Annotated in this window: 48 protein-coding genes (1 of these 48 running past the window's edge); 15 read left to right on the forward strand and 33 right to left on the reverse strand. The window is 49.4% G+C overall.

The window, feature by feature from the left end; all coding sequences use genetic code 11:
• Window positions 1-269: 269 nt before the first annotated feature.
• The 3 genes from BCF53_RS02305 to BCF53_RS02315 all read right to left on the reverse strand — a co-directional run bounded on the left by BCF53_RS02305 (window position 270) and on the right by BCF53_RS02315 (window position 2,619).
• The gene (locus tag BCF53_RS02305; RefSeq protein WP_132699495.1) at window positions 270-593 is read right to left on the reverse strand and encodes a hypothetical protein; all 324 of its coding nucleotides are present in this window, start codon (window positions 591-593) and stop codon (window positions 270-272) included.
• A 255-nt stretch (window positions 594-848) separates the two neighbouring features.
• Window positions 849-1,799, reverse strand: a complete 951-nt coding sequence (locus BCF53_RS02310) for a DUF5655 domain-containing protein (RefSeq protein ID WP_132699497.1) — start codon at window positions 1,797-1,799, stop codon at window positions 849-851.
• Between the two features lie 274 nt (window positions 1,800-2,073).
• A complete protein-coding gene (locus BCF53_RS02315) occupies window positions 2,074-2,619 on the reverse strand; it encodes a restriction endonuclease (RefSeq protein ID WP_132699499.1) in 546 nt (181 codons plus the stop codon).
• A gap of 1,258 nt (window positions 2,620-3,877) precedes the next feature.
• Between BCF53_RS02315 and metN the strand changes: the two genes are divergently transcribed.
• The 3 genes from metN to BCF53_RS02330 all read left to right on the forward strand — a co-directional run bounded on the left by metN (window position 3,878) and on the right by BCF53_RS02330 (window position 6,618).
• A complete protein-coding gene (metN, locus tag BCF53_RS02320) occupies window positions 3,878-4,912 on the forward strand; it encodes a methionine ABC transporter ATP-binding protein MetN (protein ID WP_132699501.1) in 1,035 nt (344 codons plus the stop codon).
• A complete protein-coding gene (locus BCF53_RS02325; protein ID WP_132699503.1) occupies window positions 4,902-5,588 on the forward strand; it encodes a methionine ABC transporter permease in 687 nt (228 codons plus the stop codon). Before metN ends, BCF53_RS02325 begins: the two co-directional genes overlap by 11 nt.
• Window positions 5,589-5,817: 229 nt before the next feature.
• A complete protein-coding gene (locus tag BCF53_RS02330; RefSeq protein ID WP_132699505.1) occupies window positions 5,818-6,618 on the forward strand; it encodes a MetQ/NlpA family ABC transporter substrate-binding protein in 801 nt (266 codons plus the stop codon).
• A gap of 316 nt (window positions 6,619-6,934) precedes the next feature.
• Here the strand turns inward: BCF53_RS02330 and rlmB are convergent, their stop codons facing one another.
• The 12 genes from rlmB to tsaE form a co-directional block, all read right to left on the reverse strand.
• Window positions 6,935-7,690: a 23S rRNA (guanosine(2251)-2'-O)-methyltransferase RlmB gene (gene rlmB, locus BCF53_RS02335; protein ID WP_132699507.1), complete on the reverse strand. Its 756-nt coding sequence runs from the start codon at window positions 7,688-7,690 to the stop codon at window positions 6,935-6,937.
• Window positions 7,691-7,807: 117 nt separating this feature from the next.
• Window positions 7,808-10,186: a ribonuclease R gene (gene rnr, locus BCF53_RS02340; RefSeq protein WP_243645752.1), complete on the reverse strand. Its 2,379-nt coding sequence runs from the start codon at window positions 10,184-10,186 to the stop codon at window positions 7,808-7,810.
• 132 nt (window positions 10,187-10,318) lie between these two features.
• Complete coding sequence (locus BCF53_RS02345) at window positions 10,319-11,611, reverse strand: adenylosuccinate synthase (protein ID WP_132699511.1); 1,293 nt, start codon at window positions 11,609-11,611, stop codon at window positions 10,319-10,321.
• 1 nt (window position 11,612) lies between these two features.
• Complete coding sequence (locus BCF53_RS02350) at window positions 11,613-12,809, reverse strand: ATP phosphoribosyltransferase regulatory subunit (RefSeq protein WP_132699513.1); 1,197 nt, start codon at window positions 12,807-12,809, stop codon at window positions 11,613-11,615.
• A gap of 121 nt (window positions 12,810-12,930) precedes the next feature.
• Entirely contained in the window at window positions 12,931-13,866 is a 936-nt protein-coding gene (hflC, locus tag BCF53_RS02355; RefSeq protein ID WP_132699515.1) for a protease modulator HflC, read from the reverse strand.
• Between the two features lie 13 nt (window positions 13,867-13,879).
• Entirely contained in the window at window positions 13,880-15,055 is a 1,176-nt protein-coding gene (gene hflK, locus BCF53_RS02360; RefSeq protein ID WP_132699517.1) for an FtsH protease activity modulator HflK, read from the reverse strand.
• Between the two features lie 45 nt (window positions 15,056-15,100).
• The gene (hflX, locus tag BCF53_RS02365) at window positions 15,101-16,414 is read right to left on the reverse strand and encodes a ribosome rescue GTPase HflX (RefSeq protein WP_132699519.1); all 1,314 of its coding nucleotides are present in this window, start codon (window positions 16,412-16,414) and stop codon (window positions 15,101-15,103) included.
• 68 nt (window positions 16,415-16,482) lie between these two features.
• Entirely contained in the window at window positions 16,483-16,728 is a 246-nt protein-coding gene (gene hfq, locus BCF53_RS02370) for an RNA chaperone Hfq (protein ID WP_132699521.1), read from the reverse strand.
• A gap of 280 nt (window positions 16,729-17,008) precedes the next feature.
• Window positions 17,009-17,980, reverse strand: coding sequence for a tRNA (adenosine(37)-N6)-dimethylallyltransferase MiaA (miaA, locus tag BCF53_RS02375; protein WP_132699523.1), 972 nt, complete (start codon window positions 17,978-17,980; stop codon window positions 17,009-17,011).
• Complete coding sequence (gene mutL, locus BCF53_RS02380; protein WP_132699525.1) at window positions 17,980-19,821, reverse strand: DNA mismatch repair endonuclease MutL; 1,842 nt, start codon at window positions 19,819-19,821, stop codon at window positions 17,980-17,982. Before mutL ends, miaA begins: the two co-directional genes overlap by 1 nt.
• Before the next feature lie 21 nt (window positions 19,822-19,842).
• A complete protein-coding gene (locus tag BCF53_RS02385; protein WP_207902629.1) occupies window positions 19,843-21,195 on the reverse strand; it encodes an N-acetylmuramoyl-L-alanine amidase in 1,353 nt (450 codons plus the stop codon).
• On the reverse strand, window positions 21,195-21,662 hold the full coding sequence (gene tsaE / locus BCF53_RS02390) for a tRNA (adenosine(37)-N6)-threonylcarbamoyltransferase complex ATPase subunit type 1 TsaE (protein ID WP_243645753.1): 468 nt from the start codon (window positions 21,660-21,662) through the stop codon (window positions 21,195-21,197). The genes BCF53_RS02385 and tsaE overlap by 1 nt, the downstream gene beginning before the upstream one ends.
• Window positions 21,663-21,750: 88 nt before the next feature.
• Between tsaE and queG the strand changes: the two genes are divergently transcribed.
• A complete protein-coding gene (gene queG, locus BCF53_RS02395) occupies window positions 21,751-22,842 on the forward strand; it encodes a tRNA epoxyqueuosine(34) reductase QueG (protein ID WP_132699529.1) in 1,092 nt (363 codons plus the stop codon).
• Between the two features lie 126 nt (window positions 22,843-22,968).
• Entirely contained in the window at window positions 22,969-23,403 is a 435-nt protein-coding gene (locus BCF53_RS02400) for a peptidoglycan-binding domain-containing protein (RefSeq protein ID WP_132699531.1), read from the forward strand.
• A 58-nt stretch (window positions 23,404-23,461) separates the two neighbouring features.
• On the opposite strand, the gene BCF53_RS02405 is transcribed toward BCF53_RS02400, so the two are convergent.
• Window positions 23,462-24,073: a glutathione S-transferase family protein gene (locus tag BCF53_RS02405; protein WP_132699533.1), complete on the reverse strand. Its 612-nt coding sequence runs from the start codon at window positions 24,071-24,073 to the stop codon at window positions 23,462-23,464.
• 217 nt (window positions 24,074-24,290) lie between these two features.
• Here BCF53_RS02405 and BCF53_RS02410 point away from each other — a divergent pair, with 217 nt between their 5' ends.
• Entirely contained in the window at window positions 24,291-25,628 is a 1,338-nt protein-coding gene (locus BCF53_RS02410; protein WP_424511401.1) for an IS4 family transposase, read from the forward strand.
• 42 nt (window positions 25,629-25,670) lie between these two features.
• Here BCF53_RS02410 and BCF53_RS02415 read toward each other — a convergent pair whose 3' ends face one another.
• The 4 genes from BCF53_RS02415 to BCF53_RS02430 form a co-directional block, all read right to left on the reverse strand.
• Window positions 25,671-27,323: an FAD-dependent oxidoreductase gene (locus BCF53_RS02415; RefSeq protein WP_132699535.1), complete on the reverse strand. Its 1,653-nt coding sequence runs from the start codon at window positions 27,321-27,323 to the stop codon at window positions 25,671-25,673.
• Window positions 27,324-27,618: 295 nt separating this feature from the next.
• A complete protein-coding gene (locus tag BCF53_RS02420; RefSeq protein ID WP_132699537.1) occupies window positions 27,619-28,221 on the reverse strand; it encodes an IMPACT family protein in 603 nt (200 codons plus the stop codon).
• Between the two features lie 60 nt (window positions 28,222-28,281).
• The gene (locus BCF53_RS02425) at window positions 28,282-28,872 is read right to left on the reverse strand and encodes a GDSL-type esterase/lipase family protein (protein ID WP_132699539.1); all 591 of its coding nucleotides are present in this window, start codon (window positions 28,870-28,872) and stop codon (window positions 28,282-28,284) included.
• Window positions 28,873-28,974: 102 nt separating this feature from the next.
• Window positions 28,975-30,978, reverse strand: a complete 2,004-nt coding sequence (locus tag BCF53_RS02430; protein ID WP_132699541.1) for a methyl-accepting chemotaxis protein — start codon at window positions 30,976-30,978, stop codon at window positions 28,975-28,977.
• A 231-nt stretch (window positions 30,979-31,209) separates the two neighbouring features.
• On the opposite strand from BCF53_RS02430, the gene BCF53_RS02435 reads away from it, so the two are divergent.
• Window positions 31,210-32,076, forward strand: a complete 867-nt coding sequence (locus tag BCF53_RS02435) for an ion transporter (protein WP_132699543.1) — start codon at window positions 31,210-31,212, stop codon at window positions 32,074-32,076.
• 13 nt (window positions 32,077-32,089) lie between these two features.
• Here BCF53_RS02435 and BCF53_RS02440 read toward each other — a convergent pair whose 3' ends face one another.
• From BCF53_RS02440 to BCF53_RS02460, 5 genes are all read right to left on the reverse strand, one after another.
• Window positions 32,090-32,896 (reverse strand): TatD family hydrolase, encoded by an 807-nt coding sequence (locus BCF53_RS02440; RefSeq protein ID WP_165901783.1) that lies wholly within the window; start codon window positions 32,894-32,896, stop codon window positions 32,090-32,092.
• Complete coding sequence (locus BCF53_RS02445; RefSeq protein ID WP_132699547.1) at window positions 32,883-33,503, reverse strand: DUF2799 domain-containing protein; 621 nt, start codon at window positions 33,501-33,503, stop codon at window positions 32,883-32,885. Before BCF53_RS02445 ends, BCF53_RS02440 begins: the two co-directional genes overlap by 14 nt.
• An 81-nt stretch (window positions 33,504-33,584) precedes the next feature.
• Window positions 33,585-34,358, reverse strand: a complete 774-nt coding sequence (locus tag BCF53_RS02450) for a divergent polysaccharide deacetylase family protein (protein WP_132699549.1) — start codon at window positions 34,356-34,358, stop codon at window positions 33,585-33,587.
• Complete coding sequence (locus tag BCF53_RS02455) at window positions 34,345-35,655, reverse strand: S41 family peptidase (protein WP_243645754.1); 1,311 nt, start codon at window positions 35,653-35,655, stop codon at window positions 34,345-34,347. The genes BCF53_RS02450 and BCF53_RS02455 overlap by 14 nt, the downstream gene beginning before the upstream one ends.
• Before the next feature lie 48 nt (window positions 35,656-35,703).
• Complete coding sequence (locus BCF53_RS02460) at window positions 35,704-36,852, reverse strand: murein hydrolase activator EnvC family protein (protein ID WP_132699553.1); 1,149 nt, start codon at window positions 36,850-36,852, stop codon at window positions 35,704-35,706.
• A gap of 171 nt (window positions 36,853-37,023) precedes the next feature.
• Here BCF53_RS02460 and BCF53_RS02465 point away from each other — a divergent pair, with 171 nt between their 5' ends.
• On the forward strand, window positions 37,024-37,380 hold the full coding sequence (locus BCF53_RS02465) for a hypothetical protein (RefSeq protein WP_132699555.1): 357 nt from the start codon (window positions 37,024-37,026) through the stop codon (window positions 37,378-37,380).
• 134 nt (window positions 37,381-37,514) lie between these two features.
• Here BCF53_RS02465 and uxuA read toward each other — a convergent pair whose 3' ends face one another.
• Window positions 37,515-38,693, reverse strand: a complete 1,179-nt coding sequence (uxuA, locus tag BCF53_RS02470; protein WP_132699557.1) for a mannonate dehydratase — start codon at window positions 38,691-38,693, stop codon at window positions 37,515-37,517.
• 14 nt (window positions 38,694-38,707) lie between these two features.
• Window positions 38,708-39,466 (reverse strand): FCD domain-containing protein, encoded by a 759-nt coding sequence (locus BCF53_RS02475; RefSeq protein ID WP_132699559.1) that lies wholly within the window; start codon window positions 39,464-39,466, stop codon window positions 38,708-38,710.
• A gap of 321 nt (window positions 39,467-39,787) precedes the next feature.
• Between BCF53_RS02475 and BCF53_RS02480 the strand changes: the two genes are divergently transcribed.
• Entirely contained in the window at window positions 39,788-41,272 is a 1,485-nt protein-coding gene (locus tag BCF53_RS02480) for a mannitol dehydrogenase family protein (protein WP_207902630.1), read from the forward strand.
• Between the two features lie 12 nt (window positions 41,273-41,284).
• On the forward strand, window positions 41,285-42,370 hold the full coding sequence (locus BCF53_RS02485) for a class I mannose-6-phosphate isomerase (RefSeq protein ID WP_132699563.1): 1,086 nt from the start codon (window positions 41,285-41,287) through the stop codon (window positions 42,368-42,370).
• A 133-nt stretch (window positions 42,371-42,503) separates the two neighbouring features.
• On the opposite strand, the gene BCF53_RS02490 is transcribed toward BCF53_RS02485, so the two are convergent.
• Window positions 42,504-44,447, reverse strand: coding sequence for a ferric reductase-like transmembrane domain-containing protein (locus tag BCF53_RS02490; protein ID WP_132699565.1), 1,944 nt, complete (start codon window positions 44,445-44,447; stop codon window positions 42,504-42,506).
• Window positions 44,448-44,936: 489 nt separating this feature from the next.
• Here BCF53_RS02490 and BCF53_RS02495 point away from each other — a divergent pair, with 489 nt between their 5' ends.
• Window positions 44,937-46,727: a CBM96 family carbohydrate-binding protein gene (locus BCF53_RS02495; RefSeq protein WP_132699567.1), complete on the forward strand. Its 1,791-nt coding sequence runs from the start codon at window positions 44,937-44,939 to the stop codon at window positions 46,725-46,727.
• 86 nt (window positions 46,728-46,813) lie between these two features.
• On the opposite strand, the gene BCF53_RS02500 is transcribed toward BCF53_RS02495, so the two are convergent.
• Window positions 46,814-48,613: a carbohydrate-binding domain-containing protein gene (locus BCF53_RS02500; protein ID WP_132699569.1), complete on the reverse strand. Its 1,800-nt coding sequence runs from the start codon at window positions 48,611-48,613 to the stop codon at window positions 46,814-46,816.
• A 439-nt stretch (window positions 48,614-49,052) separates the two neighbouring features.
• Between BCF53_RS02500 and BCF53_RS02505 the strand changes: the two genes are divergently transcribed.
• A complete protein-coding gene (locus BCF53_RS02505; protein WP_132699571.1) occupies window positions 49,053-49,595 on the forward strand; it encodes a DUF6436 domain-containing protein in 543 nt (180 codons plus the stop codon).
• A gap of 309 nt (window positions 49,596-49,904) precedes the next feature.
• Here the strand turns inward: BCF53_RS02505 and BCF53_RS02510 are convergent, their stop codons facing one another.
• From BCF53_RS02510 to gpmI, 3 genes are all read right to left on the reverse strand, one after another.
• Window positions 49,905-52,517 carry a polysaccharide deacetylase family protein gene (locus tag BCF53_RS02510; RefSeq protein WP_132699573.1) on the reverse strand — a complete coding sequence of 871 codons (2,613 nt, stop codon included), beginning with the start codon at window positions 52,515-52,517 and terminating at the stop codon, window positions 49,905-49,907.
• Between the two features lie 11 nt (window positions 52,518-52,528).
• Window positions 52,529-53,083, reverse strand: coding sequence for a 3D domain-containing protein (locus tag BCF53_RS02515; RefSeq protein ID WP_132699575.1), 555 nt, complete (start codon window positions 53,081-53,083; stop codon window positions 52,529-52,531).
• Window positions 53,084-53,213: 130 nt separating this feature from the next.
• Complete coding sequence (gpmI, locus tag BCF53_RS02520; protein ID WP_132699577.1) at window positions 53,214-54,758, reverse strand: 2,3-bisphosphoglycerate-independent phosphoglycerate mutase; 1,545 nt, start codon at window positions 54,756-54,758, stop codon at window positions 53,214-53,216.
• A gap of 342 nt (window positions 54,759-55,100) precedes the next feature.
• Between gpmI and BCF53_RS02525 the strand changes: the two genes are divergently transcribed.
• The 3 genes from BCF53_RS02525 to secB all read left to right on the forward strand — a co-directional run bounded on the left by BCF53_RS02525 (window position 55,101) and on the right by secB (window position 56,323).
• The gene (locus BCF53_RS02525; RefSeq protein WP_132699579.1) at window positions 55,101-55,520 is read left to right on the forward strand and encodes a rhodanese-like domain-containing protein; all 420 of its coding nucleotides are present in this window, start codon (window positions 55,101-55,103) and stop codon (window positions 55,518-55,520) included.
• Window positions 55,521-55,534: 14 nt separating this feature from the next.
• On the forward strand, window positions 55,535-55,798 hold the full coding sequence (gene grxC, locus BCF53_RS02530; protein WP_132699581.1) for a glutaredoxin 3: 264 nt from the start codon (window positions 55,535-55,537) through the stop codon (window positions 55,796-55,798).
• Window positions 55,799-55,879: 81 nt separating this feature from the next.
• On the forward strand, window positions 55,880-56,323 hold the full coding sequence (gene secB, locus BCF53_RS02535) for a protein-export chaperone SecB (RefSeq protein WP_132699583.1): 444 nt from the start codon (window positions 55,880-55,882) through the stop codon (window positions 56,321-56,323).
• 91 nt (window positions 56,324-56,414) lie between these two features.
• On the opposite strand, the gene thiI is transcribed toward secB, so the two are convergent.
• Window positions 56,415-57,671, reverse strand: partial view of a tRNA uracil 4-sulfurtransferase ThiI gene (gene thiI, locus BCF53_RS02540; RefSeq protein ID WP_132699585.1) — the 3' portion only. 207 nt of this gene lie beyond the right edge of the window; 1,257 of the gene's 1,464 nt are visible here — the last part of the coding sequence; the start codon falls outside the window, past its right edge; the stop codon is at window positions 56,415-56,417.

Here is a 57,671-nt window from a genome sequence, read left to right on the forward strand (position 1 = left end):
GTCTAATTCACTTCTTGCCGGGAGCGAAAAAGACGGAGTATTGCAGGTCACCTCCATTTTTTGAATGTGTGTCGCACTTAGTTTATGAATTCGGCATTACTGCTATGAAATTATTCCGGACAGTAGTGCGCCTTCGCGGGTATGACCCCATGGCGCCCTTATAGGCTTAGCCCAAACTCACAATGGAACAGAATCGACCTACATGAGTTTGTCAGGTCAAGCCTCTGCCTGCTCTACAACCTATCATATCGAGTCTGTACTAGCACAAATTATTTATGCTTTGGCAACTCTATTACATTACTGGATTTATTACCCTGAGACTTAACAGGCTTAACCTTATTAAGCATGTGCGGAGATACGTTCCACCTTTGCCCGGATTCTGTAATGACGGTTACCGTCTTCTTATTGTACTTAACCAATGTACCTACCTGACGCCCTCTGCCAGGTGGGTCAAAGCTAACCTGCTCTCCTGGGCTGAACTGCATCATTTCATTGTGTGTATGCATAGATTCAAGAAATTTTAAGCGTTCTACAATGCGGTGGTTAAGCTCGACCAGCTCTTCTTCGGTTAGGTTATCTATTTCGATTTTCATGTTTTTACTCGGTTATTATTGAGACTCGGCGAGGCTGTATGAGGGCCTCATCCACTTTAAAATTGTTAAAATGGTTATTTTATTGGCCCGACATAGGCCGATGCTCTAAAAATAGCTCGATTTCTCAGATAAAAATAATTTAGGGTACTCTACTAACGGGTGATTTTCTAAAATTTCAACGCTGACATAAATGGCGCGAACGTGAGAGCGATAAGTGACGGTAGGTATCCAATTCAATAGCCTTGCTAGAAGTCATTAGCCACCAACCCTGTTATATGCCATTACTATAAAGTCTTTCACTGACTCAAACTCTGCTTCTGACGATACAGTAAACTCTACATCACCAGTACCGTAATGGCCTATTGATGTTACATCTCGATAATTTTTTGTGTCCTCTGGTATATCTGACGGTTTAAGCTTTAAGAACAGCTTGATATTCCTACCTTGAACTTCCATACAGGCGATGTTCTGCGAGATTTTGTAAGCAACATAGAATTTTTTGGGCACTTCTTCAATTGATTCATCTAAACCAATGATGAATTCTCGTATGGTTGCTGTTAATTCTTGGATTTCGTCGCTTTTCCCTTTAAGCCTTTCATTAAATGTATAGGTTGCCGTGGCGCGGGTGAGTGCTGCTTTTTTCCCGGCCTTAACCATAACAGGATTTTTATATCCATTATCCGTGGAAGCCGAAGGCGTTGTTACTGCCGATGACTTGGCAGTATGAAAAACCTCTTCAAGGTAAAGAGAGCTGTTTGAAAATAAACGATATTTCCATAGCTCAATATTCGCGCCCATTACCTGCACAGCATGCAGGTCATACTTCTTATAGTTTGGGGCGATGCAGATAACTCTAACATCAGACCAATCTACCTTTACACCATTCCCCAACGCCTTTTGTACTGCGATTTCAAAATCACCTTTGTGATCATGAATCCAATGCAAGTAGAAAAGGCTCTGATTAATAAGCTCGGAAGATTCGACTTTCTTATATTCGATTATTACCGGATTATCTTCTTCCGATAACGCAAGACTGTCTATTCTACCTGCATGCTGAGCGCCAGTCGAAAACTCACTCGCAATGAACCGGCAATTGAAAACCGTTTCTAGATTTTTCTCTATCAGGAGCTGCAAATCCTTCTCAAAAGAAAAGTTTTTTTGCTCGACGGAAGATAACTTATCCCCTGAAATATCGAAAATCGGCACTTGATGATTACTCCATTATTTCTTTGACTATTAACGAGGCTGTAGAACAACCTCGCCCATTTAAAAACCCCTAAATTTGACCATTTTAATGACCCCAAAATAGACCAATATCTTTAAAAATAGCTCGATTTCTTACATATAAATAATTTCAGAGCACTCTCCTAACGGGTAGTTTTCAGTAACCTGCGTTTTTCTACATCTTCAACGTCAAACCTGTGCGGTGCAAACGAAGCGCAGCGTAGTTTGCATCCGAACGAGCGCCTTGTTAGAGCTTTTATTGAGTGATTTCATTAATAGTATTTTCTCTGAAATCTATTGCACTCACTCCTACCTTCCCATCGTCCGTTTCTTGAAGTAACCACCCCATATAAGCAGGTAAGTCACGCCAGGCTGGTGGTTCAGGTGCTGCTTCTGTAGAGCGCGTTTCGTAACTTGCGTTTCCATCAGTGATTCTTACCAGAGCAATTCCATGCGCTTTAGCGTATTGAAGAGCCCCGGATTGAAATCCTGTAGTAGCGAACAGCATTCCTTTATGAGCACCTATTGATCGGACTTTGTCATGTAGTTCCTGCACTAGTGACCGTGGTATGGCGCTTTTATGTTTCTTACATTCAATAAGTACGACAAAGTCTCCACCGAGTGCCTCAAACTTTGCAACAACATCTATTTGGTATGTACTGTCGTAGGCTTCTAACTTTTGATTGTGTTTCACATCAATTGAAATTAAGTTCTTTCCCGCTTTCTCCACCCAATCTTTCACAAGATGCTCAAATTCAGTTGGTGAAATATCAAGATCTGTGTGTTTCCAAGGTGGCAGCATAATGTGATCTCTTAGATCTAACGTTCCTAAACTGCGGCAAAAAAGCGCGCAGCGATTTTTTGTCCTGGCCTGGTTTGCGCAGCAAACGCTTTCAGGCCAATGCAGCTTTGGCTTGTTATAGCCAGTACTCTATAGTGCCTATGAACACCAAGATACCACCCACGAGCCAAAGAAAATTATTGTATTTTAAAAGCTTCACACTTCGCTTATATAAGAATGCTAAATAACTAATTAGCGATGAAATGAAACAAAGTATGCCTAAGTTAACCAGAAGACTTGATAACCCTGTTACAAAAAACTGATCACCCTGCCGGTTAGCAAATGTTGCTTGACTATGAAGCATGTTATCGATTGTCAAAAAACCAAGAAGACCAACAACAAACAGAACAACTAACAGCCCTGCTCCATAGATAATAAATTTACTCAACTGAACCCCTTAGTGGCCTATAACAGTTTGTTTTACGACATCTGTCGCTTTTTCCAGCGTCGTAGTTTTCAAACCTAAAATGAACTCAAACGCCTCTACAGACCAGTCATATTGAGCAGCTTAGTATTTCCTGTCAACGCCGCGCTCCCATAAAAACCGACAGATGTGGCAATGCTCTGAGATACGCGACAACCATAATTTATTTAAAATCAAGCAGTTATGATGTATTGGCCGCTAGGAAGACGTGAGACGCTAGATGCTAGATGCTAGATGCTAGATGCTAGATGCTAGATGCTAGATGCTAAATTCTAGTAGCTAGGTACTAGTTTCTAGATGCTAACTTGAGCCGTATCAGCGCTACCAGCCGGGACTTTCTGCGCAGGTGCCGAGGGGTGTTTGAGGCCGCAGGCCGAGTTCCCGAACACCTAAGCAGGAAGTACCGGTTGGTGGCGAGTGGCGAGGGTTGTAAGACGTGAGACGTGAGATGTGAGATGTGAGATGTGAGATGTGAGATGTGAGATGCTAGATGCTAGATGCTAGATGCTAGTGGTCCGGCATCCCGGTGCTAGATGCTAGATGCTAGTTCAAGCAGTATAACTAACGATAGATAGGTCAACCGCAAAGGGGCATAAAGTGCTAAGGCAGAATATTTGAGGCACAACCGCAGTTCCCAAAACCGTTCATTGACTCAGCAAACCACACACTTTATGGTCGCGCTTCTCCTCACCATGACGATTGATACAAGGCTAACGCAAAGCACAGTATTATGCTGCCTGTAGCGGGCCAGAACCCTGCTATGCAATATTAAAGCAGGTGACTTTAGGGTTTTCGATGATAGAAATTAAAAATGTGAATAAGGTTTTTTATCAGGCCGGGCGTGAAATTAAAGCCCTGGATGATATTAACCTGAGTATTGCTGAAGGCAGTATCTACGGCGTGATCGGCTCATCAGGGGCAGGTAAAAGTACCTTGATTCGTTGTGTGAACCTATTAGAGCGCCCAACCAAAGGCCGTATCTTTGTTGATGGTATAGAGCTGAATTCCTTATCGGCCAACGAACTCACGCTCGCTCGCCGTAAAATCGGCATGATATTCCAGCACTTCAATCTGCTTTCGTCACGCACTGTATTCAATAATGTAGGCTTACCGCTTGAATTGGCGGGCGTTAGTAAGCAGGAAATTAAAGAAAAGGTTGAAAGCCTATTAGAACTGGTTGGTTTAAGTGATAAAAAAGACAGCTACCCAGCCAACTTAAGTGGCGGTCAAAAACAGCGCGTAGCCATTGCCCGCGCGTTGGCGTCCGACCCGAAGGTGCTGCTGTGCGACGAAGCCACCAGCGCACTGGACCCGGCAACCACCCACTCCATTCTGGAGCTATTGCGTAAAATTAACCGGGAATTCAACCTGACTATTTTGCTGATCACCCATGAGATGGCCGTGGTAAAAAGCATCTGCTCCGACGTTGCCATTATCGGCGGCGGAAAGTTAGTTGAACAAGGCCCTGTTGGGGATATCTTTGCCCACCCTAAAACAGAACTGGCCAGACAATTTATTCGCTCTACCTTAGACCTTTCCATTCCTGCCGACTATGCCGCTCGCCTGTCAGCCAGCCAGTCGCCAAACAGCTACCCGCTTGTCCGCCTGGAGTTTACCGGCGCTTCGGTCGATGCACCGATCATCAGCCATGTTGCCAGAGAACTTAACTTAGACATTAGTATTTTGAGCTCCAATATGGATTACGTTGGCGGCATAAAGTTTGGCCTGATGCTGGCAGAGTTTTTTGGATCGCCACAAGCCACAGAGCAGGCGATCGCTTTTTTGAAAGAAAATAAAATTGAAGTGGAGGTGTTGGGTTATGTCGCTTGAGATGTTTTCAACCTGGTGGACAACGAATGAGCGCCTGATCGACCTGCTTATTACCGCATCCGGGCAAACCCTAACCATGGTATTTTTGGCAGGCTTAATCGGCTTGATATTTGGCATCCCATTAGGGGTACTGCTTCATTTAACAAAAAAATCGGGGTTGCTGAGTAATAAAAACCTCAATAAGGCGCTGGGCGTTATGGTAAACATTGGCCGCTCCATTCCGTTTATCATCCTGCTGGTCGCCGTTATACCCTTTACCCGTTTTATAGTCGGTAGCTCTATCGGAACGGCAGCCGCCGTTGTACCGCTTTCCATTGCCGCAATCCCTTTTATTGCCCGGCTTATTGAAGGTGCCTTGTTGGAAGTGCCATCCGGATTAGTGGAGGCTGCTCAAGCAATGGGCGCAAAACCGTATCAGATAATCTTTAAAGTGCTGCTGCCCGAAGCCCTGCCCGGCATTATTCATGCAATCACGATCTTATTGGTGACGCTTATTGGTTACTCTGCCATGGCGGGTACCGTTGGCGGTGGCGGTTTGGGTGACGTTGGTATTCGCTACGGTTATCAGCGCTTCGATGCCGCAGTCATGATGATGACCATTGTCATCCTGGTTGTATTTGTTCAGATCATTCAATCTTTGGGAGATTATCTGGTCAAGCGCGTCGACCATCGCTGAGTTTAATGTTCGGGTTTTAAATCGACTGACTCTTCAGATAATGAGTGATGAATACCTTCAATCACTCATTATCTGCGTACTAAATATTTTATCTTCCAATACCCAGATGACTATAAGCATATAAGAATCGATTCTATTTGTTGAAACCAAATAGGTAGATGTTTTTTATCTTTATAGTATTGTTTCGACCGGCGATTTATAGCGCTGTGTACTCTTAAAGGAAATTGTGATGTTCAAGAAAAAAATTGTTAGATTCTTAACTGTGTTGCCGTTCGCACTGCTGTTGGCAGCTTGTGGTGATAAAGACAGCCAAGTTATAAAAGTAGGTGCCACCGTTGGGCCGCACGCAGAAGTGGTAGAAGCCGTTGCCGAAGAAGCGGCAAAGCAAGGTTTAGAAGTTGAAGTAGTAATCTTTTCAGATTACATCACACCCAATGCGGCGCTAGCCGATGGTAGTCTGGATCTTAACAGCTATCAGCATCAGCCATTTTTGGATAACTTTAATAACAACAGCGAGCAAAAACTCAGCTCTATTGGCCGCTCTATCCTAATGCGCATGGGTATTTATTCTTCCAAGTATCACTCTATTGAAGAGCTGCCAGAACAGTCACGCATTTCAATTCCGAACGATCCAACGAACGGCAGTCGCGCATTGATTCTGCTGGCCGATGCCAACCTCATTACCCTTAAGGCCGATGCGGATTCTAAAACGACCATTTACGACATCGTTGAGAATCCAAAGAAATTTGAATTTGTTGAAGTTGAAGCAGCTCAGTTGCCACGAACCTTAGATGACGTGGATGCCTCTGTTATCACCATGAACTACGTTATGTCTTCAGGCTTAAACCCTGCCGAGCAAGGCATCTATCTTGAATCTAAAGATGCCGAATTTGCCGTCATGCAAATCGCAAGTCGTGCGGAAGATAAAGATAACGAAACCTATAAAAAGTTTGTTGAAATCTTTCACTCTGAACCGGTTCGCCAGTTTATCGATACCACCTACAAAGGGACTATCGAAGCTGCTTTTTGATTGAGCTGTAAGGTGCTAGTAGCTAGATGCTAGTGGTCCGGCACCCCGGTGCTAGATGCTAGTAACTAGTTTCTAGTTCAAGCCGTATCAGCGCTACCAGCCGGGGCTTTCTGCGCAGGTGCCGAGGGGTGTTGAGGCCGCAGGCCGAGTTCCCGAAAACCTGAGCAGGAAGCTGTAGTAAGACGTGAGATGTGAGACGTGAGTGGTCCGGCATCCCGGTGCTAATAGCTAGCATCTAGCATCTAGCACCTAGCACCTAACATCTACTTTGCGGGCGAGACGCCCGCGGTCCAGAGGTGTTAGTCCCTGTAGGGTGTTACTGGCGTTGGCGGACAACTTCAAACAGGCAGACGCCGGCAGCAACCGAAACGTTCAGGCTGCTGACCTGACCGGCCATTGGGATGTTAATCAGCACATCACAGGTTTCGCGCGTTAACCGACGTAACCCCTTTCCTTCAGCCCCCATCACCAATGCAATCGGCCCGGTGAGCTTATTCTGATAAATAGGCGTTGAAGCCTCTCCTGCCGTCCCGTAAACCCAGATGCCACGTTCCTTTAAAGACTCCAGCGTACGCGTCAAATTCGTCACTGCAAAGAACGGCACTGTATCCGCCGCACCGCTGGCAATATTGACCGCTGTTGGCGTTAAGGTCGCAGATTTATCCTTCGGTACAATCAAGCCATGCGCACCGGCAGCATCGCAGCTGCGCAAGCAGGCACCGATGTTATGCGGGTCGGTCACGCCATCCAGAACCAGCAACAGCGGCGGCTCTTCCAGCTTATCGAGCATCGCTTCCAGATCGTTTTCCTTCAGCACCGGTGCCGCCATTGTTTGCAACAGTACACCCTGATGGCGGGCATCGTTCAACTGCTGCTTCTGAAGAATTCGCTCAAAGCTGTCGCGATCGACCAGGCGGAACTTCACACCCTGCTCTCGCACTAAATCGAGCAACTTATTCATTCGGTTATCCTGCCGACCCTTCAGCAGAATGACCTCACGGATTCGATCCGGGTTGGTTTCCAGCGCGCTGTGCGCAGCATGCAATCCAAAAACCCACATGGAATCGGACATTCTATTAACTCCTAAAACTTAAATTTATAACAGAATAGCCGCAGTCTTCGGTGGCAGCCTTGCGCAGTACTGATCGTACCCGCGAACTTAATGGCGGCTCACCGAAGTAACTTTAGATTAACGCTTGCGGCTTTTCTTCTTAGTACCGGAAGGCGCTTTGCTCTTTGATTTTTTAGCGGAGCTCTTACCCTTGTTTTTGGCTGAGCTTTTACTGTTGTTCCGGCCTTTGAAATTACCCTGACCACCCGAGCCACTGCCTTTTTGATCGGCCAGTTCAAAATCGATCTTGCGCTCATCCAGGCTCACGCGGGTAACACGCACGCTCAGCTTATCGCCCAGCTTATAGATTTTATGAGTCCGCTCACCCACCAGACGGTGACCGGCCTCCTGATACTGGTAATAATCTGACTGCAGGCTGGAAATGTGCACCAAGCCATCTACATAGACTTCATCGAGCTGAACAAACAGACCAAAGTTCGTCACCGAGGAAACCGTACCGGTGTACTCTTCGCCGATATGGCCGCGCATGTATTCACACTTCAACCAGGCAATAACATCCCAGGTGGCTTCATCGGCACGGCGCTCGGCCATTGAGCATTGCTCACCCAACTCGTACATCGCCTTCATATCGTACGGGTAGATATCGGCAGGCTGCATCAGGATGGTGTGCTTCATACGACGCACCATGGACGTTCGCTTCTTGCTGCGGATTACCGAGCGGATGGCCCGGTGTACCAGTAAATCCGGATAGCGGCGAATCGGCGAGGTAAAGTGTGCGTACTTATCGAACGCCAGACCGAAGTGACCAATGTTGTCCGGCTGATAAACTGCCTGCGCCATAGAGCGCAGCATAACCGTTTGCAGCAGTTCAAAGTCTTCACGGTGAACAATTTGCGCCAGCAACTTCTGGTAGTCTTTTGCCGTAGGCTTGAAGCCACCGGTCAACGCCAGGCCCTGCTCACCCATATAGGTACGCAGGTTCTCCAGTTTTTCAAAAGAGGGGGTATCGTGCACACGGTACAGACACGGGATTTCCAGTTTTTCCAGGAAGGTCGCGGCTGAAACGTTCGCCGCCAGCATGCATTCCTCGATTAAACGATGCGCCTCATTGCGCTCGGTTGGCACAATGCGATCAATCTTGCGGTCGTTATCGAACACGATGCGGGTTTCACGCGTTTCGTATTCAATAGCGCCACGCTCGGCACGGGCCACACGGAAACGCTGATACACCTCGTTCAGGGTATCGATGTTTTTCAGTACCTTAGCGCCAAAGCTCTTTTTGAAGTCATTGCGCTTACTGCTGTCTTCCAGCAGATCACCAACAATGGTGTAGGTTAGCCGTGCGTGCGAGTGGATAACGCCTTCCATGAACTTAAAGTTCAGCACCTCGCCCTGCTCTGAAACATCCATCTCACAGACCAGTGATAAACGGTCAGCATGCGGGTTCAGTGAGCACAGGCCGTTAGAGAGCACCTCTGGCAGCATGGGAATAACGCGCTCAGGGAAATATACCGAGGTGGCGCGATTGCGGGCCTCGTAATCGAGCGGGCTGTTCACCGGCACGTAATGAGAGACATCAGCAATGGCCACGAACAGTTTAATGTTGCCGTTCTTTAATGGCTTGGCAAACACGGCATCGTCGAAATCGCGCGCGTCTTCACCATCGATGGTCACAAAGGCTTCACCACGAAGATCAACGCGGTCGACCTTATCGTCTTCATTGACCTCTTCGCTCATGCCGACAATCTGTTCTTCAACTTCAAACGGCCATTCATGCGGAATTTCATAGCTGCGCAGTGCAATATCGATTTCCATGCCCGGCGCCATGTGCTCGCCCATCACCTTGATGACTTTGCCAATGGGCTGCTTGCGGAATTCCGGCTGTTCAATAATGCGTACGACAACAATGTCGCCATCGCTGGCCTGTTCAACATCGGCCGGCGGGACCAGAATATCGTGGGTAATGCGTTTGTTTTCCGGACGGACGACACCAAAGCCACCATCCCAGCGAAAGCGACCGACCAGTTCATCGGTATTGCGTTCCAGCACTTCTTTGATTGTCGCTTCAATTCGACCCCGATTATCACGGCTGCCTTTTCGCGCCAGCACCACATCACCATCGAAACAACAACGCATCTGCCGGTAGTTGAGCACGAAATCTTTGCCACCCTGTTCAGGGATCAGGAAACCATGACCATCAGCATGGCCCTGTACGCGGCCGCGCACCAGATCCAGCTTATCGATGACGCCATAGGTGCCGCGACGGGTACAGTGCAACTGGCCATCTCGCACCATGGCAATCAGCCGGCGGCGCAGGGCTTCAATGTTGTCGTCTGAAAACAGAGCCAGCTCTTTGCACAACTCAGGGTGAGAAGCAGGGCCTTTGCGCTGCTCTAGATGTTTAAGAATAAACTCCCGGCTGGGAATAGGGTTGTCATACTTCTCTGCCTCACGCAGCTGGTGAGGGTCCTTGAGTTCGTCGTTTTTGTTTTTCACGATATCCGTAGTTCGCTGGTTTAAATGTGATCGGAGTATAGCGTTTGCAGGCTGATAACAGTAGCGGAGAGTTATTAACGGGGCACTTGAGAGTGTAAAACCGGAAGGCGGCTGCCTTCCGGCTGGCTGAGATTACATTTCGAAGGAATGCTTCAGCACGATGGTTTCAACACGGTCAGGGCCGGTTGAAACGATATCAATACGGGCACCAATCGCCTTTTCAATGTAGGCAATGTAGTCACGCGCATTCTTTGGCAGATCGTCAATTGACTTGGCACCGAAGGTAGACTCGGTCCAGCCCGGCAGCTCTTCATAGACCGGAGTGGTCGTTTCGAAGGCTTCTGAAGATTCTGGCCATTCAACCTCGTTGCCGTCTGCGTCTTTATAGCCAACACAAACCTTCACGGTTTCCAGACCATCCAGAACGTCCAGCTTGGTCAGGCAGATGGCATTGATTGAGTTGATGCGGATGCTGTGCTTCACCAGCACGGCATCGAACCAACCACAGCGACGGGCACGGCCAGTCGTGGTGCCGAACTCATGGCCTTTCTCTGCCAGGTGCTTGCCATCGTCATCGAACAGCTCAGTTGGGAACGGGCCGGCACCCACACGGGTGGTGTAAGCCTTGGTAATACCCATGATCTGATCCAGATACAGCGGACCAACGCCAGAGCCGGTAGCAACACCGCCAGCGGTTGTGCTGGAGGAAGTTACATACGGGTAAGTACCGTGGTCGATATCCAGCAGTGAGCCCTGAGCGCCTTCAAACATGATATTGCCGGAGGCTTCACGGATGCTGTGCACCAGGCTGACCGCATTCACGGTGATATCGCGGATGCTCTCGGCTTCGGCAATCACCTGATCGATACATTCCTGAACATCAACAGGCTCGGCATTGTAATACTCTTTGAGCATGAAGTTATGGTATTCCAGAACATCGACCAGCTTCTCTTTGAAGCCTGGCTGGAAGACATCACCCAAGCGCACGCCGCGTCGGCTGACTTTATCTTCATAGGCAGGGCCAATACCGCGACCGGTGGTACCAATCTTGTTCTTACCGCGCTTGGCTTCACGAGCGTTATCCAGCGCAACGTGAATTGGCAGAATCAGCGGGCAGCCGTGCGAAACCGCCAGACGCTCGCGAACAGGAACACCCTTCTCTTCAAGCATGGCCATTTCTTTCAGCAGTGCAGTAATGGAAAGAACCACACCATTGCCGATGACGCATTTAACGCCATCACGCAGAATGCCCGATGGAATAAGATGCAAAGCCGTTTTAACGCCATCGATCACCAGAGTGTGACCCGCATTGTGACCACCCTGAAAACGCACGACGGCATCGGCATTTTCAGTCAGTAAATCAACGATCTTACCTTTACCTTCATCACCCCATTGGGTGCCCAGAACGACAACATTCTTGCCCATATTAATTTCGCCCATTGTTAACTAACGGTTGGATTTGCCACTGGTCATCTTCCATAACCAGCATACGGTCACATCCCAATTCTTCAATATGGGTCTGACCGGTAAATAACTGAATTACACGCTCACCCTGTGAACGCAGTTGCTGAATCTTCTGTTGCAGCGCAACGCTGTCTGAATCTGGGGCAAGTATGCCGCTGGATGCAGACCAATCGAGAGAAGTCAGGCAGGTAAGCACCTTAAGGTCACTGGAGAAACCAGTTGCCGGGCGCGAACGGCCAAATACTTCGCCGGTGTGATCGTAACGACCACCACGGGCGACAGGCTGACCAAAACCGGGAACAAATGCCGAGAACACCATGCCGGTGTGATAGTTGTAGTCGCGAAGTTCGGCCAGATCCAGGTGAACGTTTACGTTCGGGAAACGCTGAATGGTCGCTTCTGCAATCGCCTGCAGGTTCGCCAGTGCATTAAAGACTTCATCCGGAGCGCCTGCCAGGGCAGCCTTCCAATCTGAGATACTGGTGACAGAACCGGCCATTTCCGGCAGCTTGGCAAGAATACGCTGTTGCTTATCTGTCAGCTCTGAGCTGCTCAGCCATTGGGCAAGCTCCGGCAATGCACGGTGCCGCAGCAACGTATAAAGCTCAGCCTGCTGATCAGCGGTCAATGACATTTCAGCGATCAGTGCCTGATAAATACCCACATGACCGAGATCGACCGTCACATCCTTCAGGCCGGCAATTTCCAGCGAACGCAGCATCAGGGAAATAATTTCCAGGTCGCTCTGGTTACCGGAGGTGCCGTAGAGTTCTGCGCCAATCTGCAGAGGGTTTCGAGAACTGAGTAAATGAGTAGCTTTGGTATGAAGCACCTGACTGCAGTAGCAGTAGCGGGCAACCCCTTCTTTCGGGATTGAGTGAGCATCCATGCGTGCAACCTGCTGTGTGCGGTCTGCACTGACGCCCATCATACGACCATTCAGCTGATCGGTGATTTTGAAGGTCAGTAAATCCAGATCATGGCCTACGCCGGTGAGGAGTGATTCCAGATATTCTGCGGTTGGAGGTTGTAGCAGGTCGAATCCCCAAACCTGGTACTCATCTAGCAAAGCTCGTCGCAGAGCTTCGATTCTAGCGGCTTGCGGCGGCAATATTTCTTCTATGCCGTCCGGCAAAAGCCAGCGTGCAGCTATTGTCATGCGTAGTTAAATCCCATCATTTCACTAATTTAGGGCACAAAAAAACCGGGCATCGCCCGGTTGATGGATTATACACTTGCTAGCAAGCAGTACCCAAGCCTTTTTTGGAGGCTCTGGCCTTTTATTGCTTACCCGTCTGATCTTTCAGGAAACGGAAGAAATCGGAATCCGGTTCCAGCACCATCAGGTCACCGGAATCCCCAAAGGATGTGCGGTAAGCCTGCAGGCTTCGGTAGAAGGCATAGAAATCCGCATCTTTGCTATAAGCATCAGCGTAAATTTTTGCTGCTTCTGCATCACCTTCACCGCGAATCTTCTCAGCTTCACGATAGGCGTTTGCCAGTGTAATGGTACGTTCCTGATCCGCATTAGCGCTGATAATCTCAGCCTGTCGCTGACCTTCTGAGCGGAAGCTTCGTGCCAGCTGCTCACGTTCAGAGCGCATACGACGGAATACGTCGTCGGATACCTGCTCCGGCAGATCGATGGCTTTCACACGAATATCCAGAACCTCGATACCCAGCTCTTCATGAGCAACGCGATTCACTTTTATCAACACTTCTTCCATCAGTGCATCACGCTCACCATCATCTGCTGAGCCGATGATGTTGGTCGCCGGAAGCTTCTGGTCATTTTTCAGACCGGTAACCACTTCACGCAGAGATTTATCACCAAAGGCATCACGCAGTGCCGCGTTTACACGCGAACCCAGTACCTGATTGGCAGAGAAGAAATCACCACCACTGTTCGCGGTATAGAACTTCAGGGTATCGGCAATGCGCCATTGCACGTAGGAATCCACTTCCAGGCTCTTCTGCTCGCTGGTAATGAATCGCTCTGGCTGGCTATCCAGGGTAATGACACGGATATCGAACTTTTTGATATCGTGCACAACCGGAATTTTGAAGTGCAGACCAGGCTCAATATCCGTGGTCACCACCTCACCGAACTTCAGCTTAATGGCGCTTTCGGTTTCTTTTACCGTGTACAGACTGACATAACCCGCCACGATCAGCACCGCAAGTAATGCAATTAGAGCGCTACTTTTAAAATTCATCTTATCGCTCCTATTAATTATTACGACGTCGGCTCTGCTCAGTGATAATCCGATCGTATAGATCGCTGATTTCAGACTGAGTCAGAGAGTCAATGTTAGACAAGCCAGATACACCGCCTACCGTTGCCGGGGCACTTTTGCGAATCTGATCCAACGGCAAATACATCATGTTGTTGCCACTTTCGACATCCAACAATACCTTGGCGCTCTTGCTGTATACCTCTTCGATGGTAGACAGATACAGACGCTGACGGGTGATTTCTGGTGCCTTCTGATATTCGGTCAACAGCGAGGTGAAACGGTCAGCATCACCCGATGCTTTTGCGATTGACTCCTGGCGATAGGCTTCAGCCTCTGCCAGCTGACGCTGGGCCTGGCCTTGAGCAACTGGAACAATCTGGTTGGCATAGGCCTGGGCTTCGTTGATCAGGCGCTGCTGATCTTCGCGGGCCTTGATTACATCATCGAAGGCGTCCTGCACCGCAGCCGGTGCTGATGCGTTGTTCACTTTCAGTTCGGCCAGCTGAATACCGACACGGTAGCTGTCGAGATATTCCTGCAGGCGCTCTTTCACCAGAGACTGAACTTCATCACGGCCATTGGTAATTACGTATTCCAGACGCGCAGAGCCCACAACATGCCTTAAGGCCGATTCTGCCGCGTGCGACATGGTCGATTGAGGATCACGTACGTTGAGCGCATAAGATTTAGCATCGGCGGCACGGTATTCCACTGTCATGGAAACCTGCACGATGTTTTCATCTGCAGTCAGCATTGATGCGTTGAGACTGTGCTCGCGGATCTGGGTAACGTTTACCTTTTCCTCGATCACATCGACAAACGGAATTTTAAAATGCAGACCCGGTGGCTGAATGCTCTGGAAAGCACCCAGTCGCAGTACCACGGCCCGCTCAGATTCATCGACGGTATAAGCTGAGTTATACACCGTGTAGATCACACCAAGCACGACCAAAATAGCAAGGATGGACCCTATGCCACCGCCGCTGCCTTTTGGTGCGTCGTCGCTGTTGCGGTTTTTATTGCCACCGCCACCCAGCCACTTGTTCAGCTTCGTGTTGAGCTGCTTAAATAAATCGTCCAGATCCGGTGGTCCATCGTTCTTTTTACGATTCCGGTTACCCCAAGGATCTTGGTCATTACCCCCACCTGGTGGTTCATTCCACGCCATGGTCAACTCCATATTTTATTATCGTATTAATAACTGTCTGATCAGCTATCGCTCATAAGGTTCTTTGATTCGCGCTACACCGAACCGCTCTTCAGAAAGATTAAACCGCTTCAGCAGCTGCTTAAAATCCTTCTTCTGGATGCGTATATGAATTGATACGCTGCCATCGTCTTCATAGTTCTCTGAAACCAGAGCATTACGTTCAAAAAGTGCGGCACGCAAACCCAGCTCGTTTGGCTGCAGGGCAATTGATTTTTCAATAACCTCATCCCCCAGCAGCTCAGCGATAGCTGAGTTAATCAGGCTGGTCCCTTCTCCGCTATGGGCAGATACCCATACACGCACCGGAACACCCTCATCATTTCGCTCAATCGCCGGTTGAAAATCATCTAATAAATCTATTTTATTAAAGACTTCAAGTCGAGGAATGTCATTACTTCCGATCTCATCAAGTACATTTTCAACCTGAGTAATATTATTGAGGCGATTTTCGTCAGCACAATCCACCACATGCAATAAAAGGTCAGCTTCAGCCGTTTCCTGCAGTGTAGCCTTAAACGCCTCGACCAATTTATGAGGCAGGTGACGAATAAAGCCCACGGTATCGGCCAGCACAATCGACCCCATATCGGGGATCTCCAGACGCCGGAGCGTTGGATCCAGTGTGGCAAACAGCTGGTCGGCCGCATAAACCGTAGCATCGGTCAGGCGATTGAACAGCGTTGACTTACCGGCATTGGTATAGCCCACCAGTGAAACCGTTGGTGTATCTGAGCGCGAGCGGGCACGCCGCGACTGATTACGCTGGGTTTCAACCTTTTTCAGCTTCTTGTTAATCGTACTGATGCGAATTCGCAGCAGGCGACGGTCGGTTTCGAGCTGGGTTTCACCCGGGCCACGCAGACCAATCCCCCCCTTCTGGCGCTCCAGGTGGCTCCAGCCACGCACCAGACGGGTACTCTGATATTGTAGCTGTGCCAGCTCAACCTGCAGCTTACCTTCATGGGTTCGCGCCCGTTGCGCAAAGATATCGAGAATCAGGCCGGTTCGGTCCAGCACCCGGCACTCGATCTCTGCCTCAACATTACGCTCCTGCGAAGGGCTTAATGCATGGTTAAACAACACCACATCGGCTTCATAGTCCTGCACGGCCTGGCGGATTTCCTCCAGCTTACCGGTACCGACAAAAAACTTGGGGTGGGGTGTTGTGCGCACGGCACGAATGTAAGTAGCCGGATCAGCACCTGCTGAAACAACTAACTCTTCAAATTCAATTGGGTCTTCACGATGGTCGGATTCGGGGAAATCTACATGGACCAATATAGCCCGATTGCCGGCTTCGGCACGTTCAAAAAACAATTAGAAAACTCCGATGCCCGGCACTGCCGGGCGATGGGGCAACAACAACAAACTGCTTCTGCGAACAGTTACTCAATGGTTACGGATTCTTCGCCGTCCATTGAAATCTTAACGTTGCGGGCAGGAACAACAGTAGAAATGGCATGTTTATAGACCATTTGGCTAACAGTATTCTTCAATAAGATCACGAATTGATCGAAGCTTTCGATCTGACCCTGTAATTTAATTCCGTTCACCAGAAAGATAGAAACTGGAATTCGCTCTTTTCGTAGCGCGTTTAAGAAAGGGTCTTGTAAAGACTGGCCCTTTGACATGATCGTCTCCTTTTTCCTCAAGGATTGTAATAGTAATCGGCTGACACTCTATAGTGATAAACCCGCTTTCGCCACTGGTTCACAAGCTCATCAAGGTTCCAAATGCTCCGGCGCACCCCACTGATGACTACATTTACACTACATCGGGTCGCTGAAAATACCGGAATCGCCGCATTCATAAATTCAACAACGGGATTCTAGATGATTTTAATCCAGATGTATCGGCCAACAATCATAATTTAACTATCCAATATGAAAAATTGCTGATCGTTTGGCTCATTTATATGCCTGAATCAGCCAAAATTTTTGCACACCACTGCTCTGTGGAACGTGCTTCGATGTCGATTTCCTGCAACTCCGGCCAGCCACGCAGCCAGGTCAACTGCCTTTTAGCCAGTTGCCGGGTAGCGATAATGCCGCGCTCAACCATTTCATCAAAGTTGTATTCGCCCAGAAAGTACTGCCACATCTGGCGATAGCCAACGCTGCGGATGGAGGGCAAATCCAGATGCAGGTCACCGCGCTCGAACAGCAGCCTGGCTTCCTGCTCGAAGCCCATATCAATCATCTGATGATAGCGCCGGGCAATGCGTTCATGCAGCACCTTTCGGTCATTCGGTATCACCGCATACTGCTGTAGCCGGTATGGAAAAGCCTCGATGGCCGCTGCCGAAAGCTTACCCTTGCCATCACTGCTGCCTTCGGCCCAGAAGCTGGAGATAGGCTTGCCGGACACCCGGTAGACCTCCAGCGCACGCTGCACCCGCTGCGGATTTTGCAATTCAATTCTGCCGTGTGCGACCGGGTCGACCCGCTGCAGCTCATCCACCAGCGCCTGCAGGCCTTCGCTGGCCAGCTTGTGCTGAATTGCTGCCCGCACCCCCTCGTTGGAGGGCGGCATTTCTGCCAACGGCTCGACCAACGTTTTAAAATACAGCATGGTGCCACCGGTCAGCAGCGGCACCTTGCCGCGCGCGGTGATTTGCGCCATCAGCTCAAGCGCATCGTTGCGGAACTGCACCGCCGAATAGCTTTCAGACGGATCACAGATATCGATCAGATGATGCGGTGCTCTGGCCAGCTCCTCTGCGGTCGGTGTCGCCGTGCCGATATCCATGCCTTTATAGATCTGCGCCGAATCGACCGAAATAATCTCGCACTGGCCCTGCTCTACCAGAGACATCGCCAGATTGGTTTTACCGGCCGCGGTCGGGCCCATCAAAAACAGCGCTAAGGGTTTTTCCTGCATCATTAACGGCCCCGCAGGAAGAGCTTATCGAGCTCTTTCATGGTCAATTGCGTCCAGGTTGGGCGCCCGTGGTTGCACTGGCCGCTGCGTTCGGTGCGCTCCATATCGCGCAACAGTGCGTTCATTTCCGGGATTGTCAGGCTGCGGTTGGCCCGCACGGAGCCGTGACAGGCCATTGTTGAGAGAATTTCATTGCGGTGCGCCAGAATAGCATCCGAGGTTTCATGCTCAATAAAGTCGGCCAATACCGACTGGACCAGCGCTGAGGCATTCGACTGATGCAAAAATACCGGCACCTGACGGATGGTTAAGGATTCCGGCCCGGTTCGGTCTACTTCAAAGCCAAAGCCCTGCAACAGAGAGGAAAAACTTTCTGCTGCATCCGCTTCCTTTTCGCTGAGCGACAATGTCAGCGGCACCAGCAGAGGCTGGGCCTGAATGGACTGGTTATCGTACTGTTGCTTCATGCGCTCATAGGTAATTCGCTCGTGAGCGGCGTGCATATCGACAACAATCAGGCCCTGTTCCGACTGTGACAAAATATAGATGCCATGCAACTGCGCCACAGCAAAACCCAGGGGTGGTACATCACTGCTTTGCGTCTCTGGCAGCGGAGCAGAGGCTTGCGCCGTTGCCGTCGATGGCTGAATCACCTGTTCATAGAAGGCCACCTGCTCCGCGACCGGCAGCGGTTCACGCGGAGCACTGGCATAGCTGCTGGCTGCCGGTTGCATGTGCAGCGCCTGCTGACCGGCAAACTCACCGGCTTCTATGCCGGTCGCCTGGGGCACCTGCGGACGACTAATCTGCTCGGCAACCGGCGTGTTGGCATCCGGACGGTACTCGGCCAGTGCCCGATGCAACTGGGAGAACAGAAAATCGTGCACCAAACGCTGATCGCGGAAGCGAACCTCATGCTTGGTCGGGTGTACGTTGACATCGACCCCGGTGTTATCGAGCTCCAGATAGAGCACAAAACACGGCTGCCGGCCATGATAGAGCACATCCCGATAAGCCTGCTTGACCGCATGAGCGATGACCTTATCGCGCACCACCCGGCCGTTTACAAAGAAGTACTGCATATCGGCGGTTGACCGCGAAAAGGTCGGCAAGCCCACCCAACCGGTCATTTTCAGGCCTGCTCGCTCGGTTTCGATAACCAGCGCATTCGACATGAAATCCGGGCTGAGCAGCTGGGCGATACGGCGCTGCTGCTCGGCCATCGTTGTTGCCGGGCGATGGGCATGAATGGTGCGGCCATTATGGGTCAGCGAAAAGCCAACATCGAAGCGTGACAACGCCTGGCGCTTTACTACCTCTTCCAGGTGATTGAATTCGGTTTTTTCGGTGCGCAGAAACTTACGCCGCGCCGGTGTATTGAAGAACAGATCGCGAACTTCAACGGTGGTGCCATCGATGTGGGCAGCCGGGGTTAGATCGACCGCCATGTCGCGGCCCTGCGCATTCACCTGCCAGGCGGTATCCTGATCAGCCGGCTTTGACGTCAGCGTCAATCGGGAGACCGACGCTACCGAGGCCAGCGCCTCACCGCGAAAGCCGAGAGAGGTCAGCGCCTCCAGTTCATCCAGCGAATAAACCTTGGAAGTGGCATGGCGAGCCAGCGCCAATGGCAGGTCGTCCTTGCCAATGCCCCGACCATTGTCGCGCACCCGGATCAGCTTGGTACCGCCCTGTTCGATATCGATATCAATACGGGTTGCCCCTGCATCGAGGCAGTTTTCCACCAGCTCTTTGACAACCGAAGCCGGCCGCTCAACCACTTCACCCGCCGCGATCTGGTTGGCCAGACGCGGCGATAAAACTTCAATCTTTCTTACTGTCATTAAAAAACCTGATTCACCCGATTACGCTCCGGGGATGAGCAAGACCTGGCCAATTCGAATAGAAGTGCCAGAGAGATTATTCACTGCAATGATACGGTTCACCGAGACGCCATTGCGCGCAGCAATACCGGAAAGCGTGTCACCCTTAGCCACAGTGTATTTTTTAGTGGTGTTTTTCTGCTGCTGCGCCCAGGCAATGTAGCTGCCATCCGGCGGGGTTTGTTCAAAGTATTTCACCACACCGTTTTTAATCGCCGTTGCCATCTTTTTGCGGTAAGCGGCAGAGCCCAGGTTCGCCTCTTCGCGCGGATTGCTGATAAAGCCAGATTCAACCAGAATCGACGGCACATCCGGCGCACGCAGCACCACGAAGTTAGCATGCCCAACTGAGCGGCGGTCGCCATGCAGCTTGGTAAAGCGGCCAATTTCTGCCAACACCAGAGCACCCACTTCAACCGAGCGTTGCAGCGTAGAGGTCATGGAAAGATCCACCAGCACCGACTTCAGGGTGTCGTCTTTGTCTTCAAGTGATACGCCATTAATACCGCCGATCACATCAGAGGCATTCTCTTTATCGGCCAGGTACTTGGCCATCGCGCTGACCGAGCCACCGTTGGAGAGTGCAAACACCGAAGCCCCCTGTGCACTTGGCAGGCGGTAGGCATCGGCGTGGATTGAGATAAACAGATCCGCATTATTCTGCCGGGCAAAGTCACTGCGCTTTTTCAGCGCGACAATGTAGTCACCGGTGCGGGTCATAATCGGCTTATAGCCGGGCAAGGCATCGAGCTGATCGTAGAGTTCTTTGGCCATCGCCAGTACGACGTTTTTCTCGCGCAGCTTTTTAGGGCCAATGGCACCCGGGTCTTCTCCGCCGTGTCCGGCATCGATGACGACGATTACATCCCGTTTCAGACTATTCACTGCCTCCAGTGTTTTGGAAACACTCTGTCTAACCTGCGGGCTTGAATCCAAACCAAGATCGGCCAGAGTACTGCGCTCCAGATCGAGCACCAGTCGGTCACCGTATTGATCGTTCGGCTTCAGTGCAAAGCTGCGGGGGGTCATCTCGCTGGACATATCCAGAACAATGCGCAGGTCATTCTGGTTGCGCACGGCACTGCGAATTCGGCTGATGCCGGTATTGGCTAAGTCGAGGTCAGAGAAATCGGTTTTCAGTTGCGCGCCTTTAACGTCCAGCACAACACGAAATGGGTTCTTTAATACCAGCACCGTGTGTTCAGCCGGCTGATCCAGATCGAACACCAGACGGGTATTATCCGGTGCCGGCCAAACCCGAACACCATTTACAATCGCAGCATGACTCGAAACGGATAAGACAAGCAACAGCAGCCAGGTAACACCAAACTTCACTATTCAGTCTCCAAATCGTTTTCTTTTAATTTTTGTATTTGCGCCTCACCCTTAGGGGTACCGGCAACCAATTCCAGAGCACGCGCCTGTTCCGCATCGCTGAAATGAACCTCGATATCAGCAGCCGGCAAAACACCGGCACCGCGCTCAGGCCACTCAATCAACCAGATGGCCTTGTCAGCATCAAAATCACGCACCCCGAGAAATTCGAGTTCCTCCGGGTCTGCCAGACGGTACAGATCAAAGTGCAATGCTTCGACCGGACCCACCTCATATTGTTCCACCAGCGTGTAGGTCGGGCTTTTCACCCGCCCACTCCAGCCTAGGCCCTGAACCATACAACGCGAGAGCGTGGTTTTACCCATACCCAGAGTACCCTGCAGGTAAATAACACTGCCGGCTTTGCAGGCATTAGCAAGTTTAGCGCCGAACGCCGGCATTTGATCTTCAGTTAAACAGACTTTCACAATAAATCTTCATACAAACTCAAAGTAAAACGGCCAAAAGTGTATCATTAGTGCCAACCGATGTGACTGACCCTTTTTGAAAATTCCTATGCAATCGCCAGACAACCTCATAACAACAGCTGAATCTTTAACACTGGCTGAACAAATCAGAGACATCGGTAAAAAGCTGGGCTTTCAGGCGGTGCATTTCAGCACACCCGATACCTCCGGTCACGCCGAGCAATACAACGCTTGGGTGGATGCGGGCTATAACGGTGACATGGCATGGATGGCGCGTAACTGCGACAAGCGCTTTGACGGCAGCGAATTGCAGCCGGGTACGAAAACCGTGATCTCCGTACGCATGAACTACCAGCCCGACGGTGCCGCCCCCGAGAGCGTTTTGGGCGACCCCGGCAAAGCCTACATAGCCCGCTATGCTTTGGGGCGCGACTATCACAAGGTGCTGCGCAAGCGGTTGATGCACTTTGCCAAAGCGATTGAAGAAATTGCCGGTAAACACGGCTATCGGCCATTCGTCGACAGTGCGCCCGTTATGGAGCGGCAGATTGCCGAGCAATCCGGCATGGGCTGGATTGGCAAAAACACCCTGCTGCTGGCCCCCGGCAGTGGCAGCTGGTTCTTTTTGGGTGAACTCTTTACCGATCTGGAACTGCCTTTTGATGCACCCTTTCCGAAAAGCCACTGCGGCAGCTGCCAGCAGTGCCTGATCGATTGCCCGACGGACGCCTTTTTGGGCCCCAACAAACTGGATGCCCGCAAATGCATCAGTTACCTGACCATCGAGTATGCCGGATCGATCCCCGTTGAGTTGCGTGAAAAGATGGGCAACCGAATATACGGCTGTGACGATTGCCAGCTGGTGTGCCCGCACAACCGCAAGGCCAATGACACCGAAGAAGCGGATTTTCAGCCCCGGCATAACCTTGATGACGCCAGCCTGCTGAGCCTGTTCGCATGGAGCGAGCAGCAATTCCTGAACAATACCGAAGGCAGCCCCATTCGCCGCATCGGCTATGAACAGTGGACCCGCAACCTGGCCGTTGCGCTGGGCAATGGCCCCTGTAGCGAGCAGGCCACCGACCAGTTAAAGCAGAAACTCGGCCAGGTTTCTGCCCTGGTCGATGAGCACATCGAGTGGGCGCTCAGCCGCTTACAGCAGCAGGCCGGTGACCGCTAACCCCTGCGAAGCCGGCTGATGTGTGGCCTTCGGCATCAAATCTGAATTTAGTATGAAAACGACTGAACGGTGTTGCACTGCTCGCGGTCACTATTTATTCTGCCGGTTCACTAAAAGGAGTTAGCTATGTCTATTGGAAAAACTGCGGGCCAACTGCTACCCGCCCTATGTCTGGTGGCTTTCACAGCCTCTTGTGCTCAAAACCCTCAACCGGAGCAAGTCGCACAGCCGGATTGCAGTATCGAAATCGAATCTGAATACTGCAAAGCCATGAAGACCGACGCTGCAGAGCCGATGATCGATAAAGCAGAAGAGCTAGCTGAGGAAGCCAGCTATGAGCTAAAGAAAAACTACACCAACGTCAAAGACCTGCAGCAAGCACTGACCCGACATTGCAGCGGCCTTGATAAATCCTTCATTGACGGACAACCCGGCCCGCATACCCAGAATATGCTGATCCGATTTCAGCAAGCCTATGGCTTAACGGCAGATGGCATAGTCGGTGCCGAGACCACCGAGGCTCTCAACGGTCTGGTCAGCGGTAAATGCGAGGCTATTTAACAGGCCTCTTACTACGGCTGGTCTGGGATCAGGCCAGCCATCGTCCCGCCCCCAAGCCCTAACCTACCCGAAAGGTTTCAGCCTTTACCGCTGCCGGGCGCTGAGCCAGGCGCATCGCATAGCTTTTCAATGCCGGCCAGTCTTCTAGCAGCCCGTGCGCCTGACAATACATCAGCGAACAGGTGGCCTGTATATCAACAATCGAAAACTGGTCGCCCAAGATGAATGCCTTACCCGCCAATTGCTTATCCAGTGCGGATAAATAACGGACAACGTCGCGTTCAGAACGGTGAATACAAACCGCCTTTTCTTCCGGGTCGGTAACATCGGGGCGAACAAACTCAAAGCAGACTGGATCAAAACTGGCGGTCAGCAAGAACAACCAGTTCAGCGCGTGTGCCCGTTGCGGGGAATCCGGGCCGGGAAACAAATCATGCTCTGGGTGCAGCTCAGCCAGGCGCAGCAAAATGGCACCGGTCTCAAACAAAACTTCATCGTCGGTATCCAAAGCCGGTATCTTGCCCACCGGGCTTTTGGCAAGGTAGTCAGCGGAAAAGTTACCCTCGGGGCCATAGGCAATACTTTCCGTGTTGTAGGGCAGCCCCATTTCCATAAGTAACCAGGCGATGCGACCGGAACGGTCATAATTAACAAAGCGATAGAGTTTCATTTGGCGTGTCCCTGTTTGGTTTGAACGAATCAGCTCGCTCAGACTGCTCGCTGCCCGCGCCGGACAACAGTGGACTTTAGTGTTAGCCCGGCTGCAAACGTAAGCCGGCCCTGTAACGAAAAAAGCCCGGCGGACCGTAATGCTGTTCACTTAAGCATTTGAGTCAACGGCGGGTTTGCTAGAAAATCCAATGTCAGTGATGTCATTGGATTTTTTTATGCCCTTTCAACAGTCTTTGCTCGACCTGAACGATCTGTTCAACTTTGCCGATTTCAGCACATTTACTCATAACATTCCGATTGAGTGGGTTGAGACTGCACTTCAATTATCCAGCCAAGCAACCATTTGGCGTCGACGCTTGCCAGCCGATCAAGTCCTTTGGCTCGTGCTCGGCATGGCTATGTTCCGCGATGAACCCGTTCATGAAGTCGCTCGTCGACTCAATATTTGTGCGCAAGGATTGGCCTCTAATGATCTATTAGCACGCAGTGGCATTACCGAAGCCCGTAAACGCCTTGGCTCCGAACCGGTTGAGTGGTTGTTTCGCCAAACCGCACACACCTGGGGACATGAGCGCTATACAGACGATGATTGGCAAGGGCTTCAGGTGTTTGCGGTTGATGGCGCGTTACTGCGTACGCCCGACACACCTGAACTGCGTGATCATTTTGGCTCTGGCAACACCTCAACCAAACGGCAAACGCCGTTTCCGATGATGCGTTTAGTGGCCTTGATGAACGTCCGTTCGCATGTGGTGGTTGATGCTCAATTAAGCCCGTATCGACGCAGTGAGATGCGTCTGGCGGATTCCTTTTTAGCACAGATTCCAGACCACTCAATCACCTTGTTTGATAAAGGTTTCTGGAGTGCGCACCTCATGCTGAGTGTTTCTCAGCAAGGTACGGAGCGCCACTGGCTAACTCTGGCCCGCAAAAATGCGGTCAGCGAAGAAATTGAGCAATACAGCCCAACGGATCGCCTGGTGCGCATGAAGGTGTCGGCTCATGCGCGCAAACTCAACCCTAACCTACCTGAGACTTGGGAGGTGCGGGAAGTCACGTACACGGAGAAAGGCAAACAGAAAGTGGTGTTCACGTCCTTACCCGTATCGGCTTATTCAGAAACATCTATTGCCAAGCTGTATCAAGAGCGCTGGGAGATAGAACTGGGCTTTAGAGACATCAAGAGCTCGATGCAGAAGAATGCGGTGACGTTGCGCAGCAAAAAGGTGGAGCTAATTTATCAAGAAGTCTGGGGGCTACTATTGGCGTACAACGTCATTCGACGCGAGGCCAGCCAAGCCGCAGAAGCGTTTGAGCGAAGCCCATCCAGTATACGGTTTAAGCCGGTGTGCGACTACATTGCGGTGCAACTGGTGGTGATGGCGGCCGCGAATCCAATCTCGGGAACGGGGCGGCGATTGAAGGAGCTTAGGTCAGGCATAGGTAGTTTGTTCTTGGAGGCAAAAACGAAAACGAGGCCATCAAGGCCTCGTAGAGTGAAGATTTCTAAAACCCGATATCCGGTGGATTACAATGCTGCTCCGCTTAAGTGAACAGCATTACCGGCGGACCGGGCTTTCAGAGAACAGAGAGGGTTACTGCCCGATACGCTTCACCATCTGGTAAGTCGTATAGCCACCGGTCACGTTCTTAACCTTGTAGCCCAGCTGCTTCAGTAAGCGATACGCCACATAACCACGCAGACCCACAGCACAGAAAATGGCGATGGTTTTATCTTTTGGCAGGCGCTCTAAATTGTCACGCAGATTGTTCACCGGGATGTTGATCGCCTGTTCGATCGTACCTAACACGCCCAGTTCGGTTGGGTTGCGCACGTCCAGCAACACCATGTCGCCGCTCTCAAGATCGGCCGTGTGGCAAATTTCATGCTCGCCGCGAATCACGTTACTGGCGACAAAGCCTGCCTGATTGACCACGTCTTTTGCCGAACCAAATGGCGGTGCATAACACAATTCAAACTCTTCCAGATCAAACACGGTCAGGCGGGCGCGAATTGCGGTGGCCAGTACGTCGATACGCTTATCAACGCCCTTCGGGCCAATGGCCTGAGCACCGAAAATCAGCCCGGATTTCGGATCAAAAACCAGCTTCAGATTAATCTGGGTAGCGCCCGGATAGTAGCCGGCATGATCGGCGCCGTGCACATAGATTTTTTCGTAGCTGATGCCTTCCGCATTCAGCTGCTTTTCACTGGCTCCGGTTGAGGCCGCGGTCAGGTTGAACACCTTACAAACACCGGTCCCCAGCGTATCTTTATACTCTGAAGGAATGCCCAGAATGTTATCGGCCACAATACGGCCCTGGCGGTTTGCCGGGCCAGCCAAAGGAATATGAGCCGCGCTGCCGGTTACAAAATGAGTCACTTCAATGGCATCGCCGACTGCCCATACGCCAGGTGCACTGGTGCGCATGTGCTTATCAACCTTAATACCACCACGCTCACCCAGTGCCAGACCAGCCTGTTTGGCCAGCGATACTTCCGGCTTCACGCCAATGGCCATGACCAGCATGTCGGTTTTAATGACAGTGCCGGAGCTCATGGTCAGCTCTAAACCTTCGCCGGTCTCTTCGATGGCGGATACGGCATCTTTCAGTTTCAGGCGAACACCGGCGCGGCGCATTTCCTGATGCAGCGGCACGGCCATTTCCGGGTCCATCGGCGGCATAATTTGGTCTGCCAGCTCTACCATGGTGGTTTCAATGCCACGGTGAATTAGCGCTTCGGCCATTTCAATACCAATGTAACCCCCGCCAACCACAACAGCGGAACGCGGCGCTTCAATATTGATTTTCTGGATAATTTTATCCATATCCGGAATGTTACGCAGGGTAAATACGGAGCTGGAATCAACGCCCGGAATCGGCGGAACGATAGGGTTAGAGCCCGGCGACAGCACCAAATCATCATAGCTTTCGCTGTATTCCGTTCCATCGGTGACATTTCGGACGGTAACGGTCTTTTCAGCGGTATCAATCGCAATCACTTCACTGTGAATACGCACATCCAGATTAAAACGGGCCTTCATAGACTCGGGGGTTTGCACCAACAAGGCGCTGCGCTCTTTGATTTCGCCACCGATGTGATACGGCAAGCCACAGTTTGCAAAAGAGATAAAGCTATCGCGCTCGAAAATGATAATTTGTGCTTCTTCGTCTAAACGACGTGCTCTGGCAGCGGCCGATGCACCACCAGCAACACCGCCAACGATGACAATCTTCTTGCTCATGATTTACTCCAATAAGTTAAGAAATTTATAAATTAGATAAATCTTATATAAAACTTTTCCGCTTCGCTACACATTTAAATCAATTCTCTGAATTTATCTCCAGGCAGGTAAGGGCGGAGGATGGTCCGGTTATCAATATGAAAAGGCTTGGCTTTAGTGAAGCTGAAAATGATGATTATAAAACATATAGAATAAATACCCAATTAGGTATTTTGACAACCTTTCACAGCCAACTGAGTCTGCAGGCAGCACAGAGAAGACTTAAACACCGTTAAAAAAGCAAGGGGCGGCAGCCTTAACCTTCGGGAGTCACCGAGAAGTGAAAATCCGGATTCCCCGGCGCAACCATAGACAGCGCCTCTTCGAGCATCGCCTTTTGTGAGTCTTTAACCGACAGGCCGGCCATCACTGCGCTCTGGTAGTCGATAAACGCCAACTCCAGGCGCAATTGCCCCAGGGTATGGCGTACCTGGCTTTCCAGTGCGAAGGGGAACTCCAGCTTAACCTGCCACAGGCTTTCCTGTGCCACATATTCCGCCTGGTCGAGGGTTTGGGATACGGCGTTGCCATAGGCCCGGGAAAGGCCGCCGGCCCCCAGCTTTATACCGCCGAAGTAACGTACGACAATCGCCACCACATCGACCAGGCCTTTATGATTCAGCACATTAAACATTGGCTTTGCCGCGGTACCGGAGGGCTCGCCATCGTCACTAAGGCCGGTGTTTCCCTTGACATAGAAGGCGGTACAGACATGACGGGCGTCCGGGTACTGATGGCGAATCTCTGCGATCCGGGCTTTGGCGGCATCAACACTGGCGACGGGCTCCACCCAGGTAAGAAAGCGACTTTTTTTAACTTCCAATTCTGAATAAACCGGTGCAACCAGGGTAACGGCCATAGAAATCACTCAAACTAAAATTCGGACGGAGGCCGATTCTAGCGAATACAGCCCGCGCCGTCAGTTAAACCACCAGCTGCGGTCGTTCAGGATCAACTCATAAATTTTTCGGTAGCCGATATCCGAGGGGTAGGTTTTACCGTTTTTGACCAGATCGCGCCGGTAGTCGATATCGTCCTGCAGGGCCGGCGCGATGCTGATGTAGGGCACACGCGCCTTCATGCACAGAGCGTGAAACAGTGTATTCAGGCGTTTAATACGGGCATTGCGCTGAGGGTCATAAACAGGCGGCGGCCCGACCATCAGCATTTTATAGTGCGGCCGGGTTTGCAAAAGAATCTGCTTTAATGCAGCCACAGACTGTTGATTCGACAAAACCGGTTTACCGTCCTCCAGTGCCGTATCTTCAACACCGAAGGACAGAATCAGGCGGTTATCCGCACCCACAGGCAATCGCGGCGCAAGCTCATTCAGGCGCTCAGCGACCGCCGCGGTGCTCTGCCCGGGAATACCCAGATTATAGTAATTCAGCGGACCCAGGCTGCGTCCGGTTTCAATCATCAGGCGTCCTGCCCACCCGCGCATTTCGCGATCGCCAACGCCTTTGACAAAGCCATCACCCAATACACAGATGTTCAGTTCAGAAGTCATTCAATTTTATCCGGCTAAAAACTAACACTGTTGTTATCGAACCGATGGTCAATTTCTTGAGTCGTTTAACTGCCGTATGGGTCACTCGTGGCGTATGCGCCACTAGAGTTTAAACCGGCCAACCATTTCTACCTGATCCTGTGCCAGTTGAACCAGCACCTGCGATTGCTCATCGGCCTGACCAACGCCGGCATTGAACCCGGCACTGAGGTCTGAGATTCGTACCACGTTCTCTGCCACTTCTTTTGCCACCGCGGTTTGCTGCTCGGCAGCCGAAGCGATGCTGGTGCTCTTTTCATCAATAGAGGATAGGTTTTGCAGCAGCCGCTCCAGTGCCTCACCAGCCTCCCGGGCTTTTTCGACGCTGTTCAGCGCATCCGCTTGGCTGGCCTGCATCATCTTGGTTGCCCCCTCCGAATTCTGCTGCAGGGTTTCGATCATGCCGGAAATTTCAGAGGTAGCATCCTGTGTTCGCTTAGCCAGCGAGCGTACTTCATCGGCGACCACGGCAAAGCCACGGCCTTGCTCACCAGCACGCGCCGCTTCAATGGCCGCGTTCAGCGCCAGTAGGTTGGTCTGTTCGGCAATGCTTTGGATGACCACCATGATCTTTTCGATGTCTTCACTGCTTGTTTTCAGCTCCAGCATGGCCTGACTGGCCTTTTGTAGCTGGGTGTCCAGATCCTGAATGGCAACAACGTTGGAATCCATCAGTTCTTTGTTTTCCAGCGCTTCCCGGTTGGCACTGTGCACCTCGGCACTGGTTTCTTCGGCATTGGTCGCCACCTGTGAAATAGCCGACTCCATTTCAGTTACCGCTGCCGCTACCGCATGGGTTTCCTCCATTTGCATGCGCACACGCGTTTTAATCTGCGAATTAACCTCATGGGCCTGTGCCGATGTGCTCTTCACCAGATTGGCGCCGTTGGATACCTCAGCCAGAATTTCTGACAGCGATTGCGCCAACGCATTTACGCCGCGGACAATGCTGACCAGCTCGGCACCGCCGGTTTCCGGCAGGCGGGTGGATAAATCGCCTTCTGAGATCTGGCGCAGCCCTTTCTGAATGGCGTTGATCGGCCGTTTTATACCAATAATCAAGTTCCAGATAATCACGATGGCAACCACTGTGGCAATAACACCGAAGATTGAAATCAACGAACGGGCACTGGCCAGCTGGTTCAGGGTTTTTTCCTCGGCGCTCGCCTGCACACCTTCTGCCAGCGCTATCAGCGAGGAGATCATTTCATGGGCCTGCACCTCCATCTGGTGCAGCTCAACCAGCATTCGCTCGTGGTTCTGCAGCTCCTTCAGGTAATTGGAGCGGTTAACAAACAGTGACTCGGCGCCGGTAAACAGTCCCTCACTCTGAACGATCAGATCGCTGGTCACGGAACCAAAGCTGCCGATATCCTGTTCAATAACCTGCCAGACCTGTTGCCATTCCTGATAGGTTGTACTCGCCTCTTCACGATAATCCAGCACGGAAGCGGGGTCTGTTTGCTGCATGGCAGAGGCCGTTAACTCAAACAGGGCTTCAACCAGATTAGAAAAACGCCCCAGTGCCAGACGCGCGCTAATCATCGACGCCTCACCATCAACGTAATCGGCAATATCAGTTAGCTCAGTCTCCAGCTGACGGAACATCTCATCACGAAAAGCGCTTTGTTCATTCAGTCTGCCAGCAACCTGCTGCTCACGCTGAACAACTTCCATAAACGCTTCGGCAGACTGAAAATTCTGCGCCGCCAGACTCACGACACTGGCATTCAGTGCGCTGTCATCACTGTACTCAGCAAGCTTTTCCGTAGCGTCTAAACTGCTGCTTTCCCATTGCTGAAACTCCTGCTGCAACGATTGCTGGCTGGTTGTGGATTCTGCCTGTGCATAACGGTTCACTACCAGGTTAGCACTCAGCAAGCCGACCTGAATATCGGAAACGACGGCCTTTAACGGGCTTGCCCGGTTAGTAATATTACTTAACTGATCTCTTGTCGATTCAAAGCCGCGAATGGCAACGAACGCAAGAATAACCAGCGTTGAGATAAGAATAACACCGACAAGAATGGCTCGGTTTACCAAACTGATGGGACCGGTAAATTTCATACTGCTGACACCTTTACATCTGTGAAAATTGAATATTTCGCCCAACTGCAGCCGAGTAATTAAATTCCGTTTAGGTTCCGCGAGTATAATGAGAGGCGTTCTGAACTATTTTTTTTAATATTATTATTGGAATAACGATAGACTATTTTTTTCAACCACGGTTAATCTAAGTCTAAAGACCGGCAAAAAATAACAAACTGTAACTAAATTCAGTTTTCCTTTGGGGACATCATGGCAGACAGAAGAACCAGCAAGTTTCATGTATTACAGACCGATGAAGATCAGGGTTCACTTTCTGCCTGGCAACTCGAACTTAACGACATTATTTTTGGTGCCGAGTCGCGCAAGGGTAAAGCCTTCGATGTCTTTCTGATCGTTGCCATTTTGCTCAGTGTTGTGGCGGTAATGCTCGAAAGCGTCTCACTATTAAGTGATTTTTATCGACGGCCGCTCTATTTACTTGAGTGGTTTTTTACCCTGGCATTCACGCTGGAATACTTCCTGCGGCTTTCCTGTGTGCGTCATCCGCTAAAGTATGCGTTCAGCTTTTATGGCATTGTTGATCTGCTTTCCATTATTCCAACCTACCTGTCGATCTTTATTCCCGGTGCAAATACACTGTTGGTGATTCGCATTCTGCGCATCTTGCGGGTGTTCCGTGTTTTAAAGCTGTTCAGTTACATGCACGAGGCCGAACAACTGGTTTGGGCCATGCGCTCCAGCAAAAGAAAGATCCTGGTATTCCTGTATTTTGTTTGCACCATTGTGGTGGTGTTCGGTTCGATCATGTACATGGTGGAAGGGCCGGCGAACGGCTTTACCTCAATTCCCAAAAGCATCTACTGGGCCATCGTAACCCTAACCACGGTCGGCTACGGTGATGTAACACCGTCAACGGCTTTTGGTCAGATGATCGCATCGGCAACGATGATCACCGGCTACGCCATTATTGCCGTACCCACCGGCATTTACACAGCAGAATTAACACAGGCCATGCGTGCCAAACGCGATGCCAGAGGCTGTATCGGCTGTGGTAAAACTGGCCACGAGCTGGATGCAGATTACTGCCGGCATTGTGGTCATGAATTACCGGAATGAACCGTACAGTTTTTTATTGCGGTAAATATTTGGCAGGCAGCCGGCTGAATAGACGCTGGGTATTTTCCCGGCACGCCTGAGTGAAGCTTGCTAACGGTATCGCTCTCGCCGTGGCCAGCGCCTCGGCAACTTCCCGCAAGGCCAATAACGGGTTATCACCGCCAGCAGATTTATTCGCCATGAACGGTGCGTCGGTTTCCAGCACAATGCGGCTCATCGGCAACTGCCGAAACACCTGCTGCAACTTCGGCGATTGCAGCACCAGTGGCCCGGCACCCAGGCAATAACCCAGGGCAAGGTACTGTTCAGCAATTTGAAGGCTGCCGGAAAACGCATGCACGACGCCGCAGACGCGGGGGAATTTCTTCAGTATTTGCAGCAGCTCGTTATGGGCTTTAACGCCATGCAGTATCACCGGCAGGCCATGCTGGTCTGCAAGCGCCATCTGCCGGTTAAGGCTATCGATCTGAATGTCTTTTGCCGGCCTTGACACCCTGCCCTGATAAAAATCCAGACCAATCTCGCCGATGGCCACCGGCGAATGCTGCACAATCGCAGCGGCCAGGGATCTGGCTTCCTGTTCCGGGTTGTTAACATACCAGGGGTGTGTGCCCAGTGCGCAGAAGACGCCTTCGCTGTTAAGCCCAATAACCTGCGGCCACTGATCAGGCTCGATACCCGGCACAATAAACTGTGCAATGCCCTGAGCCCTTGCCTGCGCCAGTTTTTCGGCAACACCGTCAACGGCATCGAGGTGGCAATGGCTGTCGATGAAACAAGCCGGAGCTAAGCACGACTCTGTGAACTCAGTAGTAGGCATACTTTTCTTCAAGCACCTGAAGCTTGGCCTGTGCTTCGGCGGTTTCCACAATAATCTGTCTGTTACGCTCTTCCAGGCCGCCAAGATCCTGCTGCATCTGACTGATTTCAGCATTCAAGGTGTAGCGGTCGGCAATGGATGTGGTATCTGCCAGCATCAGATTGGTTTTATCGATGATCTGGTTCTGCAGGGCTTCAATGTTGTTTTCATTTTGACGCTGCTCATCGTTGAGCGAACTGATCAGACTGCTCACCGAGTAAATTTGCTTACCGGCCTCATAGCCATCCAGGAACGATGCTTCCAAACCGGAAGGGCAAATGCCGCTGTAGTTGTAACCCCGTTTCCCCTGCGCAAAACCATTGCTGGTGGTACAGAAGCGTATCACGCCCTCTTCATAGCCATCCTGATAATCCCTGAATACCGGCGTAATACCATGCTTGGCACAGGCCTCGCGATGAGAAGCAATGCGGGTATCGGCGTAGCCGCGTGCACCATCCTCATAGCCAATCTGATACCAGTCTGCGGTCAGGCATTCATCTTTATTCAGTGTGGCACACCCGCTCACGACAACGATCAATAGCGGCCATAGAACCAGCAGCTTGTTCATAAATAACTCCAAAAAACAGATTTTATTTTTTTAAACTCAAAGCCTAAGAGATGCAACTTAACCGGCTATGAACCGCCTTAGTCAGGCACCTTCAGGAAAGTTACGCAATGGTAATTGAACTGGAGCATAGTTTAAAACCGACGAAAGCGGTGCCGTTTGCGTGAGCTCGTATTGGGCGGGGTCGAGCTCCCGGAAGAAGCGGATGGTTTCCGCATAGGGGTGACAGATCACGGTGATGTTTTCGCCGTCACGGGCACGGTCTACCGCCTTTTGCCATTGGCCGGCGATAAACTCCTGAGTCTGGTAATGATCGAGGAAAATCTGCCTTATCGACCACGGGATATGCGCATCGCGTGCAGCTTCCCAGGCGATGGTGGTGGCGATGGTTCGGCTGTCAAAAAAATAGAAACCGGCCTGTTTCAGCTCCTTCATCACCCAATTCATGGCTTCTCTGTCTTGCGTTAACCGGCTGCCCATATGGTTTGACAAGCCGACCGCATACGGCACGCTCTGAATGGCCTTTTGCAGGTTGGCCAACAATTGCACCTTGCCGTCGGCACGGTCGAGGCCAAGAGCGCCGAGTGGAAAGTCGGTGGTGTTTGACATGGGAGCATGAATGATGACCTCTTTGCTTCTGGCGTGCGCATACTCCGCCAGCTCTTGCGAAAAAGGCCGGCCGGGCATAACAGCAACGGTAGAGACCCATGGAATATCAATGGCTTCTCTGCCGATGTCACGCTGATTACCGAGGTCATCCAGTATCAGTACAATGGATCCGGAAGCGTAAGAATGGCTGGCGCTACAGAACAGCAGCGCCAGCAGATGAAGTGCAACGAGGGCTTTAACGGCTCGCATTCAGAATAGAAATTCCCTTCAGCACCGTCAGTGCCTGATAAAGCTGGTAATCATCTTCTGCCAGCTCAGCTTCTGCTTTCTGCGTACTTTCTGCAGTCGCTTTGCTATCGCTGTCGGCATCACCGTTCGGGTTATCCAATGCCCCGGCCAGATCAGCTTCTTTATAGAACGGGTCATTCTGGTTCTGGGTTAATGAACCCTGACGAATGATGATATCCGGCTCAATACCCTGCGCCTGAATAGAACGGCCACTTGGCGTGAAGTAACGCGCCGTGGTCAGCTTCAGTGCATGATCCTGACTCAATGGCAGAATGGTTTGCACAGAACCCTTACCGAACGAACGGGTACCCAGAATCAAGCCACGCTTGTGATCCTGAATCGCGCCGGCAACAATTTCCGATGCCGATGCGGAACCGCCATTGATCAATACCACCAGGTTGACGCCATTACTCGGGTCATCACTGTGCGCCACGAAACGGCTGTCTGAGTTGGAGATGCGCCCTTCGGTATACACAATCAGGCCTTCATCGATCAGTGCATCGACCACGGCAACGGATGCCTGCAGCACGCCGCCCGGGTTATTACGCAGGTCGAGTACCAAGCCCTTGAGGCCGTTCTCGGTTTCGTCGTTCAGAGCCTTAATGGCATCTTCAAAATCGTTACCGGTACGCTCCTGGAAGGCCGAGATGCGAATGTATCCGAAATCCGGTTCCAGCATACGGTGGCGAATACTGGTGATCTTGATAATGTCGCGGGTGATCTCAACGGTCAGCGGTCCGGATTCACCTTCACGCAAAACGGTCAGTTCAATATCGGTACCCGGCTCGCCACGCATCAGATTAACGGCATCGTTAATGGTCATGCCCTTAACCGGTGTATCGTCGATCTGAGTGATTAAATCGCCGGACTGCATGCCGGCTTTATAGGCAGGGGTATCGTCAATTGGAGAAACAACACGCACAAAGCCGGTTTCATCCAGAGTAATTTCGATACCCAGGCCACCAAACTCACCCGAGGTACTCTCGCGCAGATCGGCAAAATCATCCGGGGTCAGGTAATCGGAGTGCGGGTCAAGGCCCCGGAGCATGCCTTCAATGGCGGCTTCAATGAGCTCTTCATCGGTCACTTCTTCCACATAGCTTTGCTTAATACGCTCCAGCACCTGAGACATTAAGCGCACTTCATCGATAGGCAGCCGGGTTTCACTGTTCGCCTGCGCGCCAGTGGTTAAGCCGACAGCAATGCCAATGATCAGCGCTGTCGTAGCAGCCAGTACTGGGTTACGAATTAATCTCATAACAGTTCCTTTAACATCAGTTGTTTCATTCATTTCATTCACATGGGCCTACCTTTTACTCAACCAGGCGGATGGATTGACTGGTTCGCCATCTATACGAAACTCAAAGTATAGACCGCTGCGGCTATAGCCACCGGACTGGCCAACCTCGGCAATTACCTCACCGGCTTCAACCCAGCTGCCGACATCTTTCAGCAATGCCTGGTTACGGCCGTAAAGTGACCAGACGCCATCGCCGTGGTCAACAATCAGCAGTAAGCCGCTGGATTTAAAGAAGTCTGCAAAGATTACCCGGCCGCCATGTATCGCCTTCACTTCCGTGCCCGACGATGCCTCTATCAGCCAACCCTGCCATTTCAAAGCAGTGCCATCAATAGAGCGACCATACTGATTTACCAGCTTACCGGCTACCGGCCAGGATAATTTACCCTTAACTTTACCAATTGCTTCTAAACCGGGAAATTCAAGGCTCATGGCATCCAGTTTGGCCTGTAATTGCGCAATAAGTTCCGTCATGCGCTCCCGTTCGGCTTCTTTGCGGGCGATTTCTGCCTGTGTATTGGCGGTCTCTGTTTTCAGGTTCGCAATCACCTGCTCACGCCGGTTCTTCTGTTGCGACAATTCATTCAGCTGAGCCGTGAGCGCAGCTTTATCTTCGCTCAGCTTATTGCGGGTGGCCGTTTCAGCCTCGATGGTCTGTGCCAGAAGTCGCTGCTCCTCCAGCCAGGCGGTCAGCTGTTGCTGCTGGTTATCGGTTAAAGCAGAGAAGTAATACAGCTGACGGGACATTTCCTCTGGTCGCTGGCCGGATAAAATAAGCTTCAGCAGCGGAAAGTTATTCTGTTTATAGGCAAGCCGGAGAATTTCAGCCATCTCGTCCTGTTTTTCGGCCTGTCGCTGCTCCAGCTTTGAGCGCTGCGCGGCCAGTTCATCTAAACGGCTGTTATTGGCCTTGATGCCGCTATTCAATTGCCGAATGCCGGTTTGTATTCGCCCTATCTCGCTTTCAACCTGCTGCAACGCCTGGCGCTGTTTGGAGGCATCCTGATTTTGCTTGGCCAGCCTGGACTGCAGGGATTTTAACTCTTTGCTGATGTATTCAAGCTGTTGCCTGCTCTGATCAAGATCATCGGCCTGAGCAAAGGGGAACAACAGCAGGCAACACAACAGGATACTTATAATTCGAAAATCTGACACGGATGCGATTCATTGCTGACTTTGGCGAAATCTTATCAGCAGAAAAGTGAGCTGTCGCTACAAGGTATGGTATCCATTTCACAATAAGCCAGATCGAATACTGAGATGCACTATATAAGAGGCATTGATATTGCTTTGACTCTGCGACTAATCAAGCAAGGTGGGACGTAGATGACTTACACCAAATCAATGATTGATCTGATAAAAGAGATACGGCGTCGTGCAGATGCCGACACCAAACCGAATATCAAGATGGCCAATCCGGAATTATTATCTGAATTAACCGATATTTTCCAGAAAACCAAAGATGCCATCACCCTGGCACTGATCAAGGAATTGTTCCAGCTGGCCGGTGAACCGTGGGCCCACGCGTTATCTGAGAATACGACAGAGCACCCTCGAAAAATCCTGAAAACCTACCGCGGCCAAACTCAACTGGTCGACAGCCCGTTAACACAGGAAGCTGATCAGCCCCAGCATAAGCCCCCCGTACGGATCTACCGAGGCCAGATTGTCAACAAAGTCTGACGTGGCTAACCTGCACCGCAAAAGAGCAGTGATCCGGGTTTTCTGCGCTAAAAAAGACAAGCCCGTCGGTTGACGGGCCTGGTTGTTGATACATTCAATTGGGTTCAGTCGTTAAACAATTAGAGGTTCAGTCGTTAAAACTTAGCCCGCTTCAGACCCATCTCCAGACCCCGTAATTCCGCCAAGCCTTTCAGTCGGCCAATAGCCGAATACCCCGGATTGGACTGCTTATTCAGATCATCCAGAATTTGATGGCCATGATCAGGGCGCATTGGAATCAGGCGACGGTCACCCACTTCGGAGCGACGCTTTTCTTCCTTCAATAACTCATAAACCACTTCGTACATGTCGACATCGCCAGACAGGTGAGCAGCCTCGTGGAAGCTCTTCTGATTGTCTTCACGCTGAGTAGAGCGCAAGTGGATAAAGTTGATGCGGTCACCGAACTGACGAATCATCTCCGGTAGATCGTTATCGCCGCGCACACCATAAGAACCGGTACACATGGTAATGCCGTTGGCTTTGCTTGGCACAGCGGAGGTCAACCAGGCGATATCGTCAATGTTGGAGATTATGCGTGGCAAGCCAAGAATAGCGCGCGGTGGATCATCCGGGTGAATCGCCAAGCGCAAACCATGTTGCTCGCAAACCGGTACCAACTCCTGAAGGAACAGTGCCAGGTTTTCGCGCAATTTGGCTTCATCGATATCTTTATAGCGATCAAGCTGGGCCTGGAACTCTTCCAGGGTATAGCCTTCTTCGGCACCCGGCAGGCCGGCAATAATATTCGACGTCAGCTGGGCGATATCAGCCTCACTGGCCGCTTCCAGATATGCCTGAGCCTCGGCCTTTTCTTCGTCGCTGTATTCTGCTTCAGCACCGGCGCGCTTGAGAATGTACAGATCGAAAGCTGCAAAGGCGATCTGATCAAAACGCAGCGCCTTTGAACCGTCCGGTAACTCATAGGCGAGGTCGGTACGGGTCCAGTCCAGAACCGGCATAAAGTTATAACAGACGGTATCAATGCCGCACTCGGCCAGATTCACCAGCGTCTGCTTATAGTTTTCAATCCACTCCTGATAATTTCCGGAGCGGGTTTTGATTTCTTCATGGACCGGCACGCTTTCTACCACCGACCAGACCAGGCTCTTCTCTTCAATCAGGGCCTTGCGCTTGAGAATCTCTTCTTTGCTCCATACCTGCCCGTTAGGAATATGGTGCAATGCATTGACAATGCCGGTTGCACCCGCCTGGCGAATATCGTTAAGCGTCACTGAATCTGCCGGACCGTACCAGCGCCAGGTTTGTTCCATGATGAATACCTCGATTAATTATTTTCTGAGAGAACGACAGGGTTGGATTTGAATAAATACCCGTCGAAGCTTGGGTCATCGATATCGGACAACTCAAATAGTTTGAACTTGACGTTTTCAAGGTGTTGCCACATCGCCCGCTTGGCAGCGACCGGGTCTTTTTTCTGCAACGCCAGCAGGATATCGGAGTGATCCTGCAGCCATAGTTCCTGATACTTAGTACTGCGGATACGGCTGTGCAGCTGTTCCCACATTGGGCTGTTTTCGCGCCGTTCCCAGGATTCCAGCAGCATATCGACCAGCACCGAGTTTTGCGTAGCCCGTGCGACACACAGGTGAAACTCTTTATCGCCGTACTGCTTGCCTTCTTTCTGGCTCAGCTCAGATATTTCCATATCCAGCGCTTCGCGCATGTTGGAGATATCTTTAGGGGTTGCCTGCAGAGCCGCAAATTCAGCGATATTGCTCTCCAACAGTTGACGGGCCTGCAGCAGTTCAAACGGACCCACGTCATCTTTAAGCGATTGCGAACCGGAGGTGGAAGATGGCAGGTCGATAATAAAGACACCCGAGCCTTTACGAACTTCAATCAGGTTTTCGAGCTCAAGCATAATCAATGCTTCACGCACAACGGTTCGGGTGACACCCAGCAGTTCAGCGATATCGCGTTCTGCCGGCAGTTTGTCACCCACCTTATAGTCTTTATCAACCAACATCCGGCGAAGCTCTAAACCAACTTTCTGATAGGGCCGCTTCGGTTCGAAATTACGCATAACTTATTAATGCCTGCCTTTTAAAACTTGTCTTATGTACTGAATATTACCAACCAGTAGTGTATACCCTAATTCAATTTGGTCAACCAATCATGCCGATTAGTTCATACAATTCTTGCAAAAATGGCAAGAACAAGATTACACCCGCGCTCTGAAAGGGCTTTTGCGAGAGACAGCCCCACCGTCGCCAAACTGGTTGACCAATTTGACTTAACTCGCCAAAAGCACCATCATCCCCACCAGATAATCACCAAGTTCAGGCCGGGCAGGCTTGTGATAAGCCGCTGCCACCGATTAATCCGTCAAAATGAAGGAACCCCTGTGAGCAAGAATATTTCTAATGAGCCACTCAAGGCCTCTGTTATTCAACCCGGATTTGACCGCTCCGGCTTAACAAGCCGCATCGTTCACCTGGGCTTTGGCGCATTCCACCGGGCTCATCAGGGCCTCTATACCAGCGAAATGCTGGCACTCACCGGCAGCGACTGGGGTATTTGTGAAATCAATCTGTTTGGTGGTGAAGAGCTGATCAAACAGCTGCGCCAGCAAGACCACCTCTACTCGGTGCTGGAAAAAGACGCCGCTAACCCGGTGGTAAAAATCAGTGGCGCCGTGACAGAATCTCTGCACCCCGAACTGGATGGCAAGCAGGCCGTTCTGGCGAAGATGGCCGACCCCGAGATCGAAATCGTATCACTGACCATTACAGAGAAAGGCTACTGTGCCGACCTGAGCACCGGACATCTGGACAGCAACAACGGCCTGATTAAAGCCGACCTGAGCCATCCATCCGAACCACAGTCAGCGATTGGTTATATTGTTGAAGCCTTGCGTATTCGCAAAGAAAACGGCGACAAGCCATTTACCGTGATGTCTTGCGACAACATTCAGGGCAACAGCCACGTCGCCCGCCAGGTTGTGCTGGATTACGCCGCCGAATTAAACAGTGACCTGCACGACTGGATTGAATCCGAGGTGACCTTCCCCTGCACCATGGTCGACAGAATCGTCCCCGCCATTACAGAAGAAAGCAGCGCCGCCCTGGCCGAACAGCTGGGCATTGCCGACCCGTGTGGCATCGTCTGCGAACCATTCCGCCAGTGGGTGATTGAAGATAACTTCGTCAGCGGCCGGCCCGACTGGGGTGTTGCCGGCGCCACCTTTGTTGAGGATGTAATCCCGTTTGAAAACATGAAGCTGCGCATGCTCAATGGCAGCCACTCGTTCCTTGCCTATCTGGGCTTTTTAGGTGGCTTTAAATACATCTACCAGACCATGGCAGACAAAGACTACCGCACCGCGGCACATAAGCTGATGACTGACGAACAGGCCACGACGTTATCGATGCCGGAAGGCACCGACTTAACCGCTTATGCCAACCTGCTGATCAATCGCTTTGCCAATACGGCAATCGCCCACGAAACCTATCAGATCGCCACCGATGGCAGTCAAAAACTGCCGCAGCGCATGTGCGAGTCACTGCGCTATCACTTTGCAAAAGGCAACAGCGTAACCTGGTTGACACTGGGTCTGGCCGGATGGATGGTTTATGTTGGCGAAAAGGATGAACGAGGCGGAAGCATTGAAGTACGGGACCCAATGCTCAGCGAAATACGCAGCCAACTGGCCGGCGCCAAAAGCCCAGAGCAAATCGTAAAGGCACTGCTCAGCATTGAGCAAATTTTCGGCACAGACATCAAACAAAACCAGGCATTTGTTGAGCAGCTGATACAGGCAGTTGCTAACGTAAAAGAACTGGGTGCCCGCGGCGCTGTTGCCGCTGCACTTGCCAAGCAAACCAACTAACGGATTCGCCAAATGAATTACAGCAACAAACTGATTAAGTTTTCTCCAAACCGCGTTTGGCGGACGTACACCGGCGGTAAAATTCTGGACCAGCTGGAGAACAAAGCCGAGCCGGCGGATACACACTTTCCGGAGGACTGGATTGGCTCCACTACGCGCGCCGTTAACCCAGACAGAGAGCACATCCACGAAGGCATCTCTGAAGCACTGATTGGTGATGAAAAAATCGCTTTCGATGAGCTTCTAAAAATCGACCCGGCGTATTTCCTGGGCGATGCGCACATTCACAAATTTGGCAATAACCCGATGCTGCTGGTTAAGTTCCTGGATTCATCAGTGCGCCTGCACTTTCAGGCCCACCCTTCGGCTGAATTTGCCCGCGAGCGATTGAACAGCAACCACGGCAAGGCGGAGGGCTACTACATTCTGCAGGTGCGTGAAGGCATTGAAAACCCTTACGTTTATGTTGGCTTCCAGCACCCGCCTGCGCGTGAAGATTTCAAAAAAATGATTGAAGATCAGGACATCGATGCCATTGAACGCTGCTTTGAAAAAGTACCGGTCAAAGAGGGGGACTGCCTGTTTATCCCCGGCGGCGCACCGCATGCCATCGGTGAAGGTATTTTAATGGTGGAAATCATGGAGCCTTCCGACTGGGCGGTACGCTTTGAGTTCACCAAGGCCGGCTACACCATGCCAGTCGAAGCCCGCTTCATGAAACGTGACCTCGACTTCTGCATGGATGTTTTTGATTTCACCGCCCTTTCCGTTGAGCAGGCGATTGCCAAGTTCCGGCACCAGCCAAAACGTGAGCGCGAATTTAACGAGCATTCGTTTCAGGATTCACTGATCGATGAAACCATCACCGATAAGTTCCGGGTAAAGCGCTCCACATTAAAAGGCAAGCTGGAAAAATCAGAAAGCGATTTCTACATTGGCATCGTTACCCGTGGCGAATGTACGGTCACCATCGATGGCGAACAGACTGAACTGAAGATGTTTGATCGCTTCTTCTGTCCTGCCGGCATTGAAAGCATTACAGTGGAATCTGCAGACGGTGTGGAAATACTGGAGTGCTTTCCACCTGCAGCAGTTTAATCAACGAGATCTTCCCTCTATAAGCCTGCAACTTACTGCAGGCTTTTCAACTATTGCATTAACGATAAACCTATTGCATTGACGAAAATCGGTTGTTCATTTTCGGCTCAAACGACACCTGGAAAAACGAATACTATTCAAATTTTTCTTCCCTGAAATATAAACCATACTTCAACGCTGTTTTCCTGACAGATTTCCCCAGTCGTTTTGGCCCACAAAAATATACATCCACTTTTTTGTTTGGGTATTTAGCAGCCAGTTCACTAAAGACCAAATCCCAGTTAGGTCGGCCAGCAGATGTTTGCGCCGGCAAACCCGTAATAGGGTCAAATCTAAAGGCCGACCAGAAAGCATCAAATGCCATTTGCATAACAATATTTGAGAATGACCGGGTTAAACTGGTCAAATGAATATGCAGATGAAAGCGATCCGACCCTAGTTGTTTGCTGGCTTGATTCAGTAAATCTATAAACCAGCTATAAGAATTTTGCGATCGGTTAAGCCAGTGAAAGTAAACCTGCTGGTTTACAGAAGTATTGTTCTTCTCGTTCAATAGCAGGCTTTGCAGCGTGGAAGCAAATGGCGTTACACCAATACCGCCAGCAATCAACACCACTACGTCAGAACGATATACACTGCTGGTTGGTGCACTATAGGGGCCGTCTAGTTGCGCATAAACAGACTCATGCGAATATCTCATCCTGTTAGACAAATTATGCAGCGCCCCAGTCCAATCACCGTTATATCTGATATGCAGATCGAGAACGAAAGACTCCGGTGCAGCACTAATAGTAAAGGGATGCCACTCGTCTTTAGCCACCGAAGGGATTCTAATTTTAAGGTAATCACCCGGGTAAAAGTTCTTGAAAGGATGCTCACAAAAGCGCACCAGCGTTACACCATCCGGTAGAGACTCCAGCTTTGAGACTTTTAATGTTCTTCTTTTCCTCCAGATACGAATCCCAATATCCACCAAGAACAGCAAACCCGTGGGCAGCAACCACAACCAAAATACAGGGCCATGAAGCAGGGTTAAAATAAAGAACAGAACGTATAGCTTGTGTACAGAAAGGAACCGCTCATAGTTTTTCGAACGAAGGTATCCGGTAACCGATATAAGCAGCAAAGAAGAAGTAATACCGACACCTGTAATCCCAATAGCTGAAGCACATAAAACCAAAGCGATGTTTTGCTGATTAAGAGTATAATTAGTAAAGTGAGCAGCAATATGTATGAACGAAAACCCAATAATATTAAATGCAATACCCTTGTGAATTTCAGTCAGGTTATCCAGAGGCAATACGAAAGAGAGCGCAGAATGCCTGAGCCGTCCTAAAAGTACCTTGCACATCGGCAGCAGTATTAAAGCACAATTGAAGTTCAGGCAAGCTCCTCCACCTCTGGCTAGCTGTACCGGCAATGTTGCTCCCTGTAATTCATAATGGGACATTGCATTAAAAAACAGAAACACATTGATAGCGGCGTAAAAAGAAAACCAGAGCACATCCTTTAGATAATTACGGAAAAAGTTCAGCTTGAAAAATACAGGTGACTTACTGCTGCTTCTTTGTCGGATATTTTTTCTACCCAGTAATTCATTTACAAACTGATCGAACTGAAAATCGAAGCCGGGAACTAATTCTATAAATTTTTTAAATTCTTTAAGATTTAGCCCTTTGTCATCATCAGACAACCCAGCAAGACTGAAAACACAATCTTTAATAGCCTTTTTCTGCTCTCCAGTCAGGTTTAAACTTTGATCCCTAATGCAAGCATCGAGTATTTGCCCAAGCTCATCCTTATTCACATAACCATCGCCATTGAGGTCGCATATTGCAATGATAAAACGAAGGCGATGCCTTTTATCGTTGTAGGATATTGTATTGGCAAACGTATCAAACTCATACCGGTCGATGTAGCCAGATTTATCCAGGTCAATCAGTTCAAATATCCTATTCACCAATAACTGATTGCTGGTATTTAGCGCTTTTTTCAGTTTGCTACGACATATAAGCTGATCTTTACCTGCAATTCTGTCAAACGCCTTGGGAGTCCGTCTAAATATACTAAGCCACATAGTGAATTTACCTGATAAAAGTGTGAACCCGGTCAATTATGAAACCTGAAAGGCTTTCTATCGCTTTTTACGGATAGCTATTGAAGGAATTATTGAAGCTCGATAATAGTAATGAGCAGAAAGGTAGTAAAACAAGAATGTTAACAGTGCACGTTTACAGCAGATTAAAATTAAAAAATGAGCATTGTCACACAGTTCTCTTTCGACGGAGTCATATCAAAACCATCCCAAGCTACGAGATACCGGAATATCCATGATGTTGTTATCGAACTATTCGGGTGAACGACTCATTATTTTTATCTACAACCTGCTCTGCTTATCACTTGATTTGTGAGCAAGCGCACTATACAGGGCGTAATTCATCTCTTGTGCACTCATTTATGATTTAGTTCGGTGAGTTCACAGTTGGCTCAACATGCTCATGATATTTTTCCTGAAGATTTGAAGACGTTATAAATCTGATCATATAACAACATACAGGATAAAAAGATGACTTTTCATTTGAAAGAAAAATTGGTGATCAGCACGGTAATTCTAGCCTCAACTGTTATCAACCATGCTTATGCTATAGGCTTGACGGAATTACCCGTCAATAAGGACAGCTACGTAAGTAGCTATGAAGCAGACAATAACTTCAGCGATGCCGAGACTCTACTGGTCAAAAAAAGCAGTTCAGGTTCGCGTGACAGAAAAGCCTACTACAGTTTTAACATTAGTGAATTAACTCGCTCATTACAATCGGCCTATTTCCAGGTAGGAATTGAATCCATGTTTTCCAGCTCAATCAGCGTTGAGTATACAGAGGAGAACTGGGGCGAGAGCTCTTTAGACTGGGACAGTCAGCTTTCAAACCTTACACAGCTAGCAGAAGTCCCCGCAGTTCAAAATAACTATTTGAAAGTAGATGTGACTTCAGCCATCAATGAACTGATCGAAAATGGAAGCGATAATTTCACACTAGTCTTCAGCGCTATAGAATCAACATCTTCTTCGTTAAAGCTATCTTCAGAAGAAAGCGATGAATCAGCTATGCAACCTATACTCTATTTTGATAGCAGTGAAGACAGCATACCTTTTGATTTCGGTATAGATTACGCGTGGACAGAACACGGAGAATTTTCCGGGCATACCCTTACTGATGTCAGTGGAAAATCTGCAAAGAAAACCTATGGTGGCTGGAACCGCTTAAACTATGGTGGAACAGGCTTTTACTATACCAAGCAACAGGGTGGCATCTGGCATTTGGTCGACCCTGAAGGCTATTCATTTTTATCTATCGGGCTGAACTCAGTTAAAGATTCAGACGCCCTCGATATCACATCGGCTCTGGTTGGTACTGGAATCAATACATTGGGTTCCTGGTCCGATGAAAACACGTTTGAGGGCCTCGCGTACACCCCTCGCTGGAACATGATGGCTCAGTTCAAAAACAGCAATGAAGAAACACAAGAATTATTTGAAGCTGACATCATCCCGGTTTTTTATCCCGGGTTTGAAGATTTTATTGACGAAATTGCTCAACAAATGACGGACTATGCAGGAGACCCTTTAGTACTCGGCCATTTTTCAGACAACGAACTAAATTTCCACAAATCACAATTGATCGCCAGCCTCGCTTTAAGCTCAGACAATCCGATGTATCAGGCAGCCGACGAGTGGATGAAGAGTAACTACGGAACTTCTTACGATTCTGATGATATCAGCGATGAAGATGAAGAAAAGTACCAGGGCTACGTTGCGGAAACTTATTACCGTATTGTAAGCGAAGCAATAAAAACCTACGACCCTAACCACCTTTATCTCGGTAGCCGCCTACACTCCAGCGCTAAGAGTAACCCTTATATTATCGAAGCTGCTGCAAAGTATGTCGACGTTATCAGTATAAACTACTATGGCCAGTGGCAACCCAATGAAGACCACCTTGCTATTTGGGAGTCAGTAGATAAGCCTTTCCTTATAACTGAATTTTATACCAAGGCAATCGACTCCGGCATGGAAAACGAGGATGGCGCAGGATGGCTGGTAGAAACTCAAAATGACCGCTCTCTATTCTTTGAAAACTTCGCCATACAACTTTTAGAAAGTAAAAATTGTGTTGGTTTCCACTGGTTCAAATTCATCGATGACGACGGTTCAAACAAGGGCTTGTACAATTCAGACTATGAAGTGTACGAAGAATTACAAACGTCATTTGAAGAAGTCACTCAAAATATCTATAGATTACGTAGTTACCTGACCTCCGGAACACTCGACTTTAATGGTCTTGCAGTTAAGCCTTAAACTCTTAAAAACGTAACAAACCTTATTAAACAGGTCGCCTGCAGATAGTTATCTGCAGGCTTTTTTAGCAATGGCTATGAACAACCTTAACGTCTATTAAACATGGAAGAGTCTAAATCGGAAGAGTAATCACCACTTTCACTGACTGTAGTGGTTACAGAACTCACAGTAATATCCATACTCTCTGAGTCACCTACCTGAAGGTTATAACTACTCCCTACGGTCATATCCGGGTGAGCGATTAATAGATGGTCGAAATCATTAATTGCCCATAGCGACATGATTTCAGTACCACTGCTGGTTGAAAGCGTAACCGTAGTGCCTGAGTCATAGTCTGAAGAGCCTGTAAAGCTGATAGATGGTTGCGAGCTATAGCTTGCCGGATCACTCGCCATTTGTGAGTTTCCGAACGCAAAAATAGTCCCATAATTCAGCATGAAGCTGTTATCAATATCGAAACAACTGTTACCTTCATTAGAAGTTGGGCCGTTTGCGATAATGGTACCGCCATTCACCGTGGCTGTACCATTAGAGTCGACACTGTCACCGTTCGACTCTATAAGCAGAAAGCCGCCATTTATTACTAAGGTATTGTCGTCATAGTCAGATGCGGCATTGAGACCATCATCGCTTGAATTAATATCTATGTAACCGGAATTGATCGTAAGATAACGAGCCTCCAGACCTTCAACTGTGTTTATGTCTTCAAACGTTCCGCCGTTGATGGTCAGGTATTCACTGGCTTTAATGCCATCCCCCAGAGAGGAGTCAAGTGTGAAGGTACCATCGTAGATGGTTGCATCAAGGTTTGCATCAATTGCATGATCCGTTGTTGAAAATAGAAACTCACCCCCGCCAACAAGTATATCCGTTTCAGACTTTAGCCCCTTACCTTCCGAGGTCAGACTAAGTTCTGCATCATATATGGCTATGATATTTTCGGCACTTATTCCATCATCGCCAGAGTCGATCTCTACAGTACCAGATTCAATAACAACGAAACCTTTGTCATCGTCTTCATTACTGGATTTCAGTGCATCTCCGTCAGCATAAATAGTAATGACAGCATCTTTAACAGCGACCGAATCCTTACCAACAACACCATCATCCACAGAAGCCACATAAAGATTTAAGCCCAATAGCTTAAGATCATCTTTGGTTTTCAATCCATTATTATAATTAGCAGTGATAGTCAGACTTCCGCTGCCATTCAAAAGCAAATCACAATCGGAATACAGTGCAGCATCATAATCTTCGTCATCGGTTTCTCGTGTAGCGGAGTCTTCCAGGTAATTAACACTGTCTTCGACAAGTGAAATTTCTACATCATCAGCCGATACAACAACTATGGCCGGACCATCATCGGAAATTATCGAAGCATCCTGCAATACCAGTCGGACATCTTCATCTTCGCCCACTTCAATACGAATTGTTGAATTAATATTTCCAGTGAGTAAGTAGGTGCCAGCTTCAGTAATGGAATAGGAGTCACTGCTACTATTTAATTCAACATAGGAATCTTCAAGATAATCAGTATAGACATCACCACTGAAGTCAATGACTTCTCCATTCACCTCAGTAATCGCCGTGTCTAAATAGGCTGATATTTCAATATCACTGTAATAAGGTGATGTATCCTGTGTTGCCAAAAAGGATTCAAGGTCTGAATCACTATACCCTTCACTTTCTTCGCTATCAGAGGACGTTGAATCGCTCTCGTCACTGGTAATCACTGAACTGTAAAAAACAGTCTGAAAGCTATCTTGCTGGCCTGGGGCGGCCACTGAATCATTACTGGCAATCAACGCAGAGGCAAACATGATCGCCGTAGTCAGGTGTAACTTATTGGTATTCATTAATCCATTTCCTTTATTTGAAATATTCATTCCCTGTTTTTGCTAATTAGGCGAGAGCAGAAAACGCTCGCAACAAAAAATACACAGAGTAAATCTATGCTATATGTCCTTCCGTAAAATCTCTGATGAGCAATACCTGATTAGCGCTTCAAATTTGAGTTAAAGGAGAATTATCAGTGCAGGACTGTGGCAAAACCTCAAAATTTAAACGACCATCTAAAATATTCATAATCAGAAAGTCAGAGGTATAGGAATAAAATTTAGGCGATAGATCGGCTGGTTTTAGCTTTCAATATGGAATCAATAGCAGGAGTGCAGACTTAGGAAAATCTCTTGTACGCATATATCTAACGAAGTGTTTAACCTCTAATTAAGACTGTTGTTTTATTGATTTTTTGACGCTGTTTGCAGATTAAGTGGTTCTGAGTAAGTACAGTTAATTCAGAGCAATTCTTTTGATCAGTAAAATATGGCTGCAGCTTCTAGCTATAGAATAGGACTTTTGTTAGCGGCTTTATTTATCGCACTATCCGCTGGTGCTTCCTATTGGTTCACGCAAAATCATGTAGATTGGCTCATTAAAGAAGTTCCCGATTCGATTTTGTACCAAAAGCAGTGGCAAACGCAGATAGACCAGATGACCTCAATAACGCATCCAGCCGTTTTTCATTGGCTACCAACGAACTGCTTCTGCCGATACTTTTCTTTAAATCATGCTAAACAAATTAGCGATACAGCAAAATCAAATGGTTATTCCGTCTTCCAGTTAAATACAAAGACTAACGGACTAGGCAAGACAGTAACACTACCAGATTCCTTCACAACACCACTATCACCCATTATTGTTATTACGAGGCCCGATGGCTCAATTGTATATGTTGGAGCATACAGTGATGGTGTTCAGTGTAATACGGGAACCAGTATGGTCTACCGGTTTTTAGAAGACCCTAAAAGTCTTCCTGCACGCACGCTGGTGGGTTTGAATGTAAAAACCTGCCGGTGCGTTGATTAGTATTTCAGACAAATACGTCAACTCAACGACTCTAGTGGTTTATGCGCCACTAGTGGGCTATGCGTAAAGTTCGGTCACTAAGGAGCAGAGTAGTGCAGTGAAGATCAAGGCGAAAAAACGCAGTAATAGTGGCGCTATTTCAAGGTTTTTCAACGATGATCATCGCTGAACTGCGAAGCGAACAGTTACCTAACTTTGCGCATGGCCCACTAGAGTCGCGGCGTTGTTAAGAACCTCTACACCGGCATTCACAGAGCCACACTAACCAGTGAAAATAAGATAAAGGTTACCTGCCTGGATAGCCATAAATTACGATTCAGAACTTAAAAACTGATCGATACGCTCTTTCACAGGACTCTCAGGATACAGTTCCAGGTAGTATTCATAGTAGGGTTTTGCTTCATCAGGGCGATTTAACTCTACCAGTGTATCGGCAATATTAAGATAAACAGGGGTACGTTCAGCATCGAGCTCAATAGTTTTTTCTAACCAATTGAGCGCTTCAGAAAACTGCCCGTCACGATAGAGTACAAAGCCGTAGTCATTTACGATACCCGGATTGGATGGGTTGTACGTCATGGCGATATGCAAGAGCTCCAATGATTGCTGATACTCTTTGTTTCTGTACTTTGCAAGTCCCTGAGCATGGTACTGATTCGCCTTCTCTATTCGCTCGCTAAGAGACAAACCTCTAATTTCATTATCCAGCTCATTCTGAATTTCCCTTGCAATTTTAGTGTCGCTTAACTCATTAAGCTTTTGCTTCAAAACCGCATTTTCTTTTTGTAGTTCCAATATTGCGGCCTTTAATTTTTCTTCGTCAGTTAATGCAGCGTCGGATAGATGAACCGGTGCTAATTCGAATAAGAATTCCCCCCCTTCACTACCTACCAAATTGCCAAACGCTGGCGTTTGATTTGAGTTTTCTGCGACCAAGGGTGAAACAAAGGCCCCCAGCTCTGATGCGGTAATTATATTGTTTTCATCAAGGTCTGCTTCACCAGACAAACCCTTTAAAAGCGACCAGGTAAAGACTGAGTGCCCGCCTGGCCCTCCATCCGCTACCTCTTGGTCAGCACCTCCGGCAGTCAATATCTGCCGGGCTTGCCTTGATGAAATTTCCTCAAGATATTTGGACCTTACTTGCTGACCGCCGCTACGAGTTAAGGCTATCCCGCTATAACAGGAATCCATAACAAAATAGACATGTTTGGCCGGTATCATGTCCGAGAAATCTTGCAGGTGAGTCATTGATATAGACTTGCTGTGGAACTTATCGAGCTCTGCATCAAAAGGAATGATGTAGCCAAGGTTTCGACCGGAAGGGAGAACTCGAGTCATACCATGACCGGCATAGAAAACGAACACTCGATCATTAGGTTTAACCTTGTTTGGATCAGACAAAATATTAGCCAGATGCTCAGTTATATTCTCCCGATTCGCGTCTTCATCATAGAGAGTGAAGATATGGTTATCTTCAAACCCATATTGCTGCCTCAAGATATCTTCGACGCCTTTAGCGTCATTAACTGCGTAACTAAGTTGCGGCCAGTATCGATATTTATTAATACCTATAACCAGCGCCCAACTATTACCGTACAGCTCACTTTTAACAGCCACTGAAGGTTTAACGCTATCTGGTTTTTGTTCCGGCTCACTACCAAAAGGCGTACCATCAATAGTAACAACCTTATAACCTTCTTTTTTCAGCTCTGCTAATAAGGTTGGCAAGGCCTGGACCGTCTGCTTGTGAATATCATGGAACAGCAGAATGCCTTTTTTCTTTGATTCCAGCTCTGTCATTACTCTCGAAACTATAGAATCTGGAATTGGATCAGCCCAGTCTTTAGAGTCAATATTCCACATAATCGCACGCATGCCTAGCTCGCCAGATACTTTAAGAAGCGCATCGTTCTTTGATCCGTAGGGTGGACGGAACAACTCGGTATCAACTCCGCTGACGGCTTTTAAAGCCTGACTGGTCTTTAGTAATTCGCTCTTTTGCTCATCTGCTTCAAGCTTAGTGAGCAAAGCATGAGAAAAACTATGATTGGCGAGCTGGTGCCCTTCCCTAAGTGCCCGCTGCAACTGTTCTGATTTCTTACTCAGTTTAACCTGATCGCCATTAACTTCTCCGACGTTTTGCCCAACTGCAAAGAAGTAGCCTTTTACACCATACTCTTTAAGTGTATCTAGAATGGCACCTGTATTGCGGTAATGAGGGCCGTCGTCAAAGGTAAGGACAACCGTTTTTTCAGGTATTCCATAGCCCCAGACCAAATTAGAATTCTTGTTATCTTCAGCCCCTCTAACCGCAGGCTCGTTTAAAACCGCACCATTCTCATTAAACTGCTCATAGATTCGGTTCCGATCATACTGTTGATTAAGGAAATCAATATAATCCTGCCACGGCTCCAATTGCAGCCCTCGGGTTCCGATAGCGCTATAGATTTCACTAAGATCCTCTTTATAGGTATCCTGAATAACCAACATCTGCTGCTCCAATTGACGCAGCTGACGCACTTCAATTTGGCTTAGGTAAGGCGTTTCAGAATGTTCAATTAAAAGGTTATCAACCAAGTCAATAAAAGCCAGAGCATCCGCCGCACGAAATTCATCACTATATATGTAGGCGAAAAGTTCATTCAGATGGCGGGCTCGTTCACTCGCGGGCAATTTCAACAACTGAGCCTCAAGATGCTCAAGCCGGTGCCTTTTTTCATAGTAGAAATTTCGCGCGATAAATGTATCTCTCTGACGAGCAACTTCATTGGTGCTCTCACCAGACATCAGAAAGATCATTTTTTGATGGTAACTCACGATGTCACGATAGTTAAAAGGTTGAAATAGCTGAGCAGAAGCCGAGCTCACTATGATGACAAAGCTAAGTAACAGCCCTTCAAATTGTTTTCTTATATTCATGAAATATCCGTTTAATGAGAGATACAGACAGTTTGCTGACCGGTAAAAGCCAGTGTTTTTTGCTTTGCAGGTAAACCTTCGCCAGCATAAATATCGATATGCTGGTTCCTAATCATTTGTCCAACATCGGCAGCTATGAATTCATTACCTTTTAGGAAATGATGATTGGAGGGAATGGTCACCTGAGAACCCAATGCTACCTGTTTTGGATCTGCAGATACCGTACCAATCGTTAACGCTTGCCCTTTGGCATCAAGCGGCTGAACTGCCCGATGCCACTCGTTAGAATAGTAGCCAAGGTACCAACCAAATCTTGTTTTACCCCAGCCTTCCATTTTGACATCACGAAGAAAAGAACTGGGAAAGTCGGTTTTTATGCTTAAGTCAATAATGATGGATGTACGCTCGCCCTGGTAATCAGACTCTAAGGGAGTGTAGTACCCGGTAATATACCAGCCGTCACTACAGCTAGTTTGAACATTGGCACAAGACTGCAAGGCTATCAGGCAAAGCATTAGCCTGGGAATATAGAGGAAGGAAGTTTTTATTGGCGCCACTGATTTCATGGTTAGTTTTTCTTATTTGGGTGCGCATACATATCGCTGGGTAGCTTATTAAATTGATGCGCTATGACGACCGACCTAAAAAAGCCCGCATAGTTAATTCCATGCGGGCTTTCTACAAACCTAAAGCCTGTTACTTAATCAGGTTTTTACCCGTCATTTCAGCCGGAACATCAACACCCATAATGGTCAGCAGTGTTGGTGCCAGGTCGCACAATGCGCCCTCTTCCAGAGTAACACCTTCGATGTTCTTGGAAACATAAACCAGCGGTACCGGGAAGGTAGTATGGCTGGTGACTGCGCCGCCCGTTTCAGGGTCAATCATCAGTTCAGCATTGCCGTGGTCAGCCGTGATCAGTACATCTGCACCGGTTTCCAGCGCAGCATTGGTTACTTTTTCCAGTGCTACATCGATGGCTTCAACCGCTTTGATCGCAGCTTCCATATCACCCGTGTGGCCCACCATGTCGCAGTTAGCGTAGTTACAGATGATCAGGTCGAATTCTTCAGACTGGATCGCTGCAACCAGCTTTTCAGTCACTTCAGGCGCACTCATCTCTGGCTGCATGTCATAGGTTGCAACCTTAGGAGAAGGCACCAGAATACGGGTTTCGCCTTCAAACTCGGCTTCGCGGCCACCGCTCATGAAGAAGGTTACGTGGGCATATTTTTCAGTTTCCGCAATGCGCAGCTGCTTGCCACCAAAGTTTTGCACAACTTCACCAATGGTATTGACCAGATCTTCCGGTGGGTAGGCAACATCGCATGGGATATCTGCAGCGTATTCAGTCAGGGAAACAAAGGCGCTCAACTCGGGCATCACGGTGCGGTCCAGATCAGATTCCAGATCTTTCTGTACCAGAGCACGGGTCAGTTCACGCGCACGGTCCGGACGGAAGTTCATAAACACAACCGCGTCGCCATCCTGAATGGTAACCGGTGAGGTGTTTTCAGCACGAATGGAAGACGCCGGGCAGAACTCATCGTCTTTGTCCTGATCGTAAGCGGCATGCAGTGCATCCATTGGCGTAGCTGCAACGATGTCAGCACTGCCTTTGGTAAGCAGGTCGTATGCAATCTGAACACGCTCCCAACGGTTGTCACGGTCCATGGCGTAATAACGGCCAACCATTGACACAATACCGCCAACACCCAGTTTTTGGAGCTTCTCTTCCAGCTTCTCGATAGTAGCCAGTGCGCTGCGTGGTGGCGTATCACGGCCATCCAGGAAGGCGTGAACGTATACTTTATCAGCACCGCGCTTCACGGCCAGATCAACCATGCCATGCAGGTGATCATCATGAGAGTGAACACCACCCGGGCTCAACAGGCCCAAAATGTGAACAGCTTTACCTTTGGAAACAGCAGAATCCACTGCATTGACCAGAGCTTTATTCTCGAAGAAGTCACCATCAGCAATGGCCTTGGTCACGCGGGTCAGAGATTGATAAACAGTACGACCGGCGCCAATATTCATATGGCCAACTTCTGAGTTACCCATCTGGCCATCCGGCAAGCCTACTGCCATACCAGAAGTTTTGATCAGGGCATGCGGGTAATTTTCCCACAAACCGTTCCAAACCGGATTGTCCGCTTTTTCAATGGCATTAGACTGTGATGTTTCACTGTAACCAAAGCCATCCAGAATAAGCAAAATTGCCGATTTACCCTTTGCCATATGTATTGCCTCTATAAAATTGTAAGAAAACTACGAATATCGCTAGTTTACTGATTAAAACTCAAACTTCGAGTCGAATTTTCCGAATAAACTCTTCGCATTTATTAAATGCAGCTTCTATTGACCTGTCTCCGACTGAAGACTGCGGCCGGTTCAGTTTTGATGAAAAGTGTTTCAACTTATACCCAAGACAGTGTTCAGTCCTATTGCAAAAGGGCTTCATTTTGTAATTTTCTGTCAAGCAGCATGCGCACAGAGCATGCCACAGAACAACTACCTTAACGCAGCCAGTGGTGTATACTGCCGCCTCATTTTTCATGTAAAACCTATAGAGAACCACCCATGCTAGAGCAACTCCTTGAATTCGTCGTAAACCATTGGGTATTAAGCTTAATCTGGGCTGTACTTTTGATCCTGCTGATTAAAACGGAAGGAGCCCGCGGTGGTGCGGCTGTCAGCAATGCTCAGGCAACCGCCCTGATCAACAATGAAAACGCTAAAGTACTGGATATTCGCAGCCGGGACGATTTCCTGGCCGGCCACTTGCCAAACGCGATCAATATTCCATCAAAAGATTTGCAAATACGCCTGTCTGAACTGAATGCCTACAAAGATGAGAACCTCATCATTGTGTGCAAATCCGGCACAACGGCTGGCGCTATCGGTACGATCCTCAATAAACAGGGCTTCACCAAGCTGCATAAGCTGCGTGGCGGCATCCTGGAATGGAAAGGCAACAATCTGCCACTGGTTAAAGGTTAAAGACGGAGCGCACAATGGGGTCAAAACCACAGATCAAAATATACTCATCAGACTGGTGCCCATACTGCATTCGGGCAAAACAACTGCTGGATAGCAAAGGGTTTGAGTACGAAGAGTTGATTGTCGATGGCAATGCCCAGCTGCGCGCACAAATGATGCAGGAAAGTGGACGCCGTACCGTGCCGCAGATATGGATCAACCAGCAGCATATTGGCGGCTGTGATGATTTATTTGCGCTGGAGCGTTCAAACCTATTAGACGGTCTTTTGAACCAGTAGCCGAAACTTTTCCTGATTGACTGGCAAAATAGCGCCGGCTTTTAGAAACTCACACCCAACTTATTACAACTTGGAGCTCCAATGACAGAACAACAACCTCAATTTGGCATTCAACGCATCTATGTAAAAGACCTTTCTTTTGAAAGCCCGAATGCGCCTGCCATTTACCGAAAAGAGTGGAAGCCTAAAATCAAGCTGGACCTGAACACCAAGGCTAACCCGCTGGATAAAGACGTATATGAAGTTGTATTGACGTTGACTGTATCTGCCAAACTGGAAGATGAAACAGCATTCCTGTGCGAAATTCAACAGGCGGGCATCTTCTCTATTGCCGGCTTCCCTGAAGACACCCGCAGCCAGATGCTGGGTGCATACTGCCCGAACATCCTGTTCCCGTATGCCCGTGAAGCGATTGATACTGCCGTTGTTAAAGGCAGTTTCCCTGCCCTGATGCTGGCTCCGGTAAACTTCGAAGCGCTATATGCTCAAAACAAGCAGGCTGCCGAGAACGCCACCAAGAACTGATCGTTACCGATCCCGGCTCGCCCCACTGCACCGGCAGGTTGCGAGCCCGATAGCGCATGCGCAGAGCTCGCATGCGCCACCCGCTAAACACCTAGTCCGCCTTGCGGTAAACCCCAACATTCTTGAAGCCCGCATCGGACAAATGCAGTGCATGCATCTTGCTCATCACACCCTTATCACAAAACAGCAGATACTCGCGGCTTTGATCCAGTGCTTTGAACTGTCGGTTCAAGCTGTAAAACGGCAGCTGGATAATCTCGTGATCACCCGCATCCAGCGGAGCCTGCTCAATCTCATTGGGGTGGCGCACATCAATAACCACCGCACTCTCCGGCTTTAACCTTTCATTCAGCGCCTGTTCCATTTCTTCGGTCGGCTGCCAATCCATCTCATCGATGGACTCTGCCTTGGCACTCGCCAGCGCTGCATCCAGCACTTCCAGATTAAAAGCAGACTCCGCGGCCAACAGATCATTGCGCTTACAGGCGGCATTGGGCTTTCGTGATATCACGCCGCAGTACTCCGGAATACGCTCTACAAAGCTTGCGGTCCCTATTTCGCGGCACTGATCCACAATTGTCTGTTTATCGGATACCGCCAGAGGCCGGATAACCAGGCGGTCGGCAACCTCATCAATCAGCCGCAGGTTCATCATGGTCTGACTGGACACCTGTGACAGCGCCTCGCCGGTGACATACGAGTCGACCTTCAGCTTTTGCGCAACGGCATTCGCCGCACGCATCATCATGCGCTTCAATACGACACCCATGTAGCGGTCTTCAACCTGCTCAAGAATCTCTTCGACCACACCCTCAAACGGCACAGACACGAATTTCACCCGGTGCGAACTGCCGTACTTTTTCCACAGGTAATAAATAACCTCTTTCACACCATTCTCGTGGGCTGCACCGCCCAAATTAAAGAACAGGTAGTGCGTACGGATACCGCGGCGAATCATCTGATAAGAGGCAACCGTTGAATCAAACCCGCCACTGACCAGTGAGACTGTGGAATCGGCACCACCGATAGGAAAACCGCCCAAGCCTTTACGGCGGCGGTCAATCACCATCAGCCTGTCATCGCGGATTTCCAGCCGAATCAGTACGTCTGGGTTATGCAGATCAACCGCCCTGGCCTGGCTTTGCTGCCGGATGCCTCCGCCAACATAACGCTCAACATCGGTGGATTTGAAATCATGCTTACCGGTGCGCTTTACCCGAACCACAAAGGTTTTCCCGGCCAGCGCGTCGCCCCAAACGGTCAGCGTGTTCTTGATAATGTCATCAAAGCTTCCCAGCTCGAACTCCCGTACACGGTTCACATAAGCAATGCCCGGAATGCAGGTGAG

Source organism: Reinekea marinisedimentorum (assembly GCF_004341165.1).
GTDB classification, from domain to species: Bacteria; Pseudomonadota; Gammaproteobacteria; order Pseudomonadales; family Natronospirillaceae; genus Reinekea; species Reinekea marinisedimentorum.

Coding starts and splice junctions, on each gene's coding strand:
- BCF53_RS02305 (WP_132699495.1), bottom strand. CDS start 593: ATGAAAATCGAAATAGATAACCTAACCGAAGAAGAGCTGGTCGAGCTT.
- BCF53_RS02315 (WP_132699499.1), bottom strand. CDS start 2,619: ATGCTGCCACCTTGGAAACACACAGATCTTGATATTTCACCAACTGAA.
- metN (WP_132699501.1), top strand. CDS start 3,878: ATGATAGAAATTAAAAATGTGAATAAGGTTTTTTATCAGGCCGGGCGT.
- BCF53_RS02325 (WP_132699503.1), top strand. CDS start 4,902: ATGTCGCTTGAGATGTTTTCAACCTGGTGGACAACGAATGAGCGCCTG.
- BCF53_RS02330 (WP_132699505.1), top strand. CDS start 5,818: ATGTTCAAGAAAAAAATTGTTAGATTCTTAACTGTGTTGCCGTTCGCA.
- rlmB (WP_132699507.1), bottom strand. CDS start 7,690: ATGTCCGATTCCATGTGGGTTTTTGGATTGCATGCTGCGCACAGCGCG.
- BCF53_RS02345 (WP_132699511.1), bottom strand. CDS start 11,611: ATGGGCAAGAATGTTGTCGTTCTGGGCACCCAATGGGGTGATGAAGGT.
- BCF53_RS02350 (WP_132699513.1), bottom strand. CDS start 12,809: ATGACAATAGCTGCACGCTGGCTTTTGCCGGACGGCATAGAAGAAATA.
- hflC (WP_132699515.1), bottom strand. CDS start 13,866: ATGAATTTTAAAAGTAGCGCTCTAATTGCATTACTTGCGGTGCTGATC.
- hflK (WP_132699517.1), bottom strand. CDS start 15,055: ATGGCGTGGAATGAACCACCAGGTGGGGGTAATGACCAAGATCCTTGG.
- hfq (WP_132699521.1), bottom strand. CDS start 16,728: ATGTCAAAGGGCCAGTCTTTACAAGACCCTTTCTTAAACGCGCTACGA.
- miaA (WP_132699523.1), bottom strand. CDS start 17,980: ATGATGCAGGAAAAACCCTTAGCGCTGTTTTTGATGGGCCCGACCGCG.
- mutL (WP_132699525.1), bottom strand. CDS start 19,821: ATGACAGTAAGAAAGATTGAAGTTTTATCGCCGCGTCTGGCCAACCAG.
- queG (WP_132699529.1), top strand. CDS start 21,751: ATGCAATCGCCAGACAACCTCATAACAACAGCTGAATCTTTAACACTG.
- BCF53_RS02400 (WP_132699531.1), top strand. CDS start 22,969: ATGTCTATTGGAAAAACTGCGGGCCAACTGCTACCCGCCCTATGTCTG.
- BCF53_RS02405 (WP_132699533.1), bottom strand. CDS start 24,073: ATGAAACTCTATCGCTTTGTTAATTATGACCGTTCCGGTCGCATCGCC.
- BCF53_RS02410 (WP_424511401.1), top strand. CDS start 24,291: ATGCCCTTTCAACAGTCTTTGCTCGACCTGAACGATCTGTTCAACTTT.
- BCF53_RS02415 (WP_132699535.1), bottom strand. CDS start 27,323: ATGAGCAAGAAGATTGTCATCGTTGGCGGTGTTGCTGGTGGTGCATCG.
- BCF53_RS02420 (WP_132699537.1), bottom strand. CDS start 28,221: ATGGCCGTTACCCTGGTTGCACCGGTTTATTCAGAATTGGAAGTTAAA.
- BCF53_RS02425 (WP_132699539.1), bottom strand. CDS start 28,872: ATGACTTCTGAACTGAACATCTGTGTATTGGGTGATGGCTTTGTCAAA.
- BCF53_RS02430 (WP_132699541.1), bottom strand. CDS start 30,978: ATGAAATTTACCGGTCCCATCAGTTTGGTAAACCGAGCCATTCTTGTC.
- BCF53_RS02435 (WP_132699543.1), top strand. CDS start 31,210: ATGGCAGACAGAAGAACCAGCAAGTTTCATGTATTACAGACCGATGAA.
- BCF53_RS02440 (WP_165901783.1), bottom strand. CDS start 32,896: ATGCCTACTACTGAGTTCACAGAGTCGTGCTTAGCTCCGGCTTGTTTC.
- BCF53_RS02445 (WP_132699547.1), bottom strand. CDS start 33,503: ATGAACAAGCTGCTGGTTCTATGGCCGCTATTGATCGTTGTCGTGAGC.
- BCF53_RS02450 (WP_132699549.1), bottom strand. CDS start 34,358: ATGCGAGCCGTTAAAGCCCTCGTTGCACTTCATCTGCTGGCGCTGCTG.
- BCF53_RS02455 (WP_243645754.1), bottom strand. CDS start 35,655: ATGAGATTAATTCGTAACCCAGTACTGGCTGCTACGACAGCGCTGATC.
- BCF53_RS02465 (WP_132699555.1), top strand. CDS start 37,024: ATGACTTACACCAAATCAATGATTGATCTGATAAAAGAGATACGGCGT.
- uxuA (WP_132699557.1), bottom strand. CDS start 38,693: ATGGAACAAACCTGGCGCTGGTACGGTCCGGCAGATTCAGTGACGCTT.
- BCF53_RS02475 (WP_132699559.1), bottom strand. CDS start 39,466: ATGCGTAATTTCGAACCGAAGCGGCCCTATCAGAAAGTTGGTTTAGAG.
- BCF53_RS02485 (WP_132699563.1), top strand. CDS start 41,285: ATGAATTACAGCAACAAACTGATTAAGTTTTCTCCAAACCGCGTTTGG.
- BCF53_RS02490 (WP_132699565.1), bottom strand. CDS start 44,447: ATGTGGCTTAGTATATTTAGACGGACTCCCAAGGCGTTTGACAGAATT.
- BCF53_RS02495 (WP_132699567.1), top strand. CDS start 44,937: ATGACTTTTCATTTGAAAGAAAAATTGGTGATCAGCACGGTAATTCTA.
- BCF53_RS02500 (WP_132699569.1), bottom strand. CDS start 48,613: ATGAATATTTCAAATAAAGGAAATGGATTAATGAATACCAATAAGTTA.
- BCF53_RS02505 (WP_132699571.1), top strand. CDS start 49,053: ATGGCTGCAGCTTCTAGCTATAGAATAGGACTTTTGTTAGCGGCTTTA.
- BCF53_RS02510 (WP_132699573.1), bottom strand. CDS start 52,517: ATGAATATAAGAAAACAATTTGAAGGGCTGTTACTTAGCTTTGTCATC.
- BCF53_RS02515 (WP_132699575.1), bottom strand. CDS start 53,083: ATGAAATCAGTGGCGCCAATAAAAACTTCCTTCCTCTATATTCCCAGG.
- gpmI (WP_132699577.1), bottom strand. CDS start 54,758: ATGGCAAAGGGTAAATCGGCAATTTTGCTTATTCTGGATGGCTTTGGT.
- BCF53_RS02525 (WP_132699579.1), top strand. CDS start 55,101: ATGCTAGAGCAACTCCTTGAATTCGTCGTAAACCATTGGGTATTAAGC.
- grxC (WP_132699581.1), top strand. CDS start 55,535: ATGGGGTCAAAACCACAGATCAAAATATACTCATCAGACTGGTGCCCA.
- secB (WP_132699583.1), top strand. CDS start 55,880: ATGACAGAACAACAACCTCAATTTGGCATTCAACGCATCTATGTAAAA.